Genomic DNA, 56,716 nt, shown 5'->3' on the forward strand with positions numbered 1-56,716 from the left:
TAAAAATATTTTTTATACTGGCGCGGCACCTAATCAACAAGCCATTCCAGCTGTTGAGTATTTGATGAGTGAAGAGGGTGGCAAGGCTGAGCGTTTTGTCTTATTAGGCACTGATTATGTTTATCCACGTACCACCAATAAAATCTTACGTGCTTTCTTAAAATCCAAAGGCGTCGCGGATGCCGACATCATGGAAGAATACACCCCATTTGGACACAGCAATTACCAAACGATTGTTAGTAATATCAAAAAATTCTCTGCGGGTAAAAAGACGGCAGTGATCTCCACTATTAATGGGGATTCCAATGTCCCGTTTTATCGTGAATTAGGAAATCAGGGCATTAAAGCCGCTGATATTCCAGTGATGGCCTTTTCGGTAGGTGAAGAAGAATTACGCGGTATTGATACCAAACCACTGGTGGGTCATTTGGCGGCATGGAACTATTTTATGTCGGTTAAAAATTCAAGTAATCAGGAGTTTACTAATAAATACAAACAGTTTGCAGTGGAATATAAATTACCAAATGCCGATAAAGTGGTGACCAATGATCCAATGGAAGCAACCTATGTAGGCATCCATATGTGGAAGCAAGCAGTGGAAAAAGCGGGCACAACCGATGTCGATCAAGTCCGCGAAGCCATGAAAGGTCAAACCTTTGCTGCGCCATCGGGCTATAACTTAAAAATGGATGAAACCAATCACCATTTACATAAACCAGTCATGATTGGTGAGATTCGTGCCGATGGTCAATTTGATGTGGTCTATAAAACCCCAAATACCATTCAAGCTGAGCCATGGAGCCCCTATATCCCTAAATAATTTAAGCGTTTAGCCCATAGCATGGCTATGGGCTTGTGATCCATCATTTTTGGGGATAGTTATGCTGATACGATATTTTTTTGCCTTTTTTTTAATTTTTTCTAGTTTAAGTTTAACTCAAGCACGAGCCGAAGCAACGCTCCAGATTCAACAGCGTGATCCGATTGCACAGTTTGTGCAAAGTGATTTTGGTCAGCGCCGTGCTTTACTTAATCAATGGCCGGGCAGTGTTGATCAATTAGATCAATTGGTTGAATACTTAAATCAAAATCAATTGTATACAGACGGTACTGGTCAAACATTTATTTTACAAGATGACAGTACATTAATCGCCTATCAAAGCGGTCAAGTTGTGAAGACATGGCCAATCGATCTCTCTGAAGTCACCTTAGTGAATACCTTGCGTAAGGCCTTAAGCTTTGCTCAAGCACAAGTCAAATTAAAATCCGCAGACCCGCAACAGCGTCTCGCTGCGATAGACATTTTAGAAAATAACTTAGCTGAATTAGATCATCAGCACATCAGTGGGCTGTACTTAAATGAGCAAAATAATAAAGTTAAAGCGCGTTTAGCGCAGCTCAAAGCGCGCTTAGATTTACAACAAAATAATATTTTAACCAAAGTTCAAGCAGTCAATGTATTGGCAGAATCCAATCGTCCTGATGTATTGGCGCTCATTGAACAAGAATTAAATAGTCCAAATCTGCATCCTGATTTAGCTACAGCGTTAACGGCAGCCAAAAGCAGTATTCAAACTCGTATTCAAGCCAGCGAATGGACGGGGCATATTTTCTCAGGCTTAAGTAGTGCCAGTATTTTGCTGCTGGCTGCGCTTGGTCTTGCTATCACTTATGGTTTGCTTGGCGTGATTAATATGGCCCATGGTGAGCTGATTATGATTGGTGCCTATACCACCTATGTGGTGCAAAGCCTGTTTAAAAGCTATTTAGGCAGCTATGTAGATTGGTACTTAGTGGTGGCCATTCCTGCAGCATTTTTGGTCAGTTGTTTGATTGGTATGCTGATTGAGCGCACGGTGATTCGTCCTTTATATGGTCGTCAATTAGAAACTTTATTGGCAACATTTGGCGTGAGCTTAATTTTAATGCAATTGGTACGTATGATCTTTGGCGCGCAAAACGTTGAAGTGTCGAATATTGCATGGCTCTCAGGTGGCATTGCTTTAACGCCTAGCCTGATGCTGCCTTATAACCGCATTGCGATTATTGTCTTTACCCTCGCTGTGCTGCTGATTTTGGTTTATCTGCTCAATAAAACCCGTTTTGGTTTATTTGTCCGGGCAGTGACGCAAAACCGTCAAATGGCGCGTGCGGTAGGTATTCGCTCTAGTCGCATTGACATGATGGCTTTTGGTTTAGGTTCGGGGCTAGCCGGCCTTGCAGGCTGTGCCTTGGCACAAGTGGGTAATGTCGGCCCAGATTTAGGGCAAACCTATATTATTGATGCTTTCCTTGTGGTGGTGGTTGGTGGTGTAGGACAGGTGTTAGGTGCGGTTTTAGCGGCATTAGGTTTAGGCATTAGTGGCACTGTCTTAGAAATTGGCATGGGCGCAGTACTGGCAAAAATTTTACTGTTGATCTTGGTGATTTTATTTATTCAAAAACGTCCGCAAGGCTTGTTTGCGATTAAAGGTCGATTTGTGGAGTAAATACAATGAAAACAGAAATTTTAACTTCCAAATCGATGATTGATTTACAGCGTAAACCACGCGGTATCTATGGTTTATTGGGTAATCAACCCATCAGTGCAGCCGCAATTGCAGTGTGTTTTACGATTTTACTATTATTGCCGTGGCTACATGTATTACCCAGTGATTCTAGTTTTTATTTATCAGCCTACTGGGTCACTTTAATTGGCAAGATCATGTGTTTGGCTTTGGTGGCTTTAGCGCTAGATTTAGTTTGGGGGTATGCCGGCATTTTAAGCTTAGGACATGGTTTATATTTTGCCTTGGGTGGCTATGCTTTTGGCATGTATTTAACCCGTGAATCAGCGGGCAATGATTTACCAGAGTTTATGCGCTTTTTAAGTTGGAATGAGTTACCGTGGTATTGGGTCGGCACAGAATACATTGCTTGGGCCTTGGCTTTGGTGGTGTTGGTACCTGGTTTAGTGGCCTTTATTTTTGGTTATTTTGCCTTTCGTTCCAAAATCAAAGGCGTGTATTTTTCCATTATTACTCAAGCCATGACCTTTGCCGCAGCCTTATTGTTTTTTAGAAATGAAACTGGCTTTGGCGGTAATAACGGTTTTACTGGCTTTAAAAGCATTTTAGGTTTGGATATTACTTCGGCGCCCATGCGTGCCAGCCTATGTTTTTTAACGGCATTGGTGTTATTGCTGTGCTTTATAGGTTTACGCCATTTAATGAATCAGCCTTATGGCCGTGTATTGGGTGCTATTCGTGACAGTGAAAACCGTTTGCAATATTTAGGTTACCGTACACTTTGGTACAAACTTTCTGCTTGGGTGTTATCTGCTGTGATTGCCGGAATTGCCGGAGCTTTATATGTGCCACAAGCAGGAATTATTAACCCGAGCGAAATGAACCCTGTTAACTCAATTGAAATGGCAGTCTGGGTAGCAGCGGGTGGACGCGGCACGTTAATTGGTCCAATTTTGGGGGCAGGTTTAATTAACGGGGTTAAAACCTACTTTACCGTGGCTGCACCAGAATTTTGGCTGCTAATTTTAGGCGCATTATTTATTGTAGTGACGCTATTTTTACCTAAAGGCGTGATTGGGTTGCTCGATCGCTTTAAAAAGAATAAGGAAGATGTCTAATGCTGGTACAACAACCCCATGGTGGGCATGCTGTCGAGGGTTACGACCGTCCTAAAACCGACGGTGCTGATTTTACTCATGGTGTCGCACTATATTTAGAAAAGGTCAGTGTTTGGTTTGACTCATTTCGCGCTTTAAATGATTTATCCCTGTATATCAATGAAGGTGAGTTACGCTGCATTATTGGCCCAAATGGTGCCGGTAAAACCACTTTAATGGATGTGATTACTGGAAAAACTCGTCCTACCGAAGGCAGTGCCTATTTTGGGCAAAACTACAATTTGGCCAAAATGAGCACTGAACAAATTGCTGAAGCTGGTATTGGACGCAAATTTCAAAAACCTACGGTATTTGAAAATTTTACCGTACTAGAAAATTTACTGTTGGCAGCACCTAAAGATAAACGCGTCAAAAAGAGCTTTTTTAGCCGTTTAAGCGGTGAGGCACAAGATGCTTTAGATGCCTCACTCAGGCAAATTCGTCTGCAAGAATTAGTCAATAAACCTGCAGGCTTATTGTCACATGGACAAAAGCAATGGTTAGAAATTGGGATGTTGCTGATGCAGCAGCCCAAACTCATTTTACTCGATGAACCTGTGGCGGGGATGACCGACGCCGAAACCGAGCGTACCGCAGAGTTATGTTTAGAGCTCAAGAAAAATCACACTTTAATTGTAGTGGAACACGATATGAGCTTTATTGACACCATTAGTGAAAAAGTCACGGTATTGGCTCAGGGCGCGATTTTAGCCGAAGGTACATTGGCCCAAGTCCAAGCCAATGAAGACGTCATTGAAAAATATTTAGGCCGCTAAGGAGAGATTTATGTTAGAGATTAACAGCATTAATCAATTTTATGGCGGCAGTCATATTTTACGTGATGTGTCCTTTACTGCACCATTGGGTCAATGCTCAGTGGTACTAGGGCGTAACGGGGTGGGTAAAACCACCTTGCTCAAATGCTTAATGGGAATTTTGCCAATTAAATCTGGGCAAATTTTATTAGAGGGTGAAGACATTAGTAAAATGAGTCCTGAACAGCGGGTTCGTGCTGGCTTAGCCTATGTGCCACAAGGACGTGATATTTTCTCAACCCTCACAGTAGAAGAAAATATTTTAATTGGTATGGCCAAGTTTAAAGGCAGTAAAGCCAAAACTGTACCAGCGCATTTATATGAGATCTTTCCTGTTTTAGAGGAGATGAAATATCGCCGTGGTGGTGACTTATCAGGAGGACAGCAACAACAACTGGCGATTGCCCGTGCTTTGGCTTCAGAGCCCAAAGTTTTAATCTTAGATGAACCCACCGAAGGCATTCAACCATCCATTATCAAAGATATTGGACGGGTGATTGAAAGCCTAAAAAAAAGTGGAAATATGTCAATTATTTTAGTGGAACAATTCTATGATTTTGCCGAAGAGTTAGCAGATCATTATACAGTGATGGCGCGTGGTCAAATTATTGCACAAGGTCAAGGGCAAGAAATGCCAAATAAAGGCATTCGTGATTTAGTGGCAATTTAGCTTAATAAAAAGACATCTAAGCCTCTTGAGCTGAGAAAGCATCCTAACTTGCTGGTAATCTGATCGATTTAGTTGGTTTTTTTATCTGTCGCCTTGTACCATTCATCCGGTAGAAGGCGATTTTTTCTTTTATCTAGATAGCGGTAATAAATAAATATGTGATCAGTTATGCATTATTTTGAATAATAGTGTAAATTTCAACTATTTTCAATGTGCTAATCTTTCGCCTTAAACAATTTATTTGATCTATGAATTTAAGGTAAGCAGATTTGAAGCAAGCACTCTGGTCAGTACATAAAATCCGCGGATTTACCCTGATTGAGTTGATGGTCACATTAACTGTATTGGCAATTATTACCATGATCGCCACGCCTTCTTTGGCCAATGCGCTAGAAAATCAGAAGCTCAAGCAAGCCGCCATTGAGCTAAAAATCGGTTTGCAACAGGCACGTAGTCAAGCGGTGCTCACCAGCAGTGAGCAGGTGGTTTGCCCCATGATCGCTGGTATGACTGAGGCCAATTGTGCAACAGCTTTAGCGGATGCTCAAAACCTGAGCAGTGCGCAACAAAACAAGAAGACCACGTTAGTGGCGCTAGATTCTAAAGTTGAACTACAAAGTGATAGTGCAACAGCCTTTGTATTTAGCCCCCAAGGCTATACCACTGAGCAAACGATTACCTTGTGTAGCAGTGAACGTTCTTATGCCATCACCGTTTACATGCCAGGTCATGTGGAAATGGTGCAAGGGAATGCTTGTTCATGAGCTTAAAGCAACAACAGGGTATGGGTCTTATGGAAGTCTTGGTGGCGATGCTGATTTTATCCGTGGCCATTTTAGGCTTTGTGGCTCTGCAAGTACGTGCCACAGTCGCCACAGAAGAAGCTTTAAAGCGCTCTGATGCTTTAATTCTACTGCATGGTTTGGCGGAAAAAATCCGTCTCAATGCTCAAGCCGACTACCGTGTGGTGATACCTAAACAGCTGCCTAGCTGTGCCCAGACGCAAGATTGTAGCCCCAATCAACAAGCGCAGGTGGACTTGTATCAACAACAACAGCTTGCTAAGAGCAAACTCATTCAAATTGGGGTAGCCGATTGCCCCAATACTTCTGTTCAGCAAAGCCGACTCTGCTTAATTGCATCTTGGAATGAAACGCAGCCCATTGTGGCTGCACGCCACATTGAGCAGCGTTGTTTAAATGATAATGGAACCAAATCAGACAGCATAGCCAATGATGCTGGTCGATATGCCGACAATCCAGATTGTCTGGTTTTGGAGGCATACTAATGCGTAACTTTCAGCAAGTTGGCTTTAGCCTCATTGAGCTGATGGTGGCGATTGCCATCGGTTTAATTTTAGTTGCGGTGGCCATACAGCTTTTTATCAGTGGACAAGTCAATTATCAAATTCAACAAGCGGCTTCCACCGTCCAAGACAGTGGAGTCTTTGGTTTAAGTGCGGTGACTAAAAATATTCGTTTGGCTAATCATGGCAATGCCGCTGTGATCAATGATCAAAGCCTGTATGGCGGTATTGTGCTATCTAGCCAATATGTTGATGAACAACAACAGCTCAAGGGTAACTTGCATGGTTTGAAATTGGCGGACACCTGGGTCTCTGGCAGCAATTATGTCTCAGCGACTGCGCTCAATCCGAGTGCTATTGCTGGTCTTAACAGTGATCAATTGGTCATTATGTATCAAGCACCGATGGAGATGCGCACTTGTACTGGGCGTTTGGTACGCGGGCCGAATCGCAGCCTTAGCAGACTGCAAAAAGGCTGGTATGTGATTGAAAAGTATTATGTGAAGAAAAGTGCTGATCAATCAGCCGATTTATATTGTTCCGATAGTTTTTTTGTGGCCAAAGGTGAATTGACCCCACAAAGTTTGCTAGACGGTGATAAAGAGACACTAACTATTGAACACAGCGAAACCTTAATGGGGGATTATGGGCAAAGTGAGGGACACTTAATTGCCAATAATGTTGAATATATGCGCGTGCAATTGTTGATTCGTCATCCAGATCAACGCCGCGGCACCCTAGATGTTGCTGCTTATAATGCCTTAGCGTTAAGTGATACACAGCAAGTCAGACCTGCCATTGTTGGGGTTAATTTAGCATGGTTGGTACGTTCCAATGAAAAAGTGCCGCATGCAAATCGCAGCACTTATCAGGTTTTAGACCGTAGTATTCGTGTGCCTGATGATCAATTTATGCGTCAAATCTATAGCACGACCATTGCTTTAAGAAATGGCGGTTTAGGGGATGTTGGCCCATGAAACAGCAGCAAGGAGCCACTTTAATTGTAGTGCTGATTTTATTGTTATTAATCAGTATGGTCGGGTTGTATGCCATCCGACACAGTATGTTTAATCTTAAACTTGCCACGCATGCTCAAGTCCAGACTTTACTGATGCAAACCTCAGATGTTGCATTAGATCATTTAGAAAAAAACTTTAATGCCAATGAAGCTGGTCATTTGGCCAGTACGCCGATTGGTCAAGTGCTCTTGGCGGGCCATCAGGGTAAAGAATTACAGTTTTGTTTTAAACCGACCCAAGTGGGCGAGCAAGCAAGCACAGGCTTATTCTTTGATTTAGCTGAATTTCGTATAGTAGAGCGCCTAAATATAACTGAAAAAACTGGGGTGAGCTCGGCACTTTCAGGTGATATTAATGCGGTTTGTGATCCCGAGCGTATGTTTTCAATCAGCCGCAAAGCCGTGGTCACACAAGTGGCTGTGGTCAGTCCTGACGATCCGACTGTTGAAATGAATCGCTTTGATTTGGCAGCAAAAAATAGCGATCTAAAAGAAGTGAATGTAGAAACCAAACGCGTACGGGTTATCGTGACCTCGTTCGCACCAGCCTTAGCCTCAGGCGTAGCGATTGATGAGATTAATACCTGCTTACAACACCGAATGATGGATGACAGCTTACTCAATAATCGTGCTGATCCTGCTTTAAATCCTTCACAGGTCAAAGTTGAGACCGTACACGAATGCTTAAATCAGTTGGGCGTGCCACTGAACACACAACAGGCAGAATATGTTGTGCGTTTGTCTGAAACCACACATTAACTCGCGCTTGGGAAAACCATCATGAAATTAAAACCACTTGTTCGATTCATGGCCGTATTGCCCCTTGCGATTATGCCAAGTTATGCCAGTGATTTAAGTATTTATAAAGGCAATCAACAAGGTAAAACCTCAATTTTCCTGATGCTTGATACCTCAGGCAGTATGGGAATTAGCTCTTTAGTCTTATCGCGCAATAATCAATATGGCAGTTCAGGCGATGTAGATCGCGCCCTATGTGATCGTGTGTTGGTTGAAGAATATTATTCTAACCGCTCAACTGCAAAAATCTGGGAATGGGCGTATAACTTAAAAGACCCAAACACCAATAAAACCGCAATTGCTAAGAGTGTAAAAATCGGTGATAAAACCATCCCTTATTATATACGTGGGTGTAGTAAAGATGGCATGACCCAATATGACCGCTTATCACGTCTAAAAGAAGCAATTTTACCTTTACTGGCAAGTGATAAACTTGATGATGAAGTCATTATGGGACTTGGGCATTTTTCTGCTAAAACAGGGCTGAGTATTGGCAGCGCGAGCAATACCTTAGTTGACGGTCACTCGGGCCGAGTACTTGTGCCAGCTGCCCCTTTGAGCGTCGAACAAAGACAAAAACTGGCGCTCGAAATTGCCAATTTTAAATCTTTAGATACCACCACCAATGAAGATGGTAGTGCAAACCCTAACTTGAAACTTTCAAGTAATAGTTATCCTGCTGACATCAGTAAAAGTTCAAGTGGTACGCCTACTGCTCATGCTTATGCTGAAGCAGGTGCGTATATGATGGGTACTGGCACCGGCTATGACAATAACCATAATAATTTAAATAAAATCTCGTATATCTATGATGGCTACATGGTCAAACAAAGTAACAATGATGATGGTCAGGCTTACTTTATTTGTGTCGAACTGGGCAGTGGACGTACCTCAGCTTTAGGTGCGACAGTCAAACAATGCCCAAGTGGTTGGCCAAGCTATAGCTCATCGAATAAATCTTTTTCTACGGGCAATAAAGTTTACCGTCCTGATGGTCATGGCGGTTGGATGTCAGTCAGCCCAAAAGAGTTACGCACTCAAGTGGGCGATATGCATAAACTGTGGGATATTTATGCCAAATTACCTGTAGGTTGGCGTTTAGACGGCTGGATGAAAGTCGATGAAGAGCCGATGGATATTGAGCCAATTGTAGGGACGGTATGGGCTTATAATGATGGTATACGTGGTTTAGTTTCATATCGTACCAATCCATTTGCTTTGAGTGAAACCTTAATAGGCGTAACTGATAATATGGTCGGTGGTTTCCGCTATTCGGTCGCGAGTTCAAAAAAAACCGACAATAGCCATACTTATTTGGCCGGCGGTTCTAAAAATAGCTGTGATGGCAATGGGATTTACTTCTTAACCGACGGTGCACCCAATTCCACTAAAGATGAGATGGCAAAAGCCATTATGAATCATTCTTTAACTGGCCAATACGCCTTTCCAGTCAAACCCAATGGTACAGGTGTGTTGGTTTCACCTCAGTTAAAATCTAATTTATTTTCAGGTGAAACAGGAGGCTGGGAATATATTGGTGAATACGCCAAAAAATTAAATAGCAAAACGGCCAATCCAGCAGGTATGCGTATTAAAACAGCCGTGGTGGGGTTTGGCTCAACATTTGAAGGATTAAAACAAAAACCAGATGGCAGTTATGATTGTGATTCTACTGATAATTTGGATGTCAAAAATGCCTGTAAGTGGGGCAGTAAAGGTTATGGCTATGGTGAGGGCGGGTTCTATCAAGCCACCAATTCAGATGATATTGCCAACAGTATTATCGACTTTGTACAAACTTTAAAAGTTGATTTTACTCCATCAAGTTTAGGCTCTATTTCTGTGCCGCGTGACCCACTCGATCAAACCCAAATGATGAGCACAGGCTTTTTCCCGATGGTGATGCCACACGAAGATCATAGCTTACGCACTTGGGCTGGGAACCTAAAAAAATACCATATTATTGATGGTACCTTAAAAGATACTCGCCATAATGCTATTTATCATTTGGTGAATAATCAACAAGTGATCAATCCTCATGCGCAAGATTTATGGTCAAATGATGATGCCAGTATTAACCATGCTGTGGTTAATCAAGGGGGAGCTTGGGGCAAAATTCCTGTGCCTTCTCAGCAAGTCAATGCCCATGATCCAAGTTCGGCCACTGCTGAGCGCCGTGTATTTATTTTGGATGAAAATCGGTTAAAACGCGTCCATAAAGACAATTTGGCGACTGGTATGTTGGGGGAGTCAATTCAAGATTTAAATATCGCCCAGCGTTATGCGTTGCTGAATTATTTAGGTTATGCCACCGCCTTACCTGAGGACGCGGTCAGCAGTTTATCCGCCCATGATTTAGCCAAGATTAGCCAAGTTCCGAGCAGCCCTTATCGCTATTTGGGTGGGGTCGTACATTCCACACCACTGGTCGTCACTCAAGAAGCGAAACTCGATCCAAACGCTAATACGGTGATTAATGGACGCAATGAATATGTGGTTTACGGCTCTATGGAAGGGGGTTTACATATTGTCGATGCCAAAACTGGCCAAGAACAATCGGTTTTTGTGCCTCAAGAAATCATCAAGCAGCAATATGACACGTTGGCACAACCACACTCTAAAGGGATTATGGCTGAAGGTAAAATCGGTCTGGCCTATGGCGTGGATGCACCTTGGACAGCAGATAACACCTTTACAGTCAAAGTGAGCAAAGCTACTGATCGTCAAAAAACCGTCCACTATCAAGCGGAGCGTCTTAATATTTATGGCGGTTTGCGTATGGGTGGGGCGGCGTTATATGGTCTAAATATTGCCGACCCCAAGAATCCTGAACTGTTATTTCATTTACATCCGGGTTTAGCAGAATTTCAACGTATGGGGCAAATTTGGGCCAAGCCGACCATTAGCGAAATCCGTGTCCAAGGTAAGCGTCGTAAAGTGTTGATCTTTGGTGGTGGTTATGATGCTGATATCTATGAAAAAGAAGGTAATCAATTTAAAGAACCCACGTCCAATGCCACCTTAGGCAATGCTTTGTATGTGGTAGATGCACAAACGGGTGAATTGATTTGGATGACCAGTGCCGATACCACAGGTGTTGAGGCTGCACATCAAAAAACCTCCCAAGCCCAAGTGCTATATAGCGTGGTTGGCCAGCCTGTGGTTCGGGATTATGACGCCGATGGTCTGGCTGATATGATTTACTTTGCTGATTTGGGCGGACAAATCTTCCGAGTTGATTTAAATAATGTCAATCAGGTCAGTTTAACGGAGAAAAAGAATGTGGCGGTGCGTGTGCAACGTATTGCGAATTTACGTGAAGCCAGTACGCAGCATGAACATGATCGCCTGAATCATCCAAGCTTTGTACCGCGTTTTTATGAGCGTTTAACTACGGCAGTTTTTGATGCTGGTCAATCACGCTTTGTATTCTTAAGCGCGGGTTCAGGCAATCGCAGTTTTCCACTTGAGGGGAGTCCTAAGTCAAATAAGTTATACGGTATTTTTGACTATGATGCAGCCATAAATGGCTTAGAAAAAACCAGCTTTACCCAAGATGTGGGGCTCAGCGTTGAAGCCAGTAGCACCAATCTGGCGCAGCGCGGTGAATTGGGTCGTAGCATGACCACACTACAATGGGGGGGTGGCAGCCTACATCAAGACAACATCCGCAGCAATATGGGACGCGGTGCAGGTCAGTATCGCGGTTGGGTATTTAATTTAAAATCAATAGCCGACACTACCACACAATACTTCGCCAAGTCTTTTGAAGAGTCACAATTGGTTGCAGGCGATCTTTATCTCAATGTTTATGATCCTAAAGCGACCTTAAATAATATCTCTAATAACTGTGGGGGTGGGGTACAAGGTTTGTCGACGACTCATCGGGTGTGTGCGCCATTTGGTGATTGTGCAGCCTATGTAAAGCAAGATTATCAAGGCATTATTGGCCCAACGTTGGCTGCAACTGCAAGCAGTCATCGGACTTCAAGTTTAGTGGGTCCGGTAGCCGCGACTGAAGAAGCCTGCGTGGGGCGATGTGATCAAGATAATACAGCTTTAAATACGCAGCGTTTGAAGACGTATTCACAAGCGCGAGTGATTAAGCCTACACGTTGGTTTGAACGCTAATGGCCAAATTTAGTTCACAAGGGTTTACTTTATTAGAGTTAATGGTGGTGGTGGTGATTGTGGCAATTTTTGCTGTGATAGCCATACCAAGTTATGAACGCTATATGGCACGCAATCAGCAAGCTAAAGCGCAAGCTGAACTGTTAATGTTAGCTGAGCGTTTAGAAAGTTATCGTGGTCGGCAATTGAACTATGCAGGCTTTCGGGCGCCCAATGAAACTGAGGCAGGGGTAGTATATTTACCTAAAAATGCCACTGCTGATCAATATAGTTATAAAATTCAGATTCTTGATCTCAATACGCATCAAGATTTACAGCAATCCGTCATTGGGCAAGCATATAAACTGATTGCCACACCTGATCCGCGTGGTCAGCATTATTTACGTGAATCACCCTCTTATTTTTTGAGTTCACGTAGTCAAAAATGTGCCAGTTTAGACGGACTGACCGCAACAAATACAGATTGTGGCACAACATCACAGGAATGGTAAAAATGTCAGTACGCGGATTTACAATCATTGAGTTAATGTTGGCAGTTGCGGTGGTCGCCATTCTTGCTGCCATTGCAATTCCTAATTACCAGCAATATATAAAGAAGAGCAAACGTGTTGAGGTGCAAGCGCACTTAATGAGCTTATCGCAGCAATTGGCCAGCTATAAACTGGTCAATCACAGCTTTCAAGGCATGAATATAGATCAGCTCGGTGGCGCAGCTTTTCCACAAGCTTATCCGCATTATAGACTAACCTTAACCGATGCCTATGGTGCCCCATTGGATCAGGCCAGTAGTCAACTCACTACATGGCTTTTAGTGGCGACACCAGTAGAGCATTCTAGCCAAAAAGGGAGCGGTAAAATAAGCTTAACGCATACAGGTGCGCAATGTTGGTATGAAAATCAAGATGATGCCGTAGCACATATTATTAAAGAGGAGAGCGGTAAACTCACTTTACCTAATTGTCCGGCTGCATGGCAGCAATAAATGTTATTTAAAAATGGATTAGAGTTTTGCTTATAGAAAAGACAATAGAAGAACGAGCTTGATTCCGCTACAATATCGGCAATTTTTATCTATTTGATCAAATCTGATCGTTGCACTGCACGTCTTGCAGTAGGTGTATTTCCATGAGTTTTAAAGATGAATTAGCGGCACAGGTCGCTCAACGTCGTACTTTCGCGATTATTTCCCACCCCGATGCCGGTAAAACCACCATGACAGAAAAATTGCTGTTATGGGGTCAAGCTATTCAGGTAGCAGGTATGGTAAAAAGCCGTAAATCTGACCGTGCTGCAACATCGGACTGGATGGAAATGGAAAAAGAACGTGGCATCTCGATTACCACCTCTGTGATGCAGTTTCCATTTAAAGACAAAATGATTAACCTGCTCGACACCCCGGGGCATGAAGACTTCTCGGAAGATACTTATCGTACCTTAACCGCAGTCGATTCTGCCTTAATGGTAATTGATGGTGCAAAAGGTGTCGAAGACCGTACCATTAAACTCATGGATGTGTGTCGTATGCGTGACACACCTATCATTTCATTTGTGAACAAAATGGACCGCGAAATTCGTGAGCCATTAGAATTACTTGATGAAATTGAAAATGTATTAAAAATTAAATGTGTACCTATTACTTGGCCATTGGGTACAGGTCGTGACTTCGCAGGGGTGTATAACCTGATCGAAGAAAAATTCTATGTGTATAAAGCGGGCTTTGGTTCAGTGATTACTGATATTGAAGTGCGTGATGGCTATGATCATGCAGACTTACGTGAAAAAGTTGGTGAGCTTGCTTGGGCCGCATTTGAAGAGTCACTTGAACTGGTACAAATGGCCAATGAGCCATTAGATCGTGAAGAATTCTTAGCGGGTCGTCAAACCCCAGTATTATTTGGTACAGCACTAGGTAACTTTGGTGTAGACCATGTCCTAGACGCATTTAGCCAATATGCACCAGAACCGAAAGCGCATCCAACACAAGACCGTGTGGTAGATGCCAAAGAAGAAGGCTTCACCGGCTTTGTCTTTAAAATTCAAGCCAATATGGACCCTAAACACCGTGACCGGATTGCCTTTATGCGTATTTGCTCAGGTAAATATGAAAAAGGTTTAAAAATGAAGCATGTACGTTTAGGTAAAGATGTGCGTATTAGTGATGCTTTAACTTTCTTAGCTGGCGACCGTCAGCATTTAGAAGAAGCATGGCCGGGCGACATTATTGGTTTACATAACCACGGCACCATTCAAATTGGTGATACCTTTACTTCAGGTGAAAACTTACAGTTCACTGGTATTCCACACTTTGCACCAGAAATGTTCCGCCGTGTACGCTTAAAAGATCCATTGAAATCGAAGCAACTTCAAAAAGGTCTGAAAGAGTTGTCTGAAGAGGGTGCAACGCAGGTATTTATGCCTCAGCACAATAACGATTTAATCGTCGGTGCAGTGGGTGTCCTTCAGTTTGAAGTGGTGGCTTACCGCTTAAAAGAAGAATACAAAGTGGATTGTGTCTACGAGCCAGTGAGCATCAACACGGTACGTTGGGTGACGTGTGATGATGAGAAGAAATTCAATGAGTTTAAGAAAAAAGCTCACGACCAATTATCAGTAGATGGTGGTGGTCATTTAACTTATCTTGCGCCAAGTCGTGTCAACTTACAGCTGATGCAAGAGCGTTATCCTGACATCGTGTTCCGTAATACCCGTGAGCACTAAGTTACGGAAATATAAAACACTCTAAGCAAGAGTGTTTTATGATAGGCCTAATCTTGAATTAGGCCTTTTTTATGTCTGCTGTTGCTAAGCAAGTGCTGTATTTGGCATTGCTCGTTACTTTAACCGCATGCAATGATGCGAAAGCTCCGGTTGAATCAGTAACTCAGCCTGAAAAAAAAGCAATCCTTGTGCCTCAAACAGCAGGCGTGGCTGAGACTGCCAAAGTGCTCCCTTACTTAGATGCCAAAGCCAGTCCCCCCCAATTTGTCAGCCCTCAATGTGCAAGCAAAAATTGTCTAAATCTCAAGATCAATACTTTGATTACTCAAGATCCGTGGTTAAATAATTGGCTTAGTAGATGTCAAGCCGATGTTCTGATGCAACAGATTGAGCAAGAGCAAAAAAATCCGAGCTTACAACATGCCGTGAATCGTTATGCAGCTGCCTCTCAAGCATGGCAACAACAATCCAAACAACATCAAGCTTTTCAACTCGATCTAGAGACTGCATTGGTCTATCAAAAAAATGGCATTGTCTTGGTACAGATGCAGGTTAATAGCCATCAGGCTCAAACCAAAGTCAAAGACCGCTTATATTTCTTTGTGGCGGATCGTCATAATCAGCAGCATTTAGCCATAACAGATGTGATTGACAGCGATTATGCTAAAACCCTGCAAGATATTTTGAATCAACATTATAAAAAATGGTTAGCCACTCAAAGTGATGAAGTAAAGACCACAGCACCTCAGCAATTGGCTTGGCAACAAGGACAATGGTTTTATGACCAAGAAGGCATGGGCTTACATTTTCGTGCGGGTCAAATTAGCCCAACAGCTGAGCAACTTGATATTTACTTCACTGCTGCGCAAACTAAGCGTGTAATGAAAGCCACACTTTATCAAACTTTATTTAGCCCTCAATCGACGCGGGAGGAACCTCATGAAAGCAAAAATCGCGCTGCTTAGTGTTTCAATAGCAGCTCTGCTGACTGCTTGTAATCCTAAGCCCGAAGCACAACCCCAACCTCAAGCCAGCTCTGAAGCGCAAGCAAACGTCGAGCAGCAGTTCAGCTTAGAAGGGGAAAACCAAGCGCTGGATTTAAGCTTACCTGAGTGTGATGGCAATAATTGCCCTGAGATTGATGTTGAGCGTTTAAACAGTAATCAGCCCTATATAGATGCTTGGGTGGATGCGCAAATTTTAAAACTAATGCAGCAAATTTTATCGATTGCACCCAATCCTGAGCTTGAGCAAAACATTGCCTCAACTGCCCAAGCCAATCAAACGGCAGCCTCAGAAGCAACGCTCGCGATTACGCCAAAGCTTACCTTAGAACAGCAACTTAAACCTTATGTGGGGTCATTTTTATATTTAGATCAAGAGCTCAAAGATCTAAGTGCTAACCATCAAATTAGCGTGATGGTGAAACCACGTATTTTAAATCATCAAGGGCCGCTAGCAACCATTGTGTTAAACAGCAGCAGCTATTTGGGTGGTGCGCATGGTTCATCGTCACAGCAGTATGCCAACTTTGATTTAGCCACCCAGCAGCAAATCTCGCTCAAAGATATTGTCTTACCTAAACAGCAATCCGCTTTAGAAAAAGCCGCTTATGCCGTATTTCAACAATGGGTGACTGATTCTAAATTGGCGGAAAATATTCGCGATTATGAGCAAGCATGGAAATTTCACCTGTCTGATAATTTCTATTTAAGTCAGCAAGGTTTGATTTTGCAATATGCTGAATATGAAATTGGACCCTATGTGGTGGGTTTGCCTAAATTGGTGATTGGCTATGAAGCATTACAAGGTATTTTAAAACCTGAATATTTACCCGTACCTGAAGCGGTGACCAAACAGCCATGAGCATCGCTTTATTTGACACTCATACCCATTTTGATGTGCCCGACTTCGATCCAGATCGGCTTGAACTGGCACAGTTAGCCAAACAGATGGGGGTTGAACATTTAGTCTTAATTGGTTTTGTGGCAGAGCGTTTCTCTGCCTTAATCCATTGCCAAGCACAATTACAGCACGAGAAAAATGTACCCCAACTGCATTTAGCCCCGGGTTTGCATCCGTTTTATATTGAGCAACATCAACCCGAACATGTACAGCAACTGGAAGATATTTTACGTACTCAAACGTGTGTGGCCATTGGTGAAATTGGTTTAGATACTTTTTTTAAACAGCATAAACAACCCAATATTTTTGCCAAGCAGCAGCATTATTTTGCCGCACAGCTTGAACTGGCACAGCAACATCATAAGCCAGTGTTATTACACATTCGTAAGTCACATGCCGACAGCCTTAAAATACTCAAACAGCATCAGTTTCAACATGGTGGGATTGCACATGCCTTTAGTGGTGGGGTAGAAGAAGCCAAAGCTTTTATTCAATTGGGCTTTAAAATTGGCGTGACTGGACAAATTAGCAATCCCAATGCCAAAAAACTGCGTACCGTGGTGCAGGCCATTGGTGCAGAACATTTGGTTTTAGAAACTGATTGTCCAGATATGACTCCCTTGTGTTGCCAAGTCGAAGGTCAAACACGCACCCGCAATACCCCAGCTAACTTAATTTATGTAATCGAAGCTTTAGCACAGTGTTTAGATATACCACAGCCAGATTTGGCCAAGACATTATGGCGCAATAGCTTTGCCGCCTTAGCACTCTAGCTCCTCACTGCTAAACACAGTAAAATAGCGCCTCTTGTAACCATGTTGATCAATCATGACTGAAATATTAGATGACGAATATGAGCGCCGTTTTGCTGGCGTGGCTAAAATCTATGGTGATGCTGAATTTCAGCACTATGCCAATAGTCATGTCATGGTTATTGGCATTGGTGGTGTAGGCTCTTGGGCTGTGGAAGCTTTGGCGCGCACAGGTATTGGTGAATTGACTTTGGTCGATATGGATGTGGTTGCCGCATCTAATATTAATCGTCAATTACCAGCCATGAGTTCCACTTTAGGGCATGAAAAAATTGAAGTGATGGCTGAGCGCTGCCGTTCCATTAATCCACGCATTAAAATTAACTTGGTTGACGATTATCTAAGCCCTGAAAATATCAAAGAACTTTTACAAGAGCCCGCTGATTTAATTTTAGATTGCATTGATGATGTTAAAGCCAAATTGGCTCTAATGTTACATTGCCGCTTTAATAAAATTCCTTTGATTGTTTCAGGTGGGGCTGGCGGCAAGCTCGATCCTTTAAAGATTCGTGTGGCAGATTTATCTAAAACTGAACAAGATCCAATGCTGGCTAAGCTGCGTGCCCAGTTACGTAGTAAAGGCATCTGTAAGAAACCGAAAGAAAAATTTGGCATTACCTGCATTTATTCTATTGATAATCCATTTTCGAGTGCAGATGTGTGTCCTAGTGCCGGTTTACGCTGTGGCGGCTATGGCTCAGCTGTGGTCGTGACTTCCAGTTTTGCCATGGTGGCAGTCGCGGAAGTACTGAAAAAATTGGATCAGTTAAAACAGCGCCAAGGATAGTTTTTGCCAATGCGGTGTTGAATTTTCACCCAAAAAATCCCAAGTAAATGACTTGGGATTTTTTTATTCGAGTATGTATCTCTTTAGTTACTGTTAAGCACGTGAAATGTACTTTAATTTAAGTTGGCTAATTTAAGCATAAGTGTTAATTAGGTCAGATTATAAAAACAAGAATGTAATATAATTAATATTTGTTTTCATAAGTTTGTAATAACAAACAACGCTATTTAAAACCTTAATTTAATTAGGTGTTTTGCAATAATTTGTGTGAAATTTGTTATAAATGGTCAATCCTTATCCAGTCTGAATTGTCTAACATAAGCTTGGACAAATTGATATTGCCCTATCAATGTCCGACCTTGTTGTTAATTTCTCTCCAAATCACGCCCTAGTGGATTAAAAATGAAAGACAATTTAGTGGAAAGCCGGCTGTTCCGCATAAAAACTAATTTTGACCAGCTTGTCATTGGTCAAGTGACTCAAATCAATGATCTGTTGCAAAGCAGTCAATTGCTTTATACCAATTACCATAAGTGTGGCTACTTAAAACAAGGCACACCCTTTTTATATTTGCCGCAATATTGTCACAGTTCTAACTTCTTATTTACCGCTAAAGAAAACGATAGCATTGTCGGTACCATTGGTATTATCCAAGACCAATATTTACCTGCTTATGGGGCTTATCAAGCCGATATTGATGCCCTCAATATCAAAACGGGTAAACGGATTGAATTGGCCTCATTGGCGATTCGTGAAGATTATCAACATCAAAATCTTTTTTACGATTTATATTCAAGCGCCGTGCTATTTGCTATTTTTAAAGTGCGTGCTCAACATATTTTTATTCAGGTTGACAGTAAGAAAGCCTCATTTTACGAACGTCTATTCTTTAAAAAAGTCGGTGATAATCGGGTTTTAGATGAATATAACGGGGTTACCTCATCCTTGTTGTATATGGATGTAGAACGCGCTTGGAAATTGCTACGTCGTCGTTGCCAAGGGCAAAGTAATACTGCTGTGGTGATGAACATGCTGAAAATGTTTGGCGTATATGACCGTTATAAGGTATTAAGCCCTGTGCAGTTGCGTGATATGTCAAAGCGTTGGAGTGCTAATGACCTCGATTTTTATCAAAAAGCCTGTGGTCATGTATAAAAAAAGCCCCTCATGAGGGGCTTTTTTTTATTGCTGCGCTTGATGCTCACGCAGATAATCTTCGGTGCGTTTAATGGCATCTTGCATATTGATAATCGCATTTTCGACATCTTTTAAGGTTTTGGCATTGCCACCACTTAAAGCTTGACGCCATTTACGTGCGCCGGGTAAGTTTTGGAACAAACCTAAAATGTGACGAGTAATAATAGAAAGCGGTGCGCCTTCTGCTAAACGCTGCACAATATAGGGCATCATCTCATACATAATTTCAAAACGATCTGGCGCTTCTAAATTCCAAAGCTGCCCCAATTCTGCCAATAGATATGGGTTGTGATACGCTTCACGCCCAATCATGACGCCATCGACATGTTGTAAATGTTGTTGCGTTTCAGCAAAAGTTTTAATGCCGCCATTAATTTCAATGATTAAATCTGGACGATCTTGTTTTAAACGATAGACATCTTCGTAGCGTAGCGGCGGCACTTCACGGTTTTCTTTTGGTGATAAACCCTGTAGCAATGCAATACGCGCATGTACGATAAAGTTGTTACAACCGGTTTTGGCTACAGTATCGACAAAATGCAGCATCTCTTCATACGAGTGCATATCGTCAATGCCAATACGATGTTTAACGCTGACAGGAATATCGACGGCATGACGCATTTCAGCAATACATTCAGCAACTAGGTCAGGTTCAGCCATTAGGCAGGCGCCAATTTTATTGTTCTGTACGCGGTCACTTGGACAACCCACGTTAAGATTGACTTCGTTATAACCCCAATCTTGCGCCATTTTGCTACATAGCGCTAAATCTTTAGCATTAGAGCCACCCAGCTGTAACACAATGGGTTGTTCTTCTTGGTTAAAGTTTAAATGACGCTTGGCATCACCGTGAATAATGGCGCCAGTGGTGACCATTTCGGTATATAAAATCACGTTGGGATTAAATAAACGTGCGAAATAACGGTAATCTTTGGTGGTCCAATCCATCATAGGTGCAACGGATATACGTGGAAGCCTTGATATATCAGTGTTTTGTTTTAAATCAGTCATTTAAGCACCTATGAGCATTCGTATCATTTACGATAAATTTGTATCTTTTCCTATCTTTTTGCAACTCTTGCAACTATATTTGCAACCATTCCCCGTTCATTTAAGAAATAGTTGCAAGCATGGGCTATATCACAGAGTTAAAATCCAAAACTAAAGGTACCAGATATAAGGCTGTGATCAATATTCGCAAGCCAAGTGAGGGTATCGAGTACTTTGATACTGAAACATTTAGTACCAGAGCTTTGGCAAAAGCGTGGCTAAAAAGAGAAGAGGACAGATTAGAAAAGAATCCTCACTTGTTGTCAACCGACAAAGATGCTGTGGCATCTGCAGCCATGTCCTTGGCATCGGCAATTACCAGGTATAAATCTGAAATTTCAGACTATGGCAGGACTAAGGCATTTACCCTTGAGATGCTGAAAAAGTTCGATATTTCCCAAAAGTCTTTGGCAGATCTGAAGCGTACTGACTATGCACAACATGCTTTGCGTAGACGTGATGGGTACCACAATGAAAATTATGATTTAGATCCTGTTGAGCCGAGTACGATCCTTTTTGAGTTCCAGTGCATCAAATCAGTATTGGATCATGCAGAATTGCTTTGGGGTGTCGAGATCGACTTCAATGAATATGAAAAAGCAGTCAAAGGTCTGAGAAAGTCCCGTGTCATTTCAGAATCTGAAGAGCGTAGCCGGTTGCCAACGACCAAAGAATTGCAGGACCTAACCACGTATGCGTACATGGATTTTCATTTAAAGAATTATTCAAATACGCCACTATATTTGATCATGTGGTTAGACATATACACGGGTCGTCGCTTGGGTGAATTGCCACGTCTAGAAATACAGCATTATGATCGTGAGCACAAAAAATGGTATCTGGAAGCAGTAAAGCATCCAACGAAAAAGAACAATGACAAATGGTTTGTAGTATCTGATGAAGCGGCAGAAATCATTGATGAGTTATTAAAGCCTGAAATCCGTAAAAAGATGCTTTTACGTGGTGGTGATGATCGGTACCTGATACCCGTGCATGAGGAAAATATTGCACGTCATTGGCAGAAAATTAAGAAACAAGCCGGCATTGATGATTTACGTTTTCATGACCTTCGGCATGAAGCAGCAACACGATTGGCAGAGCAGGGCTTAACGGTACCGCAGATCCAACAGTACACGTTGCATGATGATTGGAATAGTCTGAAACGCTATGTCAATTTAGATATTATTCGAAAGGATCTGCTCACATATAAGCAAGCCATTGAATATGCAAAAACCACTGGCATTGCTGAGGCCATTAAAAAAGCCTCTGATTAAGAGGCTTTGTATAGGTTACGAAATTCGGCTTCAGTCACTGCTTTGATTGGGTACTCTTCATCAATGACGATTGGTATGCCATACACAGATTTATAGTTTGGTAGCCATACCAAAGCTGAACCAATGTGCGATTTTTCGCTCAGAATTCTGAAATTTTCAGCATTCATGATAATTGCATAAGGTGGGTCTTTTAGCTCAGTGATGTGCTTTCGAAGTTCTTCAATCATTTAAGCCACCTTTGCCTTTTCTTTAATTTTATTAAACGTCTTTGAGTCCAATTCCTTTTCAGCAACCTTGAAAAAACGCATCGCCAGCTCCTGCGCTGAGTGATTATTTTTCTTCATGATCTTGGCATCTTGATCAAGCAAAGTGACGGTCTGATTGATGCGTGTCAGCATCGAATTGACCTGTGACAATTCAATATTCAGTAAAGCAATTGAATTACCGTTTTTGCATTTGTCCTTGGCTTCAATCAATCCTGCACGTTTGGCTTTGAGTTGGTCGCGTAGATCCAAAAGATCATCACGGCTAAATTGTTGGCTAAGTTTTAAAGGACTCAGTTCTAACAGTTGTTCTTGTGCATTTTCGAGTTTCATTACCATTCCCACATTTTGTATTTAATAAATAAAGTGCCATTTGCTAAGAGCATCAGCTCAAGTACCAACAAGAAAAACTCTGCCATTGCTGAACTCGTCCTGAATGCGTTGAAATTCTGAAACAGCAATTTGTTGTGCCATTCCATTAATCAGTGATTGAAAATGAGCAAAAATATAAAGTCCGAACTCAGCCATATTCAGCAGCTGCGGATCTTCTAAACTTTTTGATTTGATTAGTTCAATTTCGGCATGACTGGCAAGCTTGAGCTCAAGCAATAACTGGTAGTATTTATCCAGGTTATGAATATCTACATTCACAGATACATCGGTTGGATCACACATGAATGGTTGGCCACTGTATAAATGGCCAAACACTCGATTATCTTCAAGACGGTCAATAATGCCGTTCCCTGCAAAATGGATTCCTGAAAATTGAGTTCTGTTTTCAGATATAAAGCTCACTGCCACATGGTCACCAGTATTCATGCTGCCACCTGTTTTTTTCGACGTTTAATTGTCTGCTTTACGGAATGTTTATCACGACAAATAATGCAAATATGCTCTTCACCTTTACCTTTGATTTTGAAAGTCTGCTGACCATGGTGTGCGCACTGGCCCTGAAACTGAGATTTTCCTTCAGCAACTGCTTTTATTCGTGCAGCATTATTTGCATCTCGTCTTAATCGTTCTGGTGATGGAGCTTGAGCTGGTTTTACAGCAGGTTTATTTTTTTTAGATTCTTGGACTGAGCTGAACATGATTTCGCGCATCGTAGACTGAGCGTTATAGCCTTCAGTTTTACGTTTATGCGTAAGTTCAGAGTGACCAAATGGAATCTGATCTGGTTCAGATTTGCCCTGAGCCTTCAGGAAGTCGTCGACTTGTTGAGCAAGGGCAATGGATTTGCCCTTTTTGATAAAAACGTCATGGTCTAAATTAGTGTGCATACTGTTCACCATTCATAGCTTTATGATCGTGCTGAGCCAATGCAGTTTGCTGATCGATATACACAGCAAGGTCTGCCAAATTGACCATCCAAGATGCTTTTTGTTTTTCGCCCAAACGGATCACAGGAAACGGTAATTCCTGTTTCACTGCTTTACGTTTGGCAATTTCAAGTGACATGTGGCTCAAGTAGTCTTCAACCACATTTTCAAGCGGTACCACTGGAGACATGTAGCGCAACACAAGCATCGTGTACGTGTTGATAACTGGAGCAAATTTACCTTTCACTTCAATTCCCCTAGTTCCTTGAAGATACGTTCAGCCGTTTTTACATCAACGGTTGCAGGTACCACATGCTGACCAGGCATGTGAAAAGTAATCACATGCGCACCATTGTTATTACGGATCACCACGTTGTTCACATTGCTCATATTGATAATGTGCTTAGTGTGGTTTAAATCAGTGAATTGCAGCATCGTCGTTCTCCAGCAGCTGCTTCAATGCAGCTTGTTTTCGCTTGAGCTTGAGTTGATGTTCATACGCTTTTAAGACAATAAAAACAGAGAAAACGAACATAAAAGCAATAATGTAAAACGGTGCATATTCGTTCATGACACATACTCCACAGCTTTTAGTGCTGCATTTAAATGTTTTTCTTCATCAGACAAATAGCTCAAATACTCTTCATCAATTTCTTTAAGCATGCAGTCGCAGCATTTTGATGGATGATGTTCACAGCCTTCAGGTTCAGGCTGCTCAACTTCAGCAATTAGGCAATGGCAGCACTGTTCATCCGTGAAATTTGGACATTTATCCTGGCATGGGTGCTGATTCATGCTGATTCCTCAATAAGTTGATTTCGGTAAATACGACGGACTTTTTTTTCCAAAGTCTGTTTTTCAATTTGACTTAGTTCTTCAGCTTCAAAAGCTGCTTGAATGAACGCTAAGGCTTGAGATTGGGCATCCAGTAATGCAGCGCTTGAAAGTGCATTAAGTAAATTTTCGATAGCTGCGTTAATCTGGTTCATGCTGTTTTCACGACACATAGCTTTCTCCAGATACGAGCAAAAAGATTGATCTTTGCTGGCTGAGCGAAATCTTCAGCGTGAAGGCGTTTGATGATGATTGATTCAAAATTACTTTTTTTCATTAAAAAATACCTTTTAGGTACGATGACAACCAAAAGGATATTTTTTAATGGGTATTTTTGTCAATACTAAAAAGTAATTAAAATGCCTAAAAAGGTATTTTTATGCAGAAAAGATACAAAATAATTGTACAAAAGAATATTTTAAGTATGTTTTAAGGTTGTTTAGACAACAAAAAACCACTCCGTGGAGTGGTTTCTGGTATTTATTGGGCTAAATTAATCTTTGATAGGTTGTTTTTGGCTAGCTGGGTAAAACGCTACGATTGGCAAAATATTTTTAATGTTATTTCTATCTAAACTCAAACGTTCACCATCAAGTGTTTCGATGTCCATGATTCCGTCACGTTCAAATAAAAATTCCCCTAAAACGATCTCTCCTTGAATCGTAATAAGAACAGCATCATCCCCAGATTCAATGATTTTTTTAGCATCACACAGAAAAACGAAACCGACTTTATAAGGTTTAGGATAGCCACTTCCTGTCACTTCAAAAGCAATTGGTGATTCAACTGTGGGTGAAACAAAAATAGAACTTTTAGCCGTAGGCAGTTCTGAAATTTCCAAGTCCTCTCCTTTTTGAATTTTGATTGAATTCTTAATGTTCAAAATTCTATAACCATTTTCGGTTGTAACGGAAGAGGGTTCAGCAACTAAATTGGTATTTTTTAGGTTATCTGCGACATTCTTTGTCGCCTTACCTGAATTATAGGCAACTCTGAACACTTCAGCTTTGGTATGTTCGTGGTCAAGCCATCCTTCAGGGACATTAAAAGCATCAGTAATTTTCTTAGCATTGTTGTTGCCAATGTTTTTGGGAGCATTTGCAGAAAGATATTGATTTAAAAGGGTATATTCAATTCCAACAAAAGTAGCAAACTCTTTACGTTCAAAAAATTCGAGCAACTCTAATGTATTTCTTTTTCTAATTTCTTTAACCGATAACATCAGGTTTATCTCCAGGTGGAAATTTCAGTCAGTGGTGACTTACTTACTTACGTACTTACTTGGCAGGTATTATCAGCTAAAACATTGACCGAAAAAATACCCTTCAAAACAACTAAAACAGCTTTTAAGGTAATTTATTTTTAATCTGGGGCTTGATTAAAAAATACCGAAAAGGTATTTTACTCAAAACGAATACCAAAAAGGTTGTTAAAATGTGTACTCCATTCAATGAGTTCATCGAGCAATTACATAAAGATGGTGGTCTTGAAGACTACGCCTTACGTGTTGGTACTTCTCCACAGTATTTGTTCACGCATCTGAAGCATCGTCGCAAGATCCCCAACAAGCAGTTTATGCAAATACTCGCTCAGGAAAGCAATGGGGCATTCACTTTCAAAGACCTTGTGCTTTGGTTCTACGGTTTGAAGACAGCTTAGACAGCTTTTTCTCAAATAAATACGATTATTAGACAGGATTAAAATCATGGTTAAGAAAAATCGGAAAGTTTTACCGCTGTCGATGGCTCTTCGTGCTGCTGTTTACAGTGAAACAGATCATTCATTAATGGCCCATATTGCTGAAAAGAACTGCTGGAATATCACAACATTTCGCAATTCATTGTGTCCGACTACGACAACACATAAAGCCAATATTTATCACCTTGAAGCCGTGCTCGCTGAAACTCGTGATCCAGGCATCATGGACAGTCTTTGTGCTATTCACGGCAATGCGGGTTGGTTTGAGTTTCCCGAAATAACAGAAGATTTAGAACATTCAAATTACATCAGTAAGGTTGGTGCACTTGCACAAGAACAGGGTGAATTAGCTCAATCTATTGCCAATGCTGTTGCAGATGGTCGGATCACCAAGCTGGAAGAGGATGAGATTTACCAGGAAGTACTGGATCTTGTTCGAGTGGCGACATCTTTGCTTGCGATGGTCAAAAAACAACGTGAGCAGGTGGCGTAATGGTAAAGCCTAGATTCCAATTGGATGATGTAAAAGCCAAAGCGCAAGGCCTTTGGGCTGATACGATTTTTCCAAGATTCAATATCGATGTGCGATTTAAGAAAAAAACGCCATGTCCAGCCTGCGGTGGCCGTGATCGCTTCCGCTATGACGATAAAAATGGAAATGGTGATTATATCTGTCAGCACTGTGGAGCTGGTGATGGCATCAGTTTAATTCAAAAAGTGACAGGATTGACATTTCCAGAAGCTCTATCAGAAGTAGCAGCTATCGTTGGTTTAGATGCTACATCCAATATCACAGAAGAAGACCGTGTTCGTTGGCGTAAAGAAAAAGAAATCCGTGATAAAGAACAGCGTGAACGTGAATTGAAGATGCAGGAGCAGATCGCTCGTAAAGCTGAAGGCATTTGGCGTGGAGCATATATAGGCGATTTCAGCTTGTACTTAAAAGAAAAGCAGGTTGATAAAGATCCCAATATTAAAGTTACACATGACGGAAATTTACTAATTCCTGCATACGATGAGCACGGCAAAATGTGGAATGTGCAAACAATCACACCAGATGGCCAAAAGTTTTTTATTACTGATGCTGGAGGTCGTACTGGTGGGTGCTTCTTTATGATCGGTGAAGTACAGCCTGATTTGTATGACGCTCACATCATCTGCATCGCGGAAGGTTATGCAACCGGTATGTCTATTCACATGGCAACGGGTCATCCTGTGGCACTGTCATTTGTGGCAAATAATTTACCCAAAGTTGGTGCAGCATTACGCAGAAAATACCCAAAAGCCGTGTTTGTCTACTGCGCTGATGATGACAGTGCTAAAGAAGATACAGGTATCAAATATGCCCAAGAAGCACAATCAATTACAGGTGGCATAGTGATTCTGCCTGATTTTACGCAAGTTCAGGAGTCTATCGCATGAATTCCAAAGCTTATACGGACTTCAATGATCTGCATGTTGTTTGCGGGTTAGAAGAGGTAAGCAAACAGATTAATTCTGCTATTTCTTCTTTGCAGTTTTCCCCCGAACCCCCAATAAATGAAGCCCACAATTTTCAGGGTCAAACATTGGATGAAATGGAAAGTAATGCTGTTTTTGAAGGGGTGCAGGGGAGTATTTCGCAAGAAAATGATGCACCTGTTGAAAGTAAGCAGAAACCTGAAATCAATGAGGTTTTGCTGCAAGGTTATCTGAATCGTTATTTTTTAGTTGAAGGTAAAACTGAAATTTGGGATAGCGAGCAAAAAACAGTTATGAAAAAAACTGCTTTTATCGCACTGATTAGCCAAAAGTACTTCAAGCTATGGTCTGCTAAACGCCAAGTGATTTCACAGGATGTATTCCGTAATCATATGGATGAAGCCAATGCAGCCACTATTCAGGAATTATTAGATAACTTTGTTATTTTGGCGGGTACTCAAGAATCTTGGAATATTAATCGTCGTGAACGTTGGCTTAACAAAGCGATAAAAGAGGCATATCCAAATATCTATGATTTATGGTTTAAGTCTCCAGTACGTAAACAAATCTATCACCGTAATTTGATCTTTGATCCGACTTGCTCTCATGACTTAGATGAAAATTATATCAATATGTTTAATGGATTGCCGTTGGATGTATTACGTGATGCGAATGGTGCTCAAATCTCTGTACAGGATGCTGCAAAAATATGTCCTGGCATTATTAGTTTGATTCATCATTTATGCAGTCATGAAAAAGAAGCGGTCATGTTCCTGCTTAAATGGTTAGCTTATCCGCTTCAGAATATGGGTGGAAAAATGGCGACTTGTGTACTCATGCATGGTGATACTCAGGGCGCGGGTAAATCATTATTGTTCGGTAAAATCTTTAAAAAGATTTATGGCGACTATCACACAACTGTTGGCCAACAGCAGCTGGATTCTAACTATAACGAATGGATTGAAAATAAACTTTTCGGTTTGTTTGAGGAAATTGTAGATAACAAGAAAAAGCATAACGTGATGGGGATGATTAAGCATTTGATCACTGGTGAGACTTTGTATGTCAGTAAAAAGTTTGTCAGTGGTTGGGAAATGGATAATCACTTAAACACAGTGTTTTTATCTAACAATACGCAGCCACTGCCTATTGAAGAAAAAGACAGACGCTTCCTTGTCCTTAATCCGACTAAAGCTTTGGAAGGTAAATTGTATGAAGCAGTGATGCAAGAAATCAATTCTGAAGGTATTCGTGCTTTCTTCACTGTGCTCATGGGTATGGATCTAGGTGATTTTAATGGTCACACAAAGCCACCAATAACCAAGGCTAAAAAAGCTTTGATTGACTATTCACGTCCAGGCTTCGATACGTTCTATACGGATTGGAAAAATGGCGAGACGAAGTATCCGTTTATCTCGTGCAAATCAGAACAGCTCTATCAAGCATTTATTCAATGGACTAAAAAGACAGGTGAGCATCCAATCAGTATGAAGCGATTCATAGGGGAAGGACGTAAGCATGGCTTTATACCTAGTGAAAAAGCCAAACATTGGAAAGGTATGAAGAAGAGTGGCCAGAATAAAATTATTATTATTGGAGTTAAGCCAGATGATAAGAAAGAGCAGGATTGGTTGGGGTTGCAAGTTGAAGAATTTCAAGATAGTCTCGATGGTACTCCAGAGGTTATGGGCTATGGCAATATCTAAAATAAGCATGCCATGTGAACCATGTGAACCTTTGTGTGAATCATTTTCCTACAATGGTTCACACGCCAACATACTGAAATCATTAAGTAATTATACCCATGTGAATGATGTGAACCATTTGCATGCGTGCGCGCGCGTAAAGATAATTTCACTTTTATGTTTTTCTGTCCTTAAAAACATTAAAAAACGAATTTCTCTCACACGTAGAAAATCATTAAAACCATTCACATCATTCACATTTTTTAAAAATGCTTATAAAGCATTAATAATTAATAAGAATTTATGTGAACCTTTTTTGATCAATCATTCACACATCATTCACATCATTCACAAAATTTAAAAAGGACAACAAAATGGAAAAATATTTGCGTTTGTTAAATCCTAAAACTACAAATTTCGATGCAATCGGTGGTGGTAGCCATGGCTCTATGACTGCACAGGATGTTTGTGTGGCACTAAGTTATGCAAATTTGACCAGTGTTCAGCAATCTTTATTGAATCTTTATGCAATGAATCAAAATTCTATTGAGCAGATTAAACTGACTACAAAGTGTATTCAGGCTGAATTGCATGCTATGAAGCGTGCAGATCTGTCTGATGACACTGAAGTTTCAATTTTTATTGCTCTTGTTGAATTGAGTAAAGTACCTGGTAGTTATAAACCTTCTGTTCGTAACAGGGCTGTCATTGGTGGTGTGAGTAAAGATCGAGTACAGCGCAAGCTCAATCAAGTAATCAATGAATACAAAGGTCTTTTCGAAGATGAAATCAAAAAGATTTCAAGTAAAATAAAATACCAATTTAAAGATTAAATTACTAAAAAGGTATTTTTGGTATTGACAGGTGCGACAGTTTTAATCTACATTTCTCCACAATGCAAAACTGTATTTAAAGCGCTGTAAGTTCTTAAGAGTCTCTCCCCAGAGGCTCTTTTTTTATGGCTGTATGTCAGGCGCGGGGCAGGGCATACAGTCTTTTTTTTAAGGATGACCGCATGGCAAACAATCAGATGATCGTTCGCATCTCAGTGCAGATGCCTAAACGTCGAATGGTATTGCTCACAGCGCTTCATGCAGTGGACAAGATCATTCAACTGAAAGCAACACAGAAACTGCGTGAATTAATTATTAAACGTTCCATCAAAGTTACTCCGGTGAAACATGAACAAAGCACCACAGAAAGCTAAGCGTCCATGTCTATCATCGGGCTGTAAGGACTTTGCATCGAACAAAGGATATTGCGACAAACATCAGAGCAGAGTGAAGCAACGTGATCGTGATCGCGGGACTGCACATCAACGTGGCTATGATGCCGAGTGGAAAAAACATCGTGACCAATTCTTGTTGGAACATCCGCTGTGTGTTGAGTGTCGTCGCAAAGGTTATGTGATGCCAGCAACGGTGGTCGATCACATCATTCCACACAAGGGTGATAAAGATCTGTTCTGGAACAAATCAAACTGGCAACCGTTATGTGAAACACACCATAACATCAAGACTGCATCAGAGGATCGTGGTGCTTGGATGCCAGTAGTGAACAAGCCTGTGATAGATCCTGATCGAATGAATCCTTTCAAAGTTGGTGACACAGTGACCATTGCAAATGATGTGATCCTCAGCCGACTTGGTTGTACTGATCAGGATCAATGGGAAGTACTCGATGTGCTCAATGAAAAGATTCTCGAAGTATCCAACGGCATGAAGATACAGCAACTGCATTTTTCACATTTTAAAAATATTCAAGGGGATATGGGGTCAAAAGTCTAAACCGACCTCCCGCTAAAGACCGCCCCCCCATGAAATTTTCTCTCCGTGAGAAAAAATCAAAAGGGAGGGGGGTATCAGAGGTGATTTATGACCGATAGAGATTTCACATTCCAAGCTGGATCTGAACTACTGCAACCGAAGGTAGCAGTAAAGGCGAAAATCCCGCCTAAACCTGCAGGCTTGACCAAAGTTGCAAATGCAGTTTGGGAAGAGTTGGGACCAAAACTTGTTGAAGTTGGTCTGCTGAGTGAAGTAGATGGAGCAGCGTTTACATTGCTCTGTCGAAATATTTCTGACTATGAGGCTGTCTTGGCCAAGTTGCAGACCGTCGATGACTTCGTGGATGAGACACCAAATAAATTTAAGGTTCAATCCGTGTGGTTCACATTACGGAACCGACTGCATGATGACATTTTGCGACTGTCCAAAGAATTTGGGCTGACTCCTGCTTCTCGAAGTGGGATGCGTGGTGCTCAGACGGATAAGAGTCAGCAATTGGGTCTTGGGTTTGAAACGCCTGAACAAAAGAAAACAGAGAGTCAATTTACAGTGCGTAGACGATCATGAGCGAAAGAAATTATTTAGAAATCATGCACCAGTACTGCAAAGACGTGCAAACAGGTGTGCGAATTGCGGGAAAGTTTGAAAAATTAGCAGTAAAACGTTTTCTAAATGATTTAAAACGCCAAGAAAACGACCACGATTTTCCATATTCATTCAGTGAAGAGCGCATGAATCATGTGTGCTCATTCATTGAAAATTTGCATCACTGGAAAGGTGCTTTAGCACGTAAGCATTTCATCTTAGATCCATGGCAAGTTTTCGTTGTTGGCAACATTTTCGGCTGGGAAGATGAGGACGGTATCAGACGTTTTACTGATGCTTATGTCGAAATTTCTAAGAAAAACGGCAAATCGACCCTTGCTGCTGCCATTGGTTTGTACATGTTATGCGGTGATGGTGAAGCGGGTGCTGAAGTTTATGCAGCAGCTGCCAATTATGACCAAGCAAAAATTGTGTGGCAGGATGCCAAACAGATGGTACTGCTGAATGCTGAATTAAGAGCAACATTTGGTATTGAAACGACGCAGTATGAGATTCGTTCGACCACTGGCAACGATAACAGTATTTTCCGTCCGATTGCGACAGACAAAGAAGGCAGTAAAGACGGTAAAAACGTCCATTGTGCGATTCTTGACGAAATCCATGCTCATAAGGATTCTGAAACTTACGACATCATGGCAGATGGTGTCATTGCTCGTCGTGAGCCTTTAGTTTTGGGTATTACCACAGCAGGCAGTAATAAAATTGGGGTCTGTTGGCGTGAGCGCTGCAAAGTTGTCGATATTTTGTATGGTAAAGATCATTTAGAGCGTTATTTCGGCATCATTTTCACCATCGATAAAGGTGACGATTGGCGCAATCCTGATGTTTGGCCAAAAGCGAATCCGAGTATGGGCGTTGCTTTTGATACCAATTACTTGCAAGGCAAATACAAGAAGATCAAAACCGCTGCTGAAGAAAGCCGATTCAGACAGAAAAGTTTGAATGAATGGGTGCAAGGTGCAGACAGTTGGATTGCTTCGAGTGAATGGGAGATGCTGGCAGATCCGAACGTCACTGAGGATCATTTCAAAGGATGTATATCTTTTGGTGGTTTGGACTTGGCAAGCAAAATGGACTTGGCAGGTTATGTGAAGTGGTATCCAAAACTGATTGATGGTCGTGTGCATTGGTATCTTTTTGCGCATCAATACATCAATGAGCATGTTGTGAATCAGAGACGGCAAACGGATGGTCAGAAACGTCCTGATGAGTATTTGGATTGGGTCGAAGATGGGTACTTAATCGAGACACCAGGGAACGTCACCAATTTTGGACGAATCTTCACAGATATTGTGGAAAGCCATGCGCAATCGCCATTTTATGAAATTGGCTTTGACCCGTGGAATGCCTCACAGTTTGCTCAAGATCTGATTGCGCGTGATATTGAAGCCATTGAAGTTCGGCAGCAGGTAAATCCGTTAAGCTTTGGTATGCGTTGGATAGAAGAACTGATTCGCGATGGTCGGATTCATCATGATGGCAATCCTGTATTGCAGTGGTGTATGTGTAACATCGTAGTTAAAGAAGATGCCAACACTCATATTTTCCCACGTAAGCCTGATAAAGCACGAAAAATTGACGCAGCTGTGGCAGCGATTATTGGTGCTACACGGGCAATGCTTTGGGATAAGTTAGACGTTTTCGACTTGGTACCAGGTGAAGAAGATGGAAACATTGATGACTGGTTGAATGACATGATTAAGGTAGCGAAGCGATGAGTAAAAAACGCGATAAAGTAAAAATTCGTGATAAAACCAATCGCGATAAGCTGAAGGTTCGGGGAACTGGACCAATGCAAGACAAAACGGGGACGGTCATTTGGGATCGTCCCCGTTCTAGTTTTAAAACAGCGAAGCCTGTGACATTTGACAGTGCGATGACGCTCAGTGCTGTATTTGCCTGTGTAAAAATCTTGACTGAATCTGTGGCCACCTTGCCTTTGCAGATGTACAAGCTCAATGCTGATGGTACACGTACTCAAGTTAAAGATCATGATGTGATTCGGCTGCTATACAACAAGCCGAACCGATACCAGACACGGGTTGAATTTTTTGAACAGTTAATGCTGAACCTCGTTGCCGGTAATGCATACGTCAAAAAGGATTATTCGGGCAAAAAGCTAGTCAGTCTGCAAGTCATCAACACAGGATCTGTGGACCCAAGTATTCAAGAAAATGGTACGCCTTTGTATAAATGCAAGATTGGCAATAAAACCTATGAGTACAGTGACAAAGAAATTTGGCATATCAAATTATTTGGCACTGGCTTTGTAGGGATGTCGCCTATTGCATACGGTGCGCAATCGATTGGCGTTGGTCTTGCTGGTGTCGATAAAACATCGCGTCTAATGTCAAACGGTGCTAAGCCGACAGGGGCATTGAAAACTGAAAAATATCTGAAAAAAGAACAGCGTGATGCGCTGCGTGGTGAATTGGATATTTTGATCAATGGCGATGATGGGGATTTAGCAGTACTCGAAGGCAATATGCAATTCGAGCAAATTAGCTTAACGCCTGAAGACCTTGAGTTGATTGAAATTCGAAGATTATCAGTCGAAGAATCTTGTCGCTATTTTGGTGTCAATCCAATTCTAATTTTCAGTACAGATTCCAGTACGACTTGGGGCAGTGGTATCGAACAATTGGTCGATGGCTTCCATAAATTTGGATTACGTCCTTATTTAGAGCGTATTGAAGAAAGTGCGCGGATTCATCTATTGCAACGGCATGAATGGGATGAATATGAGTTCGAATTTAAGACCAAAGACTTGTTGAGAGCTTCTTATCTTGAGCGGATTAAGTCGAATAAAGATCGAATCCTGTCAGGTCAAGCGAGTCCGTATCAAATCCAAATGGAAGAAGGGGAAGTCGCTGATAAAAACTCTGACTTCATTTTGGTTCCTGTGAATATGACTACTGCCGAACGTATGAAAAAAGGCAATTATGGAGCGAAAGCTGATGAATCAAAACCTGCTAGTACGGAATAAAGTACTGCCAAATTTGCCGAAAGTTCAATGTCGGCGCATGCCAATTACTGTGGATAACTGTCGATTTATCGACAAAGATGAAAAGACAGGTGTGGTAAAGATTAGCGGTTACGCTGTCAAATGGGATTCAATCAATTATTACGGTGAAAAATTCGTTCGTGGTGCTTTTGCTGAAGTTTGTGCAGCGTTTGCAGCTGGTACGAAGAAAGTTCATTGCTATTACAACCATGGATGGCGACTGTATTACGTTGATTCCCGTATGGGAATGCGTGTCGGCAAGATCACCGTCTTAAAAGAAGATGAAGAAGGTCTATACCTTGAGATCGAACTGACACCAGGACTGGCAATCGCTCAAGATGTGGCAGCAATGGTGTTGCATGGCACGATTGATGGATTCTCGATTGCATTCTATCCACCGACATCGATGGATATGGAAGATAAAGGCACTTATATCGAAATTAAACGTGCTGATATTTATGAAATCAGTATCGTGGATGAGCCAGCTGACGGTGCAGCACGAATTATCAGTGAAGAGGCAATTGAAGCAATTCAATCAGCAGATGATGCTGAAGAATTATTGCGATCCGTTGGTCTTGTTGGTGATTATGCCAAAAAGCTGATGGCTCGACTGTCTGGTATTCAACAGCCTGAAGAAATTCCACCAAAGTCTGATCCGGTTAAAGATCCTTTCGAGTTTCTTGATAAGGCATAAAGCAATTTTTTTAAACATGACCCGCTCTAAACAGGCGGGTTTTTCATTTTCTATGCATGGAAAAAATTATGAACGCACCATTAAAAACCGCTATCGCAATGGCTATGGCAACTGCAGCAACACAACAGGCGCAACCATTATCAAATTTGCAAACTCGTGATACTTCACAGCTTGATCAACTCGCTGTTCAGTTGCGCAATCGAGTTGGACAGTTTGACGAATTACTTGAACGTTATAAATCTAAACTAGAAGCACTTGATGGTTTACCAGATGACTTAAAAACTGATTTGGAAGCTCGTGCCAAGAAAGTTGCCGAGCTTGCTGGAGAAATTGAAGAAATTCAGCAGCAACTGGTCGATGGTGTTCATGAGCGTAGCAAGTCTGAACAAGACACCATTGCAGCAGCGCTGATCCGAAATAAAGATGCTGTTGAATTTGCCAAAACAATGGCAACTCGCTCAGGTAAGAAAAAAGAATCAGTGGTCTTTGAAGGGATCAATGCTCGTAACGTCATCACCTTGGCAGGCTTAGGTACCAATGGATCGTTGGCAAAAAATGATGTGTCTCGTACATCGTTCCAAGCACCTTTATCAGTGATTGATTTAATCAACTGGGGTTCAGCTGATGGTGATGTGGCTGTATTCCTCCGTGAATCTGCTTTCGAAATCATGGCAGATATTGCACCTGAAAATACTGACAAAGCAGAATCTGATCTTGAATTTGGTCCAGTTCAGTTGAATATCGGTACGATTGCACACTGGATTCGTGCATCTAAGCAAGTTCTCGCAGATATGACATGGCTTGCAAACTACATCGAAACCCGTATGACTTACGGTGTGCGTTTAAAGCTTGAATACTTTGTTGTCAATGGTCATACACCAACACCACAGAATCCTAAATGCTTCAGTGGTCTGCTTGAAGAAGACAACTATGTTGAAATCACTGCAGAAGCAGATGCAACAGCAATTGATGTGTTGAACCAAGCGAAATATAAAGCAGCTGATTCTTATTTGTTACCTGACAGCATCATTTTAAACCCAGAAGATTGGGGCAAAATTGAGCGTATCAAAGGTGAAGATGGCCATTATGTATTTGGTGCGCCAGGTGCAGCAGTTCAGCCAGTACTTTGGGGTGTACCAGTCGTTTTCGCAGCTTCAATGCCTAAAGGAAAATATTGGGTAGGTAACTTGGCGATTGGTTTTGACGGTTTAATCCGTGAAGATGTTGCTGTGACTGTATCAACAGAAGATGGCAACAACGTAACCAAAAACTTAGTGACAATTTTGGCAGAAATGCGTGCTTCTGGCGCAGTTGTATTGCCTGATGCATGTGTCGCTGGTGATTTACCTGAAATCCCTGCAGTAACGCCTCCAGTCGGTGAAGGCTAATTTCTGAAATAAAAAGCACCCTTCGGGGTGCTTTTTTTAACTCTTTTCGTGTCGCAAAAAGGCTATTTTTATGAGTGATTTAATTGACCCAGCTATTGTCAAAAAGCAGTTACGTGTTCTACATGGCCGTGATGATGATTACATCGGATTACTCACCAAAGCAGCTTTAAAACATATTCAAAATTTCTTAGATCGACCACTTGAGGAAGTACTGGTCGAAGGTAAGTTGCATGAAGATTTGACCATTGCAGCCTTGTTGATCATCACGGATATGTACGAGAACCGAGCAGGTCAAACGGAAGTCAATTTATACGTCAATCAAGCAGTTGAAATGTACATGCTGCCATACCGCAAAATGGGGGTCTAAATGGCAACTTATGTAAAGCGTTTTTATGAAAGTTCAATAGAAGGCATTGAACTTTCAATTAATTGTCATCTTCAGTCCAGTGGACACGATGTTCAAAGCATGCACGTTTTCCAAAGTCCTAAGAATGCATGGTATGAGGCAATTATTGTTTTTCAAAGACCAATCGAAATCTATGTCAATGAAAAACCAACGATCATTTCGGGACCAGATGTAACGACAAGTCCACCGAAAAAGCCATAGGTGATTTATGCAATCAGGTGATTTAGACCATTTATACGAAGTACTGCAACGTACTGAAGAAAAAGACAGTGCAGGTCAAAAAAAATGGGTGTGGAACAAGATCGGTGAATTTTACGGTGGTGAAGTTCCTGTCAGTACTTCAGCATTTTCATCATCTGGTGCAATGGGATCTGCTTTAGTCGTTCAGATCAATTACCGACCTGAAGATTTTCCAGATTTGTTGTCTGAACATCAGTTGCGTGATGCAGACAGCCAAAACATTTATGCGATTACGGGTATTTTGCCTGTCAGTCGTGCTAAGCATCGCATCATGTGTGCCGTGGGGAAAATATGATTGAGTCTTCTGTGGAAGTTGAAGGCTTAGACGATCTTACAAAGCAATTTGCGAGATTAGTGAGTCTAGGGAAGCAACAACAGTATGTAATGAATGCTGCTAGTTATGCACTTAGTCCGATGGTGAAAGAAGTCAAGCGTTTAGCACCTAAGGCTGAATCAGAATATATCCGCTATCGAAATGGTCGAAAAGATAAAATTAAGCCTGGAGGTTTAAAAAAAGCGATTTCGAGAAAAAGAGTGAAGCTTGAGAAAAGCCGTGGGGTGGCACTCAAAATAAAATATAACAAGGCATTTTATTGGCGTTTTTTAGAGTATGGGACACCTACAATGGCGGCTGTTCCTTTCATCCGTCCGGGTTTTGATGCAAAAAAAACAGAAGCATTACAGCGATTCAAAGACCGATATCGCAGTTATGTTGATGATGTTGTTCAACGTCGAAATGCAAGTGCGGGAGGAAATGGGGATGCTGGCGATTGAAATTTGTTATGCACTGCTGAGTGGTGCTGGATTTAAGTGTGGACCTGCGCCCATTGCTGCAGGTGAGGACCTGACAGATGGCTATGTCACTTTTCAGGACATCAGCACGATACCGGAAAACGATGTGAAAGGTTGGACGGGCATCGATTATGTCCGTATGCAAGTGAATGTCTATCACCATGAAAAATTGAAAGCATCACAGCGTGCCAAGCAGATTAAAAAATTATTTTCAAAACAGAATCCGTACTGTGAATGCACGCCAGTTGGTGAGCGTGGATCACATGACACTGAAACCTTGCTGCACTGTCAGCAAATCGATTTTTACATGACTCAATCTGATAACAGTTGTTAGGAGACACTATGACTGATTGCGCAGCGGGAACAGTAGATTCCCAGGGAATTAAACTAAATGTATCTGGTGGTATTTTTACACCGAAAACGTATATTGCAGATATTTTAGATCTGCCTTTGCCAGCTGGTGAACGTTCAACGGATGATGTGACTTCGGTTTTATCAAAATTCGCTGAAAAACTGGCATCTGGTGTGATTGATTACGGCAATATTGAACTTGGTTTGCTTCAGCGTACCAATACTGATCAGCAAGTGACATTGGAACGAGCGTTCATTGATGGGGACTGCTTTGATTGGGAAATTGAACTACCAGATGAAGCTAAAACTTCATATAAATTCTGCGGATCAATTACCAAGTTTGCACCATCGCGCGAAGCATCCAAGAAAAACCGTGTAGCGCTGACAATTGCGATCTCTGGTGCAGTGGATCATCTTGAAAATGGTGTTTCAAAGCTTACTGCAGCCGGTTAATTTTAACCTTTCAAAAAGACCCCGTTTCGACGGGGTTTTTTCATTCTATCTATTTAAAAAAATGAGAGGAAATCATGTCTAATTTAGTAAATGCATTCTTGGCAACAGTTGGTAAAAAACAATCTCAAATTGTTGAAATTAAAGATGTGGGAAGTGTTGGTGTCCTAACTTCATTAACCATGAAACAACGTGCTGAATATTTTAATGAGCGTAAAAGCCTTGAAGACTCGAAAGGCAATGCACTTTTACTGCAAACAACTGTATTTGACCCCGAAACTGAAGAACATATTTTCAAAAAATTATCGTTGGACGATATTAATAACCTTCCAACATACGTGACAGATCCATTGATCAAAGTGGCACTGCAAGCAATTGGTGTAACGCCTGAAATGATTGCACAGCAGGCCAACAAAGAGGTGGAGCCTGAAGAACTAAAAAACTCCGCGAACGACCAGAGCTAATGTTTATGTTTCAGCTCGCACTGCGGTTGGGTCGGACCGTAAACGAGTTGATGAGCAGTATGAGTGCTGAGGAATTCGAGTACTGGAAAGCATTTTCAGTATTCGAGCCAATCGGTGTTCTACGTGAAGATGCATTATTTGCCAATGTCTGTAAAACACTTGCTGATTTACAAGTGAAAAATGAGCTTACGCGTCGTGATTTCATTGTGTTCAATCGCGATAAAGCAGAGCCTGAACCTGATATTGAGCAAACGATGCGTAACATCAAAGCAGTGTTTGGAGCATTAAGTGCCAAGTCAAAAGCATAATTTTAAGGTCGGTGATGAAGTTTATATTCCTGACCTGTTTGCCCGTCACAAGTTTCGGGTACCCGATGACGAACAATATGTCGTGGATAAATTGATTGATGATGAACGTCTGCAAGTCAGTATCGAAGATCGTTCATTTGTGGGTCATTATTCGCATTTTACGGTTGTGAAGCAAAAAGATGGTTAAAAATAACCAAAATAATCCTATTAAATTACCTTTTGGTTGAGTAAATTACCATTTTAGGCATTGATAATACTTTGGGTTTAGCGGTAGGCTAAAAAAGTACTAGCAAAATCTAGTATTTGGATTGGTCTCCAATTTATCACAAGGTCAAATGACCGCATTCGCGGTTTTTTAATGCCTAAAGCTTTTTGCAACCTGTAAAAAGTTGCCCGTTATGGCGGGTTGGGTAGGAGCACTTCGGTGCGCTAGAACCTTGTGACTAGTAAGACCAATCCTACTTAACTCGCCACCCTAATTGATTGGTCTCATGAAGGTGGTGAACATTCCTATATCACAAGGAGTATTCATCATGAATGCTAAATCAAAAATCGTAAAATTTAATAATCAACAGATCCCTGTCTACTTTGTCGGGGATAAGCCTTTTGTCGCTATGAAACCAGTTTGTGAAAACATTGGTTTGCAATGGGAAGCACAGCTTAAACGAATCAAACGAAATCATGTGCTTAATTCAACTATGTCCATAATGGACATGGTTGCACAAGATGGAAAAGTTCGTAATGTTATCTGTTTACCATTTAGCATGTTAAACGGTTGGTTAATGGGTGTTGATGCCAACAAGGTCAAGCCTGAAATTAAAGATACGCTGACCAAGTATCAGCTTGAGTGTTATGACGTGCTGTATAAGCACTTTATGCCAAAACCTGCGAGAGCTATCAATCTAAACAATTATGTTAGCAAGGACGTTCATGAGTGCATGGCTCAGCGTTATCATCGTATGTTTAGACAGTATGATGACATGATTGACCAATTGCGCGATAAGATCAGCAGTATGGAAGATAAGTGCCGTCAATTTGATCGGAAGAAATGCCAGTACTCAATCAGTATTGTTGAAGCAAGTATGCTATTGAAAGTGTCTATTGTAGATATTGAGCAGGAATTATTACGCGAAAATATTATTGATAGTCGGGTTCCTTATGTCAGTGGTGCGCCTTTGATTTGGTCTGTGACTGAACGAGGGGAGCGTCTAGGACTGGCTTTAATCGACAGTGAAGTATTCGATGATGGTGTTCAAGATCGGATTAAACTGACGGATGATGGCTTTATTTGGCTTAAACAACGAATGCAAAGTCGCTTGAACTAAGTGTTATAAACTGTTTATATTCTAACCTCTTATAAATATAGGGGGTTAGAATGGCGCTTAAACCTTGTAAAGAATGCGGTTCACCAGTAAGTGATAAAGCTGAAAATTGTCCAAATTGTGGGGCAAAACAGCCAAAGAAAACATCTCGTTTTGTAATGTTTTTAGCCGTTTTATTGGCGATTGCAGGTATCTATTCATTATTTTCGCCTGAGCCTGAACCTACAAAGGTTCAAAGTAGTAAACCACTCACGGAAGAAGATATTTTGATGCAAAAATTCTCAGATGCTACGCAGTCAAAAAATTTAGATGCAAAGTGCCAAGCTTCTCAAGATCTTTTAGATTTTTACAATAGACAAGGAGATAAAGCGAAAGCTGATATGGCTAAAGGTATTTTAAAACGCGATTGTAATTAATCTGACTCTACGGAATAACGTGTGTAATTAATCTAAGTAACAAATTTATATAAACCTCGCTTCTGGCGGGGTTTTTTTATGGGTGAAATTTATGTCAGGTGATATTTTAAGTCGGATTCAGATTTTGCTGGATGCAAACACAGCAAACTTTGAACAAAATCTGCAGAATGCACAGCGAACATCTGTATCAACCTTTGACAAAATTAAATCCAGTGCAAAAGTCATGGGTACTGCAGTTGCTGCCGGTGCAGCATCAGCGACAGTGGCACTTGGAGCGATGGCTTGGGAAACAGCGAATCAGGCTGCTGAACTCGAAAAATTTGCATTCCGTGCAAATACAACAACTCAAGATTTCCAAAAAATGGCGGTGGGTGCTCAGGCTTATGGCATTGAGCAAGAAAAACTCAGCGACATGATGAAGGACTTCAACGAAAAGCTGGGTGAATTGACGACTATCGGTGCCGGTGGTGGTGTCGATTTCTTTGAACAAATCGCAGTCAAAACTGAAGGATCTGCAGCAGCAGCTGAAAAGTTGATTCTGAAAATGCAGAAACTTTCAGGTCCTGAAGCGCTTCAGTTGTATGTTGATAAACTCGAAGAAGCAGGGGTAACGCAACAGCAAATGTCATTCTATCTGGAGTCGATGGCTTCAGATATGACCGACCTCATTCCATTGTTGATCAATGGTGGAGAGGGCATGCAGCTTTATTCCGATGCAGCAGAGCGTGCTGGCATCGTGATGAGCGATAAAACCATTGCTCAGGCGAAGATATTAAAAGAGCAAATGTATTTGCTCGATTTACAGTTACAAGGTGCTAAAAATCAGCTGATGCAGGCTGTAATTCCTGCATTCGTCGATATTGCTCAAGCATTCTTCAGTGGATCTGAGCAAGGTTTACAGTTTACTGACGTTGCAAATGGTATTGCCGATGGGCTTCGATTTGTCGCAAAAGTAGCGATTGGTGCTGCAACCTCTGTTCAACTTGTTGGTAAGGTTATTGGTGGCTTAGCTGCAACTGCAGGCGCGATCTTAACAGGCAATATCAGTCAAACACAGGCGATTCAAGATGCAATGGTTGCTGACTTGGATGCAACGATGCAATCAGCAGCTGCCAAACTTGATCAAATTAGTAATAGCACAGCTTCAACGACAGCCAAACAGATGGCTGCTTTGCGTAGTGTTGAGAAAACAACAGGTGGTGTGAATGCTGGACTTGGCGAATTGGTTGAAAAGCAAGACAAGGCAGCAAAAGCATCGAGTGGTCATTCTAAAGCGCTCCGTGAACAAAGCCGTATTTTAGAAGAGCAAAAACGTATTCTTTATGAATATTCAACGGCTGATGATCAAAAGAGCCTAAAACTTGCTGAGGAAATTGAGCGATTAAAAGCAAATGGGATGTCTCAATATGTGCCACTTGCTCAGGCTCGATATGATGAAGAGAAAAAGCTTGCAGAAATGCAATTTGCTTGGGAAGTAGCTGAACATAGGTTCAGTGAAAATGAAAAGCTAGCTTATTCATACAACATTAAAGAGCAAGAAATTAAGGCTGATGCATTGCTTACCAAAGAACAACGTGCAGCCAAGCTTCAATCTTTGCGTGAACAATTTGAAATTGAGAGCCGTGAATTAAGAATATCGCAACAGAAGCAACTGCTCGAAATTCGAAAGACTTGGATGGATGCCTCAGATTACGCTGAGCAATATTACGCATTAGTACGTGAAGAAATTTTCAACACGACAAGTTATTCACCTGAAATGAAAGATGCCTTGATTAAACAGGCAAATATTCAGCAGGGTGTTGAACAAAATGCAGAGCGTGAAAGTGTTTGGTCTGATTATCAAAGTCAATTTGGTGAGCAAAATTATTATCAACAAGATGTCGATTTGCTTCAAAAAGCATTAGATCAAAAGTTGATTAGTGAACAGGAATATCACAAGCAAAGAGCATCTTTACAGCTTCAATGGGGCATGAGCTATGTCCAAGGAGCAGCTGGTGTCATGGCTCAAGTCTTTGGTGAAAACTCCAAAGCTTATCAAGCCATGTTTGCCGTGCAAAAAGCCATGGCGATTGCTCAAGTGATGATGAATGCGCCTGCCACCTTCTCTGCAGTAATGACATCGGCTTCAGCGATTCCAGTGGTCGGTCCATTCATTGCACCAGGCTTGGCAGCGGGTGCTGTGGCATTACAAATGGCTCAAGCAGCTGCAATCGGATCTGTCTCATTCCAGCCAACAGGTATGGCGCATGATGGTATTGATCGAATTCCAGAGGAGGGTAGCTGGTGGCTCGACAAAGGCGAACGTGTCCTTAAAGAGCAAACATCATCAAAACTTGATAACACGCTCGATGAGATCCGTCGAACTAATCGTGAACCTGCTTACGATATGCCAATGATGCAACCTGAAGTAAACAATATTTACGCTTTGGATGGTAAGAGTGTCGAACGTGTTCTTAAAAAGAACAGCCGTCACGTTGCAGGAAGTGTCCGAAAACATGTGCGTAATTTTGGGAGAGCGTAATGTCTGATGTTTTATTTCCAGACTTAAGAATTGGTTATGACCTGACGCGAAAGCCGATGTTTAATACCAAGATTATGACATCGGTGAATGGTCGTGAACTGCGTGCAAGTTATCAAGCTGTGCCGAAATATGAGTTTTCACTGACTTTGCCAGGGCTTCAAGAACGAAAGGGCGAACTGCAAGCAATTGAAGATTTCTTTATTGCTCGTCGCGGTGCCTTTGACTCGTTTCTGTTCAAAATGCCTTGGGATAATGAATATGAATGTACATTCGTAGGTGATGATCAAACTGATACTTTTCAGCTTTATAAAAAGTCTGGTGAAGGCGTTATCCCTTTAGGTAATACTGAAATATTTGAAACAGAAGATCCGCTGATGTGGGATGAGGATTTAGACAAGCCAATGTGGACCGATCTAGAGGCACGGATGTGGGACATGCAATATGGCGTTTCAAAAAATGGAGTATTAACGTTGCCGGTCCCTTTGGCTGCAGGGGACAAGGTAACAGCAAAAGGTACTTTTTATTATCGTTGCCGATTTGCGGATGATGGCCAAGCTTTTACGCTGTTTAGTTATCGTTTATGGAAAGGTGAAGTTACCTTAATTGGATCTTTGGGAAATAAAGTATGAGAGCAGCATCTTCAAAACTCATCGCATTGCTTGAAGAAAATGAGTTTGTCATGGCCGATCTCTATACCATTACAACGGTGCAAGGCGATGTTTACCGATATACTAATTATGATTTTGACCTTGTGGTTGGAGGTCATGTATACAAATCAGATGGTCCCATTATCAGCCGTGAAGGAATTAGCTTATCACTCGGAATAGAGGTGGATAACTTATCGATCAGCATTAATTGTATTGATGATAATGAATGGAACGGCATTAATGTTGTTCAAGCGTTTCATAATGGTCAATTAGATGGTGCTCGATTTAAGTTGGAGCGCATATTTATGGATATGAGTATGCCAAAGGACACCAGTGCCGGCACCATTAAGTTGTTCGAAGGTCGAATCATTGAGCCCGACTTAGATCGTAATTCAATTCAAGCCAGTGTTGCATCAGATCTGGATGAATTGAATGTGCAAATGCCACGAAATCTGTATCAGCCAAGTTGTTCAAATACGTTGTTCGATGGTGCGTGTGGCTTGCTGCGCGAAAACTTCATGGTTGAAACAACAATTGAGTCAGGCAGTACTGCAGCACGAATTTTATGCCAAGTGAATCAACCACAGGGATGGTTCACACAAGGCGTAATTGAGTTCTTGGACGGTGGCAATGCAGGTCTGAAACGTACCGTAAGATTGCATGAATCAGGGGCTTTGTTATTGACTTTGCCGTTGTTGGAAGCACCACAGGCAGGGCAAGGAATCAAAGTTTATCCAGGATGTGATAAACGTTTAGAAACTTGCCAAAACCGTTTTAACAATTTCGCTCGTTTCCGTGGTGCGCCATTTATACCGGTACCAGAAACTGCAGTTTAACCAAATTTAATCTTCAATCCATGCCCGCTATATGCGGGTTTTTTTATGGGGTTAGAAAAATGCCTTTACCAAATATTCTTGAATTTATTGGTACCAATATTACTCAGCGTAAGTTTCAGCAAGCACAAGAAAAGCTGTTAAATTATTTAGGTGTTGAAGTTCCAACAAAGGCAGATCTAAGCAATGTATCTGCTGATCTGAACGCGAAAATCACACCAAAAGCAGATAAGACTTATGTTGATAATGCTTTATCAGGTTTCACCAATGGCGCTTCAAAATTCTACCCAACCTTAGCTCTTGCAGAAGCTGATATTGCTAACATTACAGTTAAGGATAAAGTGGATATTGGTGAGGTTGCTAATGGTGGTACATGGTATAAGGCGACTACTGGTGCTACAAGTTTGACTAAGAGCGATTATGATCCGCTGACGCAAGCTAAGTCTTATACAGACGCGCAAAAGTCAATTACACTTACCGCAGCAGCAGTAAATACTGACAATGCAGTGTCTGAGATTGTGACAAAGACTGTTGATGACGAAATCATACAGGGCTTTACAGATAAAGACGGCAAGCTTTTAGCTTTTATTGACAAAGCAGGTGAGCTTGATTTTTACCCGACCGCTCAAACCAAAAATCGCATTAATGCGATACAGGAAAACATTGATAGTGAGTTTTTATACTTGCTACTAGACGCAAATAATAAAATTATTGACGGTATAGATAAGAATGGTGATAGATACCCGAAAGATAAAATTGCAGAAGCTGCTACTAGCGAACCCTTAAAATCACCTCTAAAGTCTGTTAGCGATATAGTCACTGTTAAATCGTGTAAGCTAGTTTCTAAAAAGCTGAGCTTAAATACAATCGCAAAAGGTCGCACCACTGACCCTGATATAGCCATCAATGGTGACGGACTAACTCACCCAAAAATGATTTATATACCGCAAGGTTGGAACGGCTATATGTACTGGCTGACAGCCACACCTACTTTTGGTGTGATTGGTGGTCAAGCAGCTTATGAAAACCCTCATGTATGGGCGAGTAATGACCTAGTTACATGGGTTGAGCCGTCAGGAGGTCGCTTAGATAAGCCCGAAGATAATAGCAGTTGGTGGTCTGATAGCCACTTAGCGCTTGATGACGATGGTTGGTTGTATTGCATATATCGGGGTAATTACTTTATAGGCTCAAATCACATTATTGTCGCTAAGCGTAGTCGCGACGGTATTAATTGGTCTGAACGTATCGTGATGTATAACTCGGCTAACGAGCCGACAGATGGCGGTATTCTCAGCCCTGCTATTTATAAAAAAGGGGATTATTGGCACTATGTTGACCTCACCGACTCGCACCCTCAGCTTGAGTATACTGTTGATTATGGAGGTCGTGGTGTATTTAGACGCACAGCAGATAAAGTGACGGGTAAATATACGCCGTATTCGCTGGAAACCCTTGTTAAGTACCCAGACAAGGCGTGGTCTAGCAGTCAGACACCGTGGCATATTGATGCCCTTGCGGTTGGTAATATACATTTACAGCTTATCAATGTAGGCGCTACAGGGTTATCCTCTGCAAATGAGTTATACATAGCGTACTCGTCAGATGGTTGGAATTATAAATCACTTCCTAAGCTAGATATTGATACAGATAACGCTTACAGGAGCAGCTTAACGCTTAAAAAAGTAGAGGGCAATGAGGTACATTTTGACATGCTAGTAGCTCGTACGGGAACAGGGCAAATTGATTTATATAACTTAATATTGGAGATTAAATAACATGGCTCACATCTTAAAATCTAACATAGCAGTGAATGACCCTGATAACCGCTTTGAGTATTACAGCGATTACGGCAAAACAAGCAAAGAGATTTCTAGGTTTTTAAGCAATATGAGTGCGACAGGTTACGTGGTCACTAAGCCCGAATTTAACGCCCTTAGTGCTTTTGTAAACAACCTTAAATCCGCAGATATCTGGGATAAAGTGTATGAAGTCTACCCTATTATGGGCAAAAATACCGCAGGTACGCTTGTAAAGTTAAAGGCTTACGAAGGTGGTGAGATAATGACTGCGATGAATGGCTTTGATGACTCAATGCTTGAAATCGTAAACGGTAAAGTTTTAGGTAAAAAAGTTACGGCTGCCACTACAGCAGGAAATCAGCCGATGGTCAACACAGGGTTGTCTATTGGTAAAATATTCCCGAACGCAGGATTTCACGGCTATTTCGGAGAAGCGGCATCTGTTGCAGCAAGTTATTGGCAGCCTGTTTGGGGTGCGATACTTGGTACAACAGTAGCAGGACCAGTAGCACAACTCGCTATTAATCAGGAGACAGGCAGACAATCAATGTCGCTAGGCTCGGAAACTATAGAGGTAGCTCTTGATAATACAATGGGCTTGCGCGGATTTAACGCAGTTGAAAATGTGGCGGGGGTATCTGTCAAGTATAAAAATTACATTAATGGTGTCGCGTCAGCATTTTCACCAGGTAAACTCGCAAACGTAGGCGAAAGCCCTGCTACTAAGTTGGCGCTTTTTGGTCGTAATGCGCCGCATACAACAAACGGTGCAGGTACATCGACAGGCTATAGTGGCAAAGTGCGCTTTGGTTGTGTTACGTCAGGGTATTTAAGCGATAGTCAAATGACAACCTTATATGCAGAAATAACAACTCTGCTTACTGCGCTTGGCAAAAAAGCTTAATAAATAAAATAGCGCAGCTATGGTGGACTTGTCTCATTGCTATAGCCGCCAAAAACTAGCCACTCGTTTGAGTGGTTTTTTATTGCCAAAATTTAGGGGGGTGTATGCCTGAAAATAGGCCGTACAGCAATGATGGGTAGGAAGGGAAAATTGATTCCATTCGTAAAGACATTCGACCGATCTTGGAACATGTGTCAGTTTATCTAAATACGCGAAATGGAGGTAGTCTGAATTTTGGCGGTGTAGCTCTTACGCTTCCAGATGCAGTGACGAATTAACACCCAACAAACCACCACCAACCCTGATCTTTAATTAGATCAGGGTTTTTTACTAGATCAAACATGAAAAATCACGAAGCCGTTACAGAAGCCTTAACGTGGCTTGGCACACCATACCATCACCAAGGGCGTGTCAAAGGTGTCGGTGTGGATTGTGGAACGCTGATCTGTGAAGTCTATGAAAAAGTTGGACTCATGGATCATTTAGATCCGCGACCATATCCACCAGATTGGCACATGCACCAGCTTGGCCAACGATATTTAGAGCACGTTTTATCTGTGTGCTATGAAGTCGAAGAGCCACAGCCTGGTGATATTGTTCTTTATCATTTTGGCAAGTGTATCAGTCATGGTGCAATTGTCGTCGAATGGCCAACGATTATTCACTCCTATATTCATCAAGGAGTAATACTCCAAGATGGCACAAAAGGAAGTCTAGCTCGCAGAATTGCGGGCTTTTTTCGTATGAAGAGGCTAAAAGAATAATATGGGTGGAATATTTGGAAGCACAACGATCAGTACGTCTGATAAGCGCATCAATTCGATGCGTATTCAGCAATCTGCATACGGTCTGACACAACCATTGATTTACGGCAAAAACCGTGTTGCCGCCAATATGTTTTGGTATGGCGACTTCAAATCGACTGCTCACACCACGACCACCAAGTCGGGTGGTAAAGGCGGTAAAACTAAGACCAAAAACACTACATATACCTATTCAGCATCTTTAATGCTGGGTCTATGTGAAAACAAAATCAAAGACATCGGCATCATTTGGCGTGATAAAGAGCAGATTGTCACCAAAACTGAAAACGGTGTACAGCTTAAACCGCTTGATCAAATCAGTTTTGAGTTATTTGATGGTGATCACAATCCAGTTTGGGGCTATTTGGCATCAAAGCATCCTGATCAAGCAGTGCATTATCCGTTCCTTGGATATGTGGCATGTGCCAATTATGATTTGGGTGGTAGTGCAGCATTATCGAATCATAACTTTGAAGTGATCAGCGATATCACATTTTCAGACACGATTCATGATGCCAATCCAGCTGACGTGATTGAAGACTTCATCACAAATCCGCGCTACGGTGCATCACCAAGCCTAAACATGGAAGATCTATCAGAATTTCGGACTTACTGTGCTGCTGCAAATTTGTTGATTAGTCCTGCGATGACTGAACAGCGTGAAGCATTCGAAATCATCAATGAAATTGTGGAAGCGGTGAATTGTGCAGTGGTACCAAGTCCAGACGGCTTGAAAATCCGTTCATATGGTGACAGTGCAGTGACGGGTAATGGTGTGACATTTACGCCAAATCTTGAACCGGTTTATCACCTGACTGATGATGATTTTTTAGGTGAAGATCAGCCTGTGCGTGTGCGTCGAAGCCGTGATACCGATGCATACAATCATTGCCAGGTTGAGTACGTGAATCGGTTTAACCAATACAACACGGAAACAGTTGAAGCAAAGGACCAAGCAAATATTGAAATGTTTGGGTTGCGTACACAAGATCCAGTCAAGTTCGACTTTTTCTGTGAGCCGAAAATTGCTCGTCATGCGGTGCAACTTCTATTACAGCGAAAACTCTATGTTCGAAATGAATATGAGTTCGAATTGGGTTGGAAGTACTGCCGACTTGAACCAATGGACATTGTGACCATCACAGACGAATCTTTAGGTCTTGATCGATTCCCTGTGCGAATCACTCGTGTTGAAGAAGATGAAGAGGGTGTGCTTTCGATTACCGCTGAAGAGCTTGCAGTCGGATCACGTTCAGCGGTTGAATATGACCTGCAATCCTCAAACGGATACCAAGGTGGCAATGAGGAACCTGGCAACGTCAATGCACCGGCAATTTTTGAGCCACCTTTAGATTTAACTGGTGGTAAAAATCAAATTTGGGTCGCTGCATCAGGTGGGATCAATTGGGGTGGCTGTAATGTTTGGGCAAGTATAGACAATACAACATACGAAATGATCGGGACCATTTATGGTTCAGCGCGTTACGGTACATTAGTTTCTGCAATTGACGCAGATGACTCATCGATGCAAGTGCAATTGAATACTTCAAGCCAGATCTTTGGCGGTACTTTGCAGGATGCTGAAGTTGATGCAACACTATGTAAAGTCGGTGACGAATATATCAACTATATTGATGCCACTTTGGACGGGTCAGGACGTTATACATTAAGTGGCATGCTTCGTGGGCGTTTTGATGACGCAACATCGCACATTGCCGGCGAGCCTTTTGTTCGTATTGATCGTGCTATTTTTGAATATGACTTCAACTCAAATATGGTCGGCAAACAGATTTATTTGAAGTTCACAAGCTTCAATGGTCTTGAACAAAAAGAAGAAACTTTAGATGAAGTCACTGCATACAGTTACACGATCAATGGTGGTCGTCCTGCAGGAGTGAAAGGTTTATCACTGCAGTCTCCATTTGTCGGTACAAGTTTTAAAGTCCAATGGCAACCAGCTGCAGGAGCATCAGGATATATTGTCCAAATTCTTTCTGGTGGTGTTCTGCTTCGTACAGTTGAAACGACAAATACGGATTACTCATACAGCATGGATGAAGCGAAAATCGACGGTATTCAACGTGCTTATACAGTACGTGTTGCAAGTAAAAACGGTTCGATTATCAGTACTTTTGCAGAGTTGAATATCAGTAATCCAGTGCCACCACAATTGTTGAACGTGTACACATCGGCAACTGTAGATTCGATTACAGTAACTTGGATTCCAAGTGAAGTACCGGATCTGAAAGATTACCAGGTGTGGATCAGTACTAATGCAAACTTTGATCCTGATTCGACAGCAGCTCGTTGGACCGGTACTGAAAATGCTTGCACGATTACCGGCTTGCAATCAACGACCACATATTATGTGCGTGTTGCTGCGCGGGACGTGTGGAAGCCGACTTCGTGGAACTATTCAACACGAATCACACAGGCAACTGCTGATAGTTAAAATTTTCAACCATAAAGCACCTTTCGAGGTGCTTTTTTTATTGCATGTCGAAAAGGGGGCAGTTGTGAATGAGCCAAGCGCACAGCTTTGGAAAAAGTTAAATGAGGTCTCAGACAAGTTGCAGAAAGTCACTGAGCAACTTGTCGAAGCGAACACGCTCAATAAGGGGTATCACGCTGCTTTAGAGCAAATGCGTGTCAAAGTTGAATTACTTGAACAGCAAAAATTTAAAGATCAGGGTGCAATTTCAATGCTCAAGTGGGGCTTGGGCTTTGTGCTAGGTGTGGCAATTTCAGGTGGTACGTGGACCATCAATTCCATTAATCAACTCAAACAAGATATGGCGATTATGCAAAGCCATCGTGAGGATAGTAAATGAAATTTATAGAACAAAATGCATGGCAATTCTTGTCAGTCAAGCTCCCTGTATTGGGGGCTTTTTTATTGCTTGTACTTATTCCAGGCTTGCAATGGGCAGTTGATTTTAAATTGATACCTGTTGAATACCATGCTTATGTGACCGGTGGTGTCATGGTGTTTCTGTCATGGCTTGGTAAAAAATGGTATCAGCCAAGTCTGCATCAGCCATTAGGTTTTGTCGCTGTTACAGCAGGGCATAGCAATACAGATCCTGGTGCTGTGAACGGCAAAATTAAAGAGTCTGAACTTGTGACAAATTTCCGTAATGCGGTGGCCTTTTATTTGCGTGAAGCAGGAATTGCAACAAAAACGGATGGTACGAATAGTCGAAATGACCCGTTATCATCAGCCTTAAAACTGATTAAAGGCTCATCCATTGCTGTTGAATTTCACATGAATGCAGCAACTTCAAAGCAAGCAAACGGAATTGAAACGATTGCACTGCCTCGCGATAAAAAACTAGCTCAAGATTTATCGGCAGCCGTGGCCAGTGCATTAGGTAGTCGATTGCGTGGTGATAATGGATGGATTGACCAAAGCAAATCGGCCCGTGGCAGTTTGGCATACATCAATGCTGGCGGTTTGATTGTCGAGTTAGGTTTCATTTCAAATGAAGCTGAATTGGCAGCATTCCAGGCGCGTTATTGGATTGCAGCAAAAGCTGTGGCCAAAGTTCTAATTGAATATGAAAAAGGGGCATAACACATGGCAGCAATAACTATTGCAAGCGCACTTTCTCCAATTGTGGATGCTTATGGTGTTGGTCGTGAAATCGTTCAAACGACTGTCAATGCTATGGATGCAGCAGAAAAGGAGCGAGATTCAGGTGCCGATAAAAAAGCATGGGTATTGGCTTTTGTTAAATCATTCGTGACTGATTTAGGACAAAATTGGGAACGTTGGGCGAAGGTGATTATCACGTTTATTGACTTCGCAAAGTCCGTATTTAACAGCAAGCGTTATAAGTAAGTGGTCCAATTTTATACATGCCCTTGGTCTTCGGACTAAGGGCATCTTTTTTGTTTGTCTTGCAACTATTTTGCAACTATTGATTTTTATATAATTTATAAATTATTGAATAAATTAGAATTATTTTATATTTTCTGCCAATCCATCATGGGCGCGACCGAAATACGAGGCTGTAAAGATTGCAGATGAGACATAACGACCTAAGACTTCAAACAACGAGAGCGCGGCATTATACGGCTTTTGGGTAAAAATCGACAGCCCTAAGCGTCTTGCTTATGTTTTATATACAGTTGATCCAAAAGTGCAAAGACGCCAGCCATCAGTACTAAGCTTAAACCAGCCAAACAGCTCATGCTCCAACCGCCCTGTTGCCAAGACAAGACTCCAAGCGCAGAACCACACGCACCACCAATAAAATAGGTGGTCATATAAATCGAATTAATCCGAGATTTGGCATCAGGGCGTAAACGAAACACAATGCCTTGATTGGCAGTGTGCACCATCGCTAAGCCTAAATTAATCACGGCATAACCTAAAATATAACTCAGCAGTGACACCGCACCGCCATATAATAATGCCCAGCTAATTGCTAAAGTCACTAAGCCTAAAAGTGTGAGTAATTGGGTACGACCACGATCAGCAAAACGTCCTAAATAACTACTCGAAAGTGCACCAAATACACCAACCAAGGTAATTAAGCCCACCCAAATATCAGTTAAAAAGAATGGTTTTTGCGTGAGTAATACAGCAATCGTTGAAAATAAAATGCTCATCGCAGCAAAACAGCAACCCCCAATCAAGGAGCGTAAAGCCAAACGTGGTTCTTGTTGTAACAGCTGACCCATGGAACGGAAAATGTCAAAGTAGCTTAATTTTAAACGAAGCAAATAAGGCAGGCGTGATTTCAGTAAAAAGGCTAAAACCAACATGAGTGAGCCACTGAGCACGTAAATCATCTTCCAATGCCAAAGCTCAGATAAAACACCTGCAATACTGGTTGAGAGTAAAATCCCCACCAATAGGCCACTCATTAAAAAACCAATCACTTGTCCGGTTTTTTCAGGCTTTACTGCCATGGTAGCCAAAGGAATTAAAACTTGGGCTGCCACCGAAAATAAACTGGCCACAATGGTGCCAAACCACAGCATATAAATATTGTTCGAAAATGCCGAGATAAATAAACCGACTGAAGCCATTAACATCAACAGTGGAATAAATTTAGTTTTATTAACAATATCGCCAATTGGCACAATCAACAGTAAACCTAGCGCATAAGCCACTTGCGCAAAGGTTACGGTTAAAGCCACTTGTGATTCAGGTACCTGAAAATAGTTTTGAATGGAACTAATTAAGGGCTGACAATAATAGTTGGTGCCGGCACATAAGCCACAGGCGATGGCCATAAGCCAAAGCAGCGCTTTGTCTTGACTAATATCTAAATTTTGCTGCATTTAGGCTGTCTTTTTCGCAAGTGTAATCATAAGAACCCCCACAATATTTAAGGCGCAGCCCAACCATTGAATGGCATTCATATATTCGCCTAGAAAAATCGTGGCTAAAATAATCGTTAAAATTGGGCCAATGGAGGCAATCATGGCAGATTGAGCAGGCCCCAAACGCTGAATACTTTGTGCCATTAATATGGTGGGCAATACCGTCACAAAAATTCCTAGTGCAATGCCATAGTACAGCACTTGAGTGGGCAGTTGGGCCATTAATTGTAGCGGCTGCGGTGTGGCCACAGCAAAATGCACTAAGGTGCCCACACAGGCAATGCTCAGTACCAAAGCATTAAAATGCCATGAACCAAACTGCCGAATTAAGCGTGGTGTCATCAGTAAGTAAGCAGCAAAACACACTGCACTGGCAAAGACCAAACTCGCACCCAACCAAAAATCACTGTTATGGGGGGTATTGGCTTGCTCTTGCAGCATTACCAGCACAGTGCCGCCATAGCTTAAGGCCAGCGCCAGCACAATTTTGAGCGTCAATTTCTGTTTAAATAACACACTGGCGGCCAATACAGTTAAAGTTGGATATAAAAATAAAATAATCCGTTCTAATGAGGCGCTAATAAACATGAGCCCCATAAAATCGAGCCAACTTGAAAAGTAATAACCTAATAAACCTGCTGCCCATAAAATCAGCCAATCTTGCCGTGTAATCCTTTGTTTTTGATGACGACTCAGCCATGCAATGACTAAAAAAAATGGTAGTGCACTGGCCATTCTAAGTGCCACTAAGACTGTGCCATCCACCAACGGTGAGAGTGCATAGGCTTGTTTAATAAAGATGGCTTTACTGCTAAATAAAAAAGCAGCACAAATGGCAAACAATGCACCAAGTTGGCTCGAGGTCGGGGCAAGAATCATTCTATATTTCAGCCATATGTAATAAGGGGCAGTTGAATGTGGAGGCAGTATTTTAACTTTTGCGTTTGAATTTAATAGCGATACCTAAAATTTTAGGGTCACTTTATCATAACTTGATAAAGCCACCAATGTTGTTCCTATAAAGAAAAGTTAAGTGATTGATAGTATTTTGATATGAATTTTGCATTGTTTTGGTGCAAAAATAGACAAATGAGACCAATTCATTGTCGACCTATATCACTATAAAAAATATCAACTCATTTTTTTTCAAACCATTTGTAACATTACTTGAGACTTTTGCCTTACAGACAAGGTATTTGTCCTGTGTATTTTGCCCAGTACAACATGTTAATGATGTATGACTGCTGTGCTTAAATGGCATCAAGATAAATTTGACTTTGATCTGAATTGATCAAAACATGCTAAAAATAACATGGTGTAAAAAATAGGCTAAATATGGTTGTTTCAGCAGCTATTTGTTAACCCTAGCTGTAATGCTGATTTTATGATCAAGTGTTACACGTGAGTAAAATGAGATGAGCTATTTTAGAATATTTAATGATCAATCACACAAAAGCAGCCATGACTTAATAAAAAATCGCAACAATTAAATAATGATGTGATTTTTTTTATGAATCATCAGTTCATAGTTTTAATATTTATTAAATAAATACTAGGTAGAAATAGAAAAAATTTCCATTAGAATCAAAAAAATCAACAAAAAATAACCAAAGGGAAAACACCATATTTGTGGTGTTTGCTTGACAAAAACTAGCTTGAGGGACGCTCATGCAGATCGGAATCCCAACCGAGACAGTAGCCGGTGAACATCGTGTTGCTGCCACACCAGAAACTGTAAAAAAACTCATCAGTGCAGGTCATCACGTGGTGATTGAACGTGGTGCTGGTGTTCGTGCTGCTTATATTGACAGTAGCTATGAACAAGTCGGTGCTAAAATCACTGAAGATGCCTATTCTGGCAGTGAAATTATTTTAAAAGTACGAGCCCCGAAAGCTGAAGAAATTCAAAAACTTCCGCAGGGCAGTCACGTGGTGGCGATGTTTGATCCCTACCGTAATCCCGAGCTAGAACAATTTGCCAAGCAAAATGTCACAGCATTTGCTCTTGAATTGTTACCACGTACTTTGTCGCGTGCGCAAAACATGGACGTGTTGTCATCACAAGCCAACCTTGCTGGTTATAAGGCAGTGTTACTGGCATCCAATGAATATCAACGCATGTTCCCAATGCTGATGACAGCGGCAGGCACAGTCAAACCTGCGCGTGTGGTGGTGATGGGCGTGGGTGTGGCAGGTTTGCAAGCGATTGCCACAGCCAAGCGTTTAGGCGCTGTGGTTG

General features: G+C 41.6%; 65 protein-coding genes and 1 pseudogene (2 of these 66 only partly in view). 53 read left to right on the plus strand and 13 right to left on the minus strand.

Annotated elements, in window-relative coordinates; all coding sequences use genetic code 11:
• The 18 genes and pseudogenes from urtA to AC5YCD_RS04535 form a co-directional block, all read left to right on the plus strand.
• On the plus strand, positions 1 to 820 hold the 3' portion of the coding sequence (urtA, locus tag AC5YCD_RS04450; RefSeq protein WP_496128995.1) for an urea ABC transporter substrate-binding protein. It extends 410 nt beyond the left edge of the window; 820 of the gene's 1,230 nt are visible here — the last part of the coding sequence; the start codon falls outside the window, past its left edge; its stop codon occupies positions 818 to 820.
• A 361-nt stretch (positions 821 to 1,181) separates the two neighbouring features.
• A pseudogene (gene urtB, locus AC5YCD_RS04455) lies at positions 1,182 to 2,489 on the plus strand (urea ABC transporter permease subunit UrtB); the annotation flags it as partial.
• A 35-nt stretch (positions 2,490 to 2,524) separates the two neighbouring features.
• On the plus strand, positions 2,525 to 3,625 hold the full coding sequence (urtC, locus tag AC5YCD_RS04460; RefSeq protein ID WP_496128996.1) for an urea ABC transporter permease subunit UrtC: 1,101 nt from the start codon (positions 2,525 to 2,527) through the stop codon (positions 3,623 to 3,625).
• On the plus strand, positions 3,625 to 4,440 hold the full coding sequence (gene urtD / locus AC5YCD_RS04465) for an urea ABC transporter ATP-binding protein UrtD (RefSeq protein ID WP_496128876.1): 816 nt from the start codon (positions 3,625 to 3,627) through the stop codon (positions 4,438 to 4,440). Before urtC ends, urtD begins: the two co-directional genes overlap by 1 nt.
• 10 nt (positions 4,441 to 4,450) lie before the next feature.
• Positions 4,451 to 5,149, plus strand: coding sequence for an urea ABC transporter ATP-binding subunit UrtE (gene urtE, locus AC5YCD_RS04470; protein WP_496128877.1), 699 nt, complete (start codon positions 4,451 to 4,453; stop codon positions 5,147 to 5,149).
• Between the two features lie 269 nt (positions 5,150 to 5,418).
• Positions 5,419 to 5,913, plus strand: coding sequence for a GspH/FimT family pseudopilin (locus tag AC5YCD_RS04475; protein WP_496128878.1), 495 nt, complete (start codon positions 5,419 to 5,421; stop codon positions 5,911 to 5,913).
• Positions 5,910 to 6,437 carry a type IV pilus modification protein PilV gene (pilV, locus tag AC5YCD_RS04480; RefSeq protein ID WP_496128879.1) on the plus strand — a complete coding sequence of 176 codons (528 nt, stop codon included), beginning with the start codon at positions 5,910 to 5,912 and terminating at the stop codon, positions 6,435 to 6,437. The genes AC5YCD_RS04475 and pilV overlap by 4 nt, the downstream gene beginning before the upstream one ends.
• Complete coding sequence (locus AC5YCD_RS04485) at positions 6,437 to 7,432, plus strand: PilW family protein (protein WP_496128880.1); 996 nt, start codon at positions 6,437 to 6,439, stop codon at positions 7,430 to 7,432. The genes pilV and AC5YCD_RS04485 overlap by 1 nt, the downstream gene beginning before the upstream one ends.
• Positions 7,429 to 8,232 (plus strand): hypothetical protein, encoded by an 804-nt coding sequence (locus AC5YCD_RS04490; RefSeq protein WP_496128881.1) that lies wholly within the window; start codon positions 7,429 to 7,431, stop codon positions 8,230 to 8,232. Before AC5YCD_RS04485 ends, AC5YCD_RS04490 begins: the two co-directional genes overlap by 4 nt.
• Positions 8,233 to 8,253: 21 nt before the next feature.
• Positions 8,254 to 12,402: a pilus assembly protein gene (locus AC5YCD_RS04495; protein ID WP_496128882.1), complete on the plus strand. Its 4,149-nt coding sequence runs from the start codon at positions 8,254 to 8,256 to the stop codon at positions 12,400 to 12,402.
• Positions 12,402 to 12,893, plus strand: coding sequence for a type IV pilin protein (locus AC5YCD_RS04500; RefSeq protein ID WP_496128883.1), 492 nt, complete (start codon positions 12,402 to 12,404; stop codon positions 12,891 to 12,893). The genes AC5YCD_RS04495 and AC5YCD_RS04500 overlap by 1 nt, the downstream gene beginning before the upstream one ends.
• Before the next feature lie 2 nt (positions 12,894 to 12,895).
• Positions 12,896 to 13,384, plus strand: coding sequence for a type IV pilin protein (locus tag AC5YCD_RS04505; RefSeq protein ID WP_496128884.1), 489 nt, complete (start codon positions 12,896 to 12,898; stop codon positions 13,382 to 13,384).
• 143 nt (positions 13,385 to 13,527) lie between these two features.
• Positions 13,528 to 15,120 (plus strand): peptide chain release factor 3, encoded by a 1,593-nt coding sequence (locus tag AC5YCD_RS04510; protein ID WP_496128885.1) that lies wholly within the window; start codon positions 13,528 to 13,530, stop codon positions 15,118 to 15,120.
• Positions 15,121 to 15,191: 71 nt separating this feature from the next.
• Positions 15,192 to 16,085: a hypothetical protein gene (locus AC5YCD_RS04515; protein ID WP_496128886.1), complete on the plus strand. Its 894-nt coding sequence runs from the start codon at positions 15,192 to 15,194 to the stop codon at positions 16,083 to 16,085.
• Positions 16,060 to 16,986, plus strand: a complete 927-nt coding sequence (locus AC5YCD_RS04520) for an RsiV family protein (RefSeq protein WP_496128887.1) — start codon at positions 16,060 to 16,062, stop codon at positions 16,984 to 16,986. Before AC5YCD_RS04515 ends, AC5YCD_RS04520 begins: the two co-directional genes overlap by 26 nt.
• Positions 16,983 to 17,798, plus strand: coding sequence for a TatD family hydrolase (locus tag AC5YCD_RS04525; protein ID WP_496128888.1), 816 nt, complete (start codon positions 16,983 to 16,985; stop codon positions 17,796 to 17,798). Before AC5YCD_RS04520 ends, AC5YCD_RS04525 begins: the two co-directional genes overlap by 4 nt.
• 55 nt (positions 17,799 to 17,853) lie before the next feature.
• Positions 17,854 to 18,624, plus strand: a complete 771-nt coding sequence (locus AC5YCD_RS04530; RefSeq protein WP_496128889.1) for a tRNA threonylcarbamoyladenosine dehydratase — start codon at positions 17,854 to 17,856, stop codon at positions 18,622 to 18,624.
• A gap of 402 nt (positions 18,625 to 19,026) precedes the next feature.
• Entirely contained in the window at positions 19,027 to 19,779 is a 753-nt protein-coding gene (locus AC5YCD_RS04535) for a GNAT family N-acetyltransferase (RefSeq protein ID WP_496128890.1), read from the plus strand.
• A 27-nt stretch (positions 19,780 to 19,806) separates the two neighbouring features.
• Here the strand turns inward: AC5YCD_RS04535 and dusA are convergent, their stop codons facing one another.
• Positions 19,807 to 20,832 carry a tRNA dihydrouridine(20/20a) synthase DusA gene (gene dusA, locus AC5YCD_RS04540; protein ID WP_496128891.1) on the minus strand — a complete coding sequence of 342 codons (1,026 nt, stop codon included), beginning with the start codon at positions 20,830 to 20,832 and terminating at the stop codon, positions 19,807 to 19,809.
• Positions 20,833 to 20,951: 119 nt separating this feature from the next.
• Between dusA and AC5YCD_RS04545 the strand changes: the two genes are divergently transcribed.
• Positions 20,952 to 22,145, plus strand: coding sequence for a site-specific integrase (locus AC5YCD_RS04545; protein WP_496128892.1), 1,194 nt, complete (start codon positions 20,952 to 20,954; stop codon positions 22,143 to 22,145).
• Here the strand turns inward: AC5YCD_RS04545 and AC5YCD_RS04550 are convergent.
• From AC5YCD_RS04550 to AC5YCD_RS04595, 10 genes are all read right to left on the minus strand, one after another.
• Entirely contained in the window at positions 22,142 to 22,372 is a 231-nt protein-coding gene (locus AC5YCD_RS04550) for a hypothetical protein (RefSeq protein WP_496128893.1), read from the minus strand. The genes AC5YCD_RS04545 and AC5YCD_RS04550 overlap by 4 nt on opposite strands.
• Positions 22,373 to 22,741, minus strand: a complete 369-nt coding sequence (locus AC5YCD_RS04555) for a hypothetical protein (protein ID WP_000764236.1) — start codon at positions 22,739 to 22,741, stop codon at positions 22,373 to 22,375.
• A 57-nt stretch (positions 22,742 to 22,798) separates the two neighbouring features.
• On the minus strand, positions 22,799 to 23,227 hold the full coding sequence (locus AC5YCD_RS04560) for a hypothetical protein (RefSeq protein ID WP_496128894.1): 429 nt from the start codon (positions 23,225 to 23,227) through the stop codon (positions 22,799 to 22,801).
• A complete protein-coding gene (locus AC5YCD_RS04565) occupies positions 23,224 to 23,688 on the minus strand; it encodes a hypothetical protein (RefSeq protein WP_496128895.1) in 465 nt (154 codons plus the stop codon). Before AC5YCD_RS04565 ends, AC5YCD_RS04560 begins: the two co-directional genes overlap by 4 nt.
• Positions 23,678 to 23,935, minus strand: coding sequence for a pyocin activator PrtN family protein (locus AC5YCD_RS04570; protein WP_126039309.1), 258 nt, complete (start codon positions 23,933 to 23,935; stop codon positions 23,678 to 23,680). Before AC5YCD_RS04570 ends, AC5YCD_RS04565 begins: the two co-directional genes overlap by 11 nt.
• Positions 23,936 to 23,970: 35 nt before the next feature.
• Positions 23,971 to 24,162, minus strand: a complete 192-nt coding sequence (locus tag AC5YCD_RS04575) for a hypothetical protein (RefSeq protein WP_126038133.1) — start codon at positions 24,160 to 24,162, stop codon at positions 23,971 to 23,973.
• Positions 24,146 to 24,298 (minus strand): hypothetical protein, encoded by a 153-nt coding sequence (locus AC5YCD_RS04580; protein WP_164836591.1) that lies wholly within the window; start codon positions 24,296 to 24,298, stop codon positions 24,146 to 24,148. Before AC5YCD_RS04580 ends, AC5YCD_RS04575 begins: the two co-directional genes overlap by 17 nt.
• On the minus strand, positions 24,295 to 24,522 hold the full coding sequence (locus AC5YCD_RS04585) for a hypothetical protein (protein ID WP_496128896.1): 228 nt from the start codon (positions 24,520 to 24,522) through the stop codon (positions 24,295 to 24,297). The genes AC5YCD_RS04580 and AC5YCD_RS04585 overlap by 4 nt, the downstream gene beginning before the upstream one ends.
• Positions 24,519 to 24,716 (minus strand): hypothetical protein, encoded by a 198-nt coding sequence (locus tag AC5YCD_RS04590; RefSeq protein ID WP_269228861.1) that lies wholly within the window; start codon positions 24,714 to 24,716, stop codon positions 24,519 to 24,521. The genes AC5YCD_RS04585 and AC5YCD_RS04590 overlap by 4 nt, the downstream gene beginning before the upstream one ends.
• A 338-nt stretch (positions 24,717 to 25,054) precedes the next feature.
• A complete protein-coding gene (locus AC5YCD_RS04595) occupies positions 25,055 to 25,783 on the minus strand; it encodes a hypothetical protein (RefSeq protein ID WP_496128897.1) in 729 nt (242 codons plus the stop codon).
• Between the two features lie 152 nt (positions 25,784 to 25,935).
• Here AC5YCD_RS04595 and AC5YCD_RS04600 point away from each other — a divergent pair, with 152 nt between their 5' ends.
• From AC5YCD_RS04600 to AC5YCD_RS04760, 33 genes are all read left to right on the plus strand, one after another.
• Positions 25,936 to 26,220, plus strand: a complete 285-nt coding sequence (locus AC5YCD_RS04600; protein ID WP_496128898.1) for a hypothetical protein — start codon at positions 25,936 to 25,938, stop codon at positions 26,218 to 26,220.
• A 46-nt stretch (positions 26,221 to 26,266) separates the two neighbouring features.
• Positions 26,267 to 26,752: a phage regulatory CII family protein gene (locus AC5YCD_RS04605; RefSeq protein WP_496128899.1), complete on the plus strand. Its 486-nt coding sequence runs from the start codon at positions 26,267 to 26,269 to the stop codon at positions 26,750 to 26,752.
• Positions 26,752 to 27,681: a primase-helicase zinc-binding domain-containing protein gene (locus AC5YCD_RS04610; protein ID WP_496128900.1), complete on the plus strand. Its 930-nt coding sequence runs from the start codon at positions 26,752 to 26,754 to the stop codon at positions 27,679 to 27,681. The genes AC5YCD_RS04605 and AC5YCD_RS04610 overlap by 1 nt, the downstream gene beginning before the upstream one ends.
• On the plus strand, positions 27,678 to 29,426 hold the full coding sequence (locus AC5YCD_RS04615; RefSeq protein WP_496128901.1) for a DUF5906 domain-containing protein: 1,749 nt from the start codon (positions 27,678 to 27,680) through the stop codon (positions 29,424 to 29,426). Before AC5YCD_RS04610 ends, AC5YCD_RS04615 begins: the two co-directional genes overlap by 4 nt.
• 353 nt (positions 29,427 to 29,779) lie before the next feature.
• Positions 29,780 to 30,238 (plus strand): hypothetical protein, encoded by a 459-nt coding sequence (locus tag AC5YCD_RS04620; protein WP_496128902.1) that lies wholly within the window; start codon positions 29,780 to 29,782, stop codon positions 30,236 to 30,238.
• Positions 30,239 to 30,420: 182 nt separating this feature from the next.
• A complete protein-coding gene (locus AC5YCD_RS04625) occupies positions 30,421 to 30,612 on the plus strand; it encodes a hypothetical protein (RefSeq protein ID WP_075167504.1) in 192 nt (63 codons plus the stop codon).
• A 73-nt stretch (positions 30,613 to 30,685) separates the two neighbouring features.
• Positions 30,686 to 31,192: an HNH endonuclease gene (locus tag AC5YCD_RS04630; protein ID WP_346763171.1), complete on the plus strand. Its 507-nt coding sequence runs from the start codon at positions 30,686 to 30,688 to the stop codon at positions 31,190 to 31,192.
• Positions 31,193 to 31,279: 87 nt separating this feature from the next.
• Positions 31,280 to 31,759 (plus strand): P27 family phage terminase small subunit, encoded by a 480-nt coding sequence (locus AC5YCD_RS04635; RefSeq protein WP_496128903.1) that lies wholly within the window; start codon positions 31,280 to 31,282, stop codon positions 31,757 to 31,759.
• Complete coding sequence (locus AC5YCD_RS04640) at positions 31,756 to 33,516, plus strand: terminase large subunit (protein WP_496128904.1); 1,761 nt, start codon at positions 31,756 to 31,758, stop codon at positions 33,514 to 33,516. Before AC5YCD_RS04635 ends, AC5YCD_RS04640 begins: the two co-directional genes overlap by 4 nt.
• The gene (locus tag AC5YCD_RS04645; protein ID WP_496128905.1) at positions 33,513 to 34,784 is read left to right on the plus strand and encodes a phage portal protein; all 1,272 of its coding nucleotides are present in this window, start codon (positions 33,513 to 33,515) and stop codon (positions 34,782 to 34,784) included. Before AC5YCD_RS04640 ends, AC5YCD_RS04645 begins: the two co-directional genes overlap by 4 nt.
• Before the next feature lie 37 nt (positions 34,785 to 34,821).
• Positions 34,822 to 35,496 (plus strand): HK97 family phage prohead protease, encoded by a 675-nt coding sequence (locus AC5YCD_RS04650; RefSeq protein ID WP_496128906.1) that lies wholly within the window; start codon positions 34,822 to 34,824, stop codon positions 35,494 to 35,496.
• 68 nt (positions 35,497 to 35,564) lie between these two features.
• A complete protein-coding gene (locus AC5YCD_RS04655; RefSeq protein ID WP_496128907.1) occupies positions 35,565 to 36,884 on the plus strand; it encodes a phage major capsid protein in 1,320 nt (439 codons plus the stop codon).
• Positions 36,885 to 36,954: 70 nt separating this feature from the next.
• On the plus strand, positions 36,955 to 37,251 hold the full coding sequence (locus AC5YCD_RS04660) for a head-tail connector protein (RefSeq protein WP_496128908.1): 297 nt from the start codon (positions 36,955 to 36,957) through the stop codon (positions 37,249 to 37,251).
• On the plus strand, positions 37,252 to 37,491 hold the full coding sequence (locus AC5YCD_RS04665; protein WP_496128909.1) for a hypothetical protein: 240 nt from the start codon (positions 37,252 to 37,254) through the stop codon (positions 37,489 to 37,491).
• Positions 37,492 to 37,498: 7 nt separating this feature from the next.
• A complete protein-coding gene (locus tag AC5YCD_RS04670) occupies positions 37,499 to 37,825 on the plus strand; it encodes a phage head completion protein (protein WP_496128910.1) in 327 nt (108 codons plus the stop codon).
• Positions 37,822 to 38,304 (plus strand): HK97-gp10 family putative phage morphogenesis protein, encoded by a 483-nt coding sequence (locus AC5YCD_RS04675; RefSeq protein ID WP_496128912.1) that lies wholly within the window; start codon positions 37,822 to 37,824, stop codon positions 38,302 to 38,304. The genes AC5YCD_RS04670 and AC5YCD_RS04675 overlap by 4 nt, the downstream gene beginning before the upstream one ends.
• Positions 38,291 to 38,656: a hypothetical protein gene (locus AC5YCD_RS04680; protein WP_496128913.1), complete on the plus strand. Its 366-nt coding sequence runs from the start codon at positions 38,291 to 38,293 to the stop codon at positions 38,654 to 38,656. Before AC5YCD_RS04675 ends, AC5YCD_RS04680 begins: the two co-directional genes overlap by 14 nt.
• An 8-nt stretch (positions 38,657 to 38,664) precedes the next feature.
• Positions 38,665 to 39,126, plus strand: a complete 462-nt coding sequence (locus AC5YCD_RS04685) for a hypothetical protein (protein ID WP_496128914.1) — start codon at positions 38,665 to 38,667, stop codon at positions 39,124 to 39,126.
• A gap of 74 nt (positions 39,127 to 39,200) precedes the next feature.
• Positions 39,201 to 39,587 (plus strand): hypothetical protein, encoded by a 387-nt coding sequence (locus AC5YCD_RS04690; RefSeq protein WP_180045033.1) that lies wholly within the window; start codon positions 39,201 to 39,203, stop codon positions 39,585 to 39,587.
• Between the two features lie 50 nt (positions 39,588 to 39,637).
• Complete coding sequence (locus tag AC5YCD_RS04695) at positions 39,638 to 39,895, plus strand: phage tail assembly protein T (protein WP_496128915.1); 258 nt, start codon at positions 39,638 to 39,640, stop codon at positions 39,893 to 39,895.
• Positions 39,876 to 40,082: a hypothetical protein gene (locus AC5YCD_RS04700; RefSeq protein WP_496128916.1), complete on the plus strand. Its 207-nt coding sequence runs from the start codon at positions 39,876 to 39,878 to the stop codon at positions 40,080 to 40,082. The genes AC5YCD_RS04695 and AC5YCD_RS04700 overlap by 20 nt, the downstream gene beginning before the upstream one ends.
• 346 nt (positions 40,083 to 40,428) lie before the next feature.
• Complete coding sequence (locus AC5YCD_RS04705) at positions 40,429 to 41,220, plus strand: phage antirepressor N-terminal domain-containing protein (protein ID WP_496128917.1); 792 nt, start codon at positions 40,429 to 40,431, stop codon at positions 41,218 to 41,220.
• 50 nt (positions 41,221 to 41,270) lie between these two features.
• Positions 41,271 to 41,633, plus strand: coding sequence for a hypothetical protein (locus tag AC5YCD_RS04710; protein WP_496128918.1), 363 nt, complete (start codon positions 41,271 to 41,273; stop codon positions 41,631 to 41,633).
• 91 nt (positions 41,634 to 41,724) lie between these two features.
• On the plus strand, positions 41,725 to 44,154 hold the full coding sequence (locus AC5YCD_RS04715) for a hypothetical protein (RefSeq protein ID WP_496128919.1): 2,430 nt from the start codon (positions 41,725 to 41,727) through the stop codon (positions 44,152 to 44,154).
• Entirely contained in the window at positions 44,154 to 44,783 is a 630-nt protein-coding gene (locus AC5YCD_RS04720; protein ID WP_496128920.1) for a DUF2460 domain-containing protein, read from the plus strand. The genes AC5YCD_RS04715 and AC5YCD_RS04720 overlap by 1 nt, the downstream gene beginning before the upstream one ends.
• On the plus strand, positions 44,780 to 45,637 hold the full coding sequence (locus AC5YCD_RS04725) for a phage/gene transfer agent baseplate hub protein (protein ID WP_496128921.1): 858 nt from the start codon (positions 44,780 to 44,782) through the stop codon (positions 45,635 to 45,637). The genes AC5YCD_RS04720 and AC5YCD_RS04725 overlap by 4 nt, the downstream gene beginning before the upstream one ends.
• 59 nt (positions 45,638 to 45,696) lie before the next feature.
• The gene (locus AC5YCD_RS04730) at positions 45,697 to 47,412 is read left to right on the plus strand and encodes a hypothetical protein (protein WP_496128922.1); all 1,716 of its coding nucleotides are present in this window, start codon (positions 45,697 to 45,699) and stop codon (positions 47,410 to 47,412) included.
• A 1-nt stretch (position 47,413) separates the two neighbouring features.
• On the plus strand, positions 47,414 to 48,340 hold the full coding sequence (locus tag AC5YCD_RS04735) for a hypothetical protein (RefSeq protein ID WP_496128923.1): 927 nt from the start codon (positions 47,414 to 47,416) through the stop codon (positions 48,338 to 48,340).
• A 341-nt stretch (positions 48,341 to 48,681) separates the two neighbouring features.
• Positions 48,682 to 49,104: an NlpC/P60 family protein gene (locus AC5YCD_RS04740; protein WP_496128924.1), complete on the plus strand. Its 423-nt coding sequence runs from the start codon at positions 48,682 to 48,684 to the stop codon at positions 49,102 to 49,104.
• 1 nt (position 49,105) lies between these two features.
• On the plus strand, positions 49,106 to 51,595 hold the full coding sequence (locus tag AC5YCD_RS04745; protein WP_496128925.1) for a phage tail protein: 2,490 nt from the start codon (positions 49,106 to 49,108) through the stop codon (positions 51,593 to 51,595).
• Positions 51,596 to 51,659: 64 nt separating this feature from the next.
• The gene (locus AC5YCD_RS04750) at positions 51,660 to 51,974 is read left to right on the plus strand and encodes a hypothetical protein (protein ID WP_180078701.1); all 315 of its coding nucleotides are present in this window, start codon (positions 51,660 to 51,662) and stop codon (positions 51,972 to 51,974) included.
• Positions 51,971 to 52,717 carry an N-acetylmuramoyl-L-alanine amidase gene (locus AC5YCD_RS04755; protein ID WP_496128926.1) on the plus strand — a complete coding sequence of 249 codons (747 nt, stop codon included), beginning with the start codon at positions 51,971 to 51,973 and terminating at the stop codon, positions 52,715 to 52,717. The genes AC5YCD_RS04750 and AC5YCD_RS04755 overlap by 4 nt, the downstream gene beginning before the upstream one ends.
• A 3-nt stretch (positions 52,718 to 52,720) precedes the next feature.
• Positions 52,721 to 52,984, plus strand: a complete 264-nt coding sequence (locus tag AC5YCD_RS04760; RefSeq protein WP_297423951.1) for a hypothetical protein — start codon at positions 52,721 to 52,723, stop codon at positions 52,982 to 52,984.
• 260 nt (positions 52,985 to 53,244) lie between these two features.
• Here the strand turns inward: AC5YCD_RS04760 and AC5YCD_RS04765 are convergent, their stop codons facing one another.
• A complete protein-coding gene (locus AC5YCD_RS04765; protein ID WP_496128927.1) occupies positions 53,245 to 54,435 on the minus strand; it encodes an MFS transporter in 1,191 nt (396 codons plus the stop codon).
• The gene (locus AC5YCD_RS04770; RefSeq protein WP_496128928.1) at positions 54,436 to 55,356 is read right to left on the minus strand and encodes a DMT family transporter; all 921 of its coding nucleotides are present in this window, start codon (positions 55,354 to 55,356) and stop codon (positions 54,436 to 54,438) included.
• A gap of 789 nt (positions 55,357 to 56,145) precedes the next feature.
• On the opposite strand from AC5YCD_RS04770, the gene AC5YCD_RS04775 reads away from it, so the two are divergent.
• A protein-coding gene (locus AC5YCD_RS04775) for a Re/Si-specific NAD(P)(+) transhydrogenase subunit alpha (RefSeq protein WP_496128929.1) crosses the window boundary here: on the plus strand, positions 56,146 to 56,716 show its 5' portion. Its footprint extends 557 nt past the window's final position; 571 of the gene's 1,128 nt are visible here — the first part of the coding sequence; the start codon lies at positions 56,146 to 56,148; the stop codon falls past the right edge of the window.

The organism is Acinetobacter sp. CY05, assembly GCF_059515805.1.

Bases quoted from the DNA above. Each gene is read 5' to 3' on its own strand.
- AC5YCD_RS04525 (WP_496128888.1), top strand. From the start codon at position 16,983: ATGAGCATCGCTTTATTTGACACTCATACCCATTTTGATGTGCCCGAC.
- AC5YCD_RS04745 (WP_496128925.1), top strand. From the start codon at position 49,106: ATGGGTGGAATATTTGGAAGCACAACGATCAGTACGTCTGATAAGCGC.
- AC5YCD_RS04765 (WP_496128927.1), bottom strand. From the start codon at position 54,435: ATGCAGCAAAATTTAGATATTAGTCAAGACAAAGCGCTGCTTTGGCTT.
- AC5YCD_RS04675 (WP_496128912.1), top strand. From the start codon at position 37,822: ATGATTGAGTCTTCTGTGGAAGTTGAAGGCTTAGACGATCTTACAAAG.
- AC5YCD_RS04620 (WP_496128902.1), top strand. From the start codon at position 29,780: ATGGAAAAATATTTGCGTTTGTTAAATCCTAAAACTACAAATTTCGAT.
- AC5YCD_RS04590 (WP_269228861.1), bottom strand. From the start codon at position 24,716: ATGAACCAGATTAACGCAGCTATCGAAAATTTACTTAATGCACTTTCA.
- AC5YCD_RS04535 (WP_496128890.1), top strand. From the start codon at position 19,027: ATGAAAGACAATTTAGTGGAAAGCCGGCTGTTCCGCATAAAAACTAAT.
- AC5YCD_RS04680 (WP_496128913.1), top strand. From the start codon at position 38,291: ATGCTGGCGATTGAAATTTGTTATGCACTGCTGAGTGGTGCTGGATTT.
- AC5YCD_RS04505 (WP_496128884.1), top strand. From the start codon at position 12,896: ATGTCAGTACGCGGATTTACAATCATTGAGTTAATGTTGGCAGTTGCG.
- AC5YCD_RS04710 (WP_496128918.1), top strand. From the start codon at position 41,271: ATGGCGCTTAAACCTTGTAAAGAATGCGGTTCACCAGTAAGTGATAAA.
- AC5YCD_RS04565 (WP_496128895.1), bottom strand. From the start codon at position 23,688: ATGCACACTAATTTAGACCATGACGTTTTTATCAAAAAGGGCAAATCC.
- AC5YCD_RS04770 (WP_496128928.1), bottom strand. From the start codon at position 55,356: ATGATTCTTGCCCCGACCTCGAGCCAACTTGGTGCATTGTTTGCCATT.
- AC5YCD_RS04720 (WP_496128920.1), top strand. From the start codon at position 44,154: ATGTCTGATGTTTTATTTCCAGACTTAAGAATTGGTTATGACCTGACG.
- AC5YCD_RS04640 (WP_496128904.1), top strand. From the start codon at position 31,756: ATGAGCGAAAGAAATTATTTAGAAATCATGCACCAGTACTGCAAAGAC.
- AC5YCD_RS04550 (WP_496128893.1), bottom strand. From the start codon at position 22,372: ATGATTGAAGAACTTCGAAAGCACATCACTGAGCTAAAAGACCCACCT.
- AC5YCD_RS04555 (WP_000764236.1), bottom strand. From the start codon at position 22,741: ATGAAACTCGAAAATGCACAAGAACAACTGTTAGAACTGAGTCCTTTA.
- AC5YCD_RS04615 (WP_496128901.1), top strand. From the start codon at position 27,678: ATGAATTCCAAAGCTTATACGGACTTCAATGATCTGCATGTTGTTTGC.
- pilV (WP_496128879.1), top strand. From the start codon at position 5,910: ATGAGCTTAAAGCAACAACAGGGTATGGGTCTTATGGAAGTCTTGGTG.
- AC5YCD_RS04665 (WP_496128909.1), top strand. From the start codon at position 37,252: ATGGCAACTTATGTAAAGCGTTTTTATGAAAGTTCAATAGAAGGCATT.
- AC5YCD_RS04755 (WP_496128926.1), top strand. From the start codon at position 51,971: ATGAAATTTATAGAACAAAATGCATGGCAATTCTTGTCAGTCAAGCTC.
- AC5YCD_RS04715 (WP_496128919.1), top strand. From the start codon at position 41,725: ATGTCAGGTGATATTTTAAGTCGGATTCAGATTTTGCTGGATGCAAAC.
- AC5YCD_RS04690 (WP_180045033.1), top strand. From the start codon at position 39,201: ATGTCTAATTTAGTAAATGCATTCTTGGCAACAGTTGGTAAAAAACAA.
- AC5YCD_RS04495 (WP_496128882.1), top strand. From the start codon at position 8,254: ATGAAATTAAAACCACTTGTTCGATTCATGGCCGTATTGCCCCTTGCG.
- AC5YCD_RS04650 (WP_496128906.1), top strand. From the start codon at position 34,822: ATGCCAATTACTGTGGATAACTGTCGATTTATCGACAAAGATGAAAAG.
- AC5YCD_RS04685 (WP_496128914.1), top strand. From the start codon at position 38,665: ATGACTGATTGCGCAGCGGGAACAGTAGATTCCCAGGGAATTAAACTA.
- urtE (WP_496128877.1), top strand. From the start codon at position 4,451: ATGTTAGAGATTAACAGCATTAATCAATTTTATGGCGGCAGTCATATT.
- AC5YCD_RS04645 (WP_496128905.1), top strand. From the start codon at position 33,513: ATGAGTAAAAAACGCGATAAAGTAAAAATTCGTGATAAAACCAATCGC.
- urtC (WP_496128996.1), top strand. From the start codon at position 2,525: ATGATTGATTTACAGCGTAAACCACGCGGTATCTATGGTTTATTGGGT.
- AC5YCD_RS04740 (WP_496128924.1), top strand. From the start codon at position 48,682: ATGAAAAATCACGAAGCCGTTACAGAAGCCTTAACGTGGCTTGGCACA.
- AC5YCD_RS04585 (WP_496128896.1), bottom strand. From the start codon at position 24,522: ATGAATCAGCACCCATGCCAGGATAAATGTCCAAATTTCACGGATGAA.
- AC5YCD_RS04605 (WP_496128899.1), top strand. From the start codon at position 26,267: ATGGTTAAGAAAAATCGGAAAGTTTTACCGCTGTCGATGGCTCTTCGT.
- AC5YCD_RS04610 (WP_496128900.1), top strand. From the start codon at position 26,752: ATGGTAAAGCCTAGATTCCAATTGGATGATGTAAAAGCCAAAGCGCAA.
- AC5YCD_RS04580 (WP_164836591.1), bottom strand. From the start codon at position 24,298: ATGAACGAATATGCACCGTTTTACATTATTGCTTTTATGTTCGTTTTC.
- AC5YCD_RS04595 (WP_496128897.1), bottom strand. From the start codon at position 25,783: ATGTTATCGGTTAAAGAAATTAGAAAAAGAAATACATTAGAGTTGCTC.
- AC5YCD_RS04670 (WP_496128910.1), top strand. From the start codon at position 37,499: ATGCAATCAGGTGATTTAGACCATTTATACGAAGTACTGCAACGTACT.
- AC5YCD_RS04695 (WP_496128915.1), top strand. From the start codon at position 39,638: ATGAGCAGTATGAGTGCTGAGGAATTCGAGTACTGGAAAGCATTTTCA.
- AC5YCD_RS04560 (WP_496128894.1), bottom strand. From the start codon at position 23,227: ATGAATACTGGTGACCATGTGGCAGTGAGCTTTATATCTGAAAACAGA.
- dusA (WP_496128891.1), bottom strand. From the start codon at position 20,832: ATGACTGATTTAAAACAAAACACTGATATATCAAGGCTTCCACGTATA.
- AC5YCD_RS04730 (WP_496128922.1), top strand. From the start codon at position 45,697: ATGCCTTTACCAAATATTCTTGAATTTATTGGTACCAATATTACTCAG.
- AC5YCD_RS04530 (WP_496128889.1), top strand. From the start codon at position 17,854: ATGACTGAAATATTAGATGACGAATATGAGCGCCGTTTTGCTGGCGTG.
- AC5YCD_RS04515 (WP_496128886.1), top strand. From the start codon at position 15,192: ATGTCTGCTGTTGCTAAGCAAGTGCTGTATTTGGCATTGCTCGTTACT.
- AC5YCD_RS04705 (WP_496128917.1), top strand. From the start codon at position 40,429: ATGAATGCTAAATCAAAAATCGTAAAATTTAATAATCAACAGATCCCT.
- urtD (WP_496128876.1), top strand. From the start codon at position 3,625: ATGCTGGTACAACAACCCCATGGTGGGCATGCTGTCGAGGGTTACGAC.
- AC5YCD_RS04725 (WP_496128921.1), top strand. From the start codon at position 44,780: ATGAGAGCAGCATCTTCAAAACTCATCGCATTGCTTGAAGAAAATGAG.
- AC5YCD_RS04520 (WP_496128887.1), top strand. From the start codon at position 16,060: ATGAAAGCAAAAATCGCGCTGCTTAGTGTTTCAATAGCAGCTCTGCTG.
- AC5YCD_RS04625 (WP_075167504.1), top strand. From the start codon at position 30,421: ATGGCAAACAATCAGATGATCGTTCGCATCTCAGTGCAGATGCCTAAA.
- AC5YCD_RS04655 (WP_496128907.1), top strand. From the start codon at position 35,565: ATGAACGCACCATTAAAAACCGCTATCGCAATGGCTATGGCAACTGCA.
- AC5YCD_RS04510 (WP_496128885.1), top strand. From the start codon at position 13,528: ATGAGTTTTAAAGATGAATTAGCGGCACAGGTCGCTCAACGTCGTACT.
- AC5YCD_RS04485 (WP_496128880.1), top strand. From the start codon at position 6,437: ATGCGTAACTTTCAGCAAGTTGGCTTTAGCCTCATTGAGCTGATGGTG.
- AC5YCD_RS04545 (WP_496128892.1), top strand. From the start codon at position 20,952: ATGGGCTATATCACAGAGTTAAAATCCAAAACTAAAGGTACCAGATAT.
- AC5YCD_RS04660 (WP_496128908.1), top strand. From the start codon at position 36,955: ATGAGTGATTTAATTGACCCAGCTATTGTCAAAAAGCAGTTACGTGTT.
- AC5YCD_RS04570 (WP_126039309.1), bottom strand. From the start codon at position 23,935: ATGCTTGTGTTGCGCTACATGTCTCCAGTGGTACCGCTTGAAAATGTG.
- AC5YCD_RS04735 (WP_496128923.1), top strand. From the start codon at position 47,414: ATGGCTCACATCTTAAAATCTAACATAGCAGTGAATGACCCTGATAAC.
- AC5YCD_RS04575 (WP_126038133.1), bottom strand. From the start codon at position 24,162: ATGCTGCAATTCACTGATTTAAACCACACTAAGCACATTATCAATATG.
- AC5YCD_RS04490 (WP_496128881.1), top strand. From the start codon at position 7,429: ATGAAACAGCAGCAAGGAGCCACTTTAATTGTAGTGCTGATTTTATTG.
- AC5YCD_RS04760 (WP_297423951.1), top strand. From the start codon at position 52,721: ATGGCAGCAATAACTATTGCAAGCGCACTTTCTCCAATTGTGGATGCT.
- AC5YCD_RS04500 (WP_496128883.1), top strand. From the start codon at position 12,402: ATGGCCAAATTTAGTTCACAAGGGTTTACTTTATTAGAGTTAATGGTG.
- AC5YCD_RS04635 (WP_496128903.1), top strand. From the start codon at position 31,280: ATGACCGATAGAGATTTCACATTCCAAGCTGGATCTGAACTACTGCAA.